The following is a 57,671-nucleotide window of genomic DNA, read 5'->3' as shown; positions in this document are numbered from 1 at the left end:
CGGTTTGCCGGTGGGGAAGCGGTGGTGGTCGTCCAGGTCGAAGGCGTGCGGGTGCTCGGCGACGGTGCCCCGGTAGACGGCGGCCTGGCCGTAGTCCTCGCAGCGGTCCTCCAGGGGGAGCTTGAAGGCGCGGACGGTGCGGGAGGTGAAGGTGGCGAAGCCGATCTTCCGCTCGATGTCCGGGTCGCTGATCGTCACCGGGGAGGTGGTCACGGTACGGGCGTCCGGGCAGCCGGCGCGGTCCAGGATGCGGCGGAAGTCCTCGGTGTACAGGGCCCCGGCGAGGCATTCGCCGACGAGGACGGGGTCGTCGAGGAGGGCGGCGGGCAGGCGGCGGTCGGTGAAGATGTCGGAGAAGTGCAGTTCGCCGCCGGGTTTGAGGACGCGGAAGATCTCGGACAGGACGCGTGGCTTGTCCGGGGAGAGGTTCACCACGCAGTTGGAGACCACGACGTCGACGGAGGCGTCCGGGATGCCGGCCGTGGTCAGGTCCTCGATGTAGCCGTGGCGGAAGTCGGTGTTGGCGTACCCGAACCGTTCGGCGTGCCAGTCCTGGTGGCGGCGGGCCACGGCGAGCTGTTCCTCGGTCATGTCGACGCCGATCACCCGGCCGGTGGGGCCGACCAGCTGGGACAGCACGTACACGTCCCGGCCGCTGCCGCAGCCCAGATCGAGTACGGTGGCGCCCTTGAGAGCGGGCGGGATCGGCGAACCGCAGCCGTAGAAACGCTCCATGACCTCGTCGTGGACCTCGGCGAGAGCCGCGGCGATGTGGGGCGCCGGCGCCACGTCCGTACAGCAGGCCGAGGTTTTCAGGTCCGCGGAGGAGGCGAGGATCTTCCCGTAGTAGTCCCGAACCGATTCCGCGATGGACGTGCCGGGCGTCTGCCGGTCCGTGGATACGTCGATCGTCGTCATGTCTCTCCCGATGAGTGAGTTCTCGCGCACCGGCCGGTGGGTCGCCGGGCCGCGACGGAAACCCGCTGTGCCATGGTCGTCATTCCCTGTTTGCCGGCACGTGATCCGGGTGGTCCCGGGGGCAGCGCGGACGGCCGCGGGCCAGTGTCCGAGGAGACATGCCAACGGACGTGCTCGGCGGGCGTGCGGGAGGAGAAGCCGCTGGGGCCACCGCCGGGTTGCGGCCGCCGTCCGTGGCGGGCCCGGCGGTCCGGACGGCAGCCGGCCCGCCGTGCAGGCCCGACACCGATGGGGTGGGCAGCTTGCGCCACGTCAGCGGCGCCCTTCTCGCCTCCCGGCCCTCTCGCCTCCCGGCCCTCTTGCCTCCCGGCCCTCTTGCCTCCCGGCCCTCTTGCCTCCCGGCCCTCTTGCCTCCCGGCCCTCTTGCCTCCCGGCCCTCTCGACGGTGGAGTCACCGCGGTCCCTGAGTCGTCTGCCGGCCGCCGGCGGCTGCGCCGTCCTGCGTGGGCCGCGAGCGGATCAACCGTGCCGCCCACCAGCCGCCCGCGCTCAGCACCAGCAGAGCGCCCAGCGCGATCCACAGCCCGGGTGAGCCGGGGTCGCCCAGGGAGCCGCCGAGCCCGGTGTAGACGACGGTGCCAGGAATGATGCCCAGGGCCGTGGCGGTCACGTAGGAGGAGAAGCGCACGCCGGCCACCCCGGCCCCGTAGTTGACGACCGAGAACGGGAACAGCGGCACCAGCCGCACCACCAGAACAGCCGTGAACCCCCGGCGTGTCAGGTAGGCGTCCAGCCCGGCCAGCCGCCCGGAGCCGGCGTAGCGGGCCACCACCGGGCGCCCCAGCCAGCGGGCGAGACCGAATGACAGGGCCGCGCCCGCAGTCGCTCCCATGAGCACCGCGCCCGTCCCCATCGGCACTCCGAACAGTGCCCCCGCGGACGCGGTCAGTACCGAGCCGGGCAGCAGGGCCGTCACGGCCAGGGCGTAGCAGACCGCGAAGATCACCGGCCCCCACAGGCCGAGCGAGTCGATCCACTGGCGCATCTCGTACAGCAGGTCGGCACCCCCCAGGGCCGCCCAGGAGCCGAGCGCCGCCAGCACGACCATGAGGACGGCCAGCCGTACCCATGCCGCCCGTGCCGACCGCGGCGGCGTCTCGCCCGTCTCGGTTCCCGGACCGGTGCCGGACGGGGGATGCTCGGTTGCGGGTGTCGTGGCGGCGGGGTTCATATCGGCTCCTGTGACGGTCGGTCGGTGGGAAGGTCGGCCACCACGCGGCGCAGCGGCAGCTCCAGGCGTCGTCCCGGCACCGCCCACCGGGTGAGGGAGCGCTTGGCGGCCTGGGCGCGGTGGGCGGTCAGGCCGGGCAGATACAGGGCGTCGGCCAGCAGCGCCGCCGCGTCGGCCGAGGCGATGGTGAGGGTGAAGACGCGTAGCTCGTCGGAGCGGACGCGGAACCCCGCGGTGCGCAGCAGGGCGGCCAGTTGGTCGCGGGCCCGCGGGTTGGGCCACGGCTGGCGTACGGCGCGCAGGGCGGCCATCACCCGGAGCCAGCCGAGGGTGCCGGACGGGGAGAGCCCGGACTGGGAGGGCACCAGCGCCGCGAGCGTCCCTCCGGGCCGCAGCACGCGCCGGACCTCTGCGAGCACCAGAGGCAGAGGGGTGACGACCGGCAGACACATGGCCGCGCAGACGGCCCCGAAGCTCGAGGAGCCGAACGGGAGCGCGTCCGCGCCTGCCCGTACCAGCGGCCCGCGGCCCCGGCGCGCCGCTTCGGCGAGTTCTGCCGCGGACAGGTCGATCCCGACCCAGTCGGCGTCCGCCAGCTCGTCACGGGTGGGTGCCGAACCACAGGCCAGGTCGAGGACCGCGCCGCGGGCGCCGCGCAGCGGATCGGCCAGCCAGGCGTACGGGGAGATGTCCGCCAGGGCGAAGAACCGTTCGGTGACACCGGGATGCGCCTGGTGGTAGGCGGCGATGAAGCGCCGCCAGTCCGGTTCGTCCATCCAGCCCTCGTCTCTCTCGCACGCCACGGCCGCGCCCTGGCCCGTCACCGGGCGGATCGGGGAGCGGCACCGGAGGACGTGCCGTCGGCGGACCGCCCCGGGCGTCCGTCGTCGCCGGGAACCCTGCCGGGCAGGCCCCGCATTCCCTCTCCGCCACGCCGGATACGCGCAGATGACTCCGGACGGCCCTCCCGGCCGTAATCGTGTGATCGGAAAGGGGAAGGATCCGGCTGTGCCATCGGGTTCCCCGCATGTCCCACGACCGCCCACCGACCGGAGAGAGCCGCACCATGAGCAGGTACGACCTTGTGGTCATCGGCGGCGGAAGCGCCGGCCTCACCGCGGCCCGCACCGCCGGGCGGTTCGGCGCCCGCACGCTGCTCGTCGAGCGGGACCGGCTGGGCGGGGACTGCCTGTGGACGGGGTGCGTACCGAGCAAGGCACTGCTGCACGTGGCCGCCGACGTCCAGGCGGCCCGCCGCGCTGTCGGCTACGGGCTCCCGCCGGTGACCGGCCCGGCCGATCTGGCGGCGGCGATGGGGGAGGTGAAGCGGGCGATCGGCGCGATCGAGCCGCACGACTCCGCCGAGGCGCTCGCCCCGTACGGAGTCGACGTCACGTCCGGGGCGGCCTCCTTCACCGGCCCGCGAACCCTGACCGCGGGCGACCGGAAGATCTCCTTCCGGTACGCCGTCATCGCCACGGGGGCCTCTCCGGCCCTGGTGCCGATCCCCGGCCTGGCCGAAGCCGGGCCGCTGACCAGCGGCAGTGTCTGGGAGCTGTCCCAACTGCCGCGGCGCCTGGTGGTGCTGGGCGGCGGGCCCATCGGCTGCGAGCTGGGTCAGGCATTCGCCCGGCTCGGCTCGCAGGTCACGCTCATCGAGGCGATGGGCCGACTGGTGCCCCGTGAGGAACCCCGGGCGGCACAGGTGCTGCGGGAGAGGCTGGAGGCCGAGGGTGTGACCGTGCTGACCGGTTACCGCGCGGAGCGAGTCGCTGCCGGTGCCGTCCACGGGCCGGGCGGTCCTCTCCCGTACGACGCGCTGCTGGCGGTCACGGGCCGCCGCGCCAACACGTGCGGCCTCGGCCTGGAGGCGGCCGGCGTCGACCTGACCGACACCGGCGATGTCCGCACCGACGGACGGCTGCGCACCACCAACCACCGGATCTACGCCGCCGGCGACGTCACCGGCCGTTCGGCCTTCACCCACCTGGGCGGCACCCAGGGCGGATCGGCCGCCACCGACGCCCTCCTCGGCGTGCGCCGCCCCATCGACTACCGCGCGGTGCCCTGGGTGACGTACACCGATCCGGAGATCGCCCGCGTCGGCCTCACCGCCGACGAGGCGCGCGAGACGTACGGCGATGCCGCGCGCGTGCACACGCTGGAGAACGACCGGGTCGACCGGGCGGTCGCCGACGGACGCAGCGAGGGCTTCACCACCCTGGTGCTGGGCCCGCACGGGAAGATCGTCGGCGCCACCGTGGTGTCACCGAGGGCCGGGGAGACCATCGCCCACCTGGCGGCGGCGGTGCGCCGGGGCTGGACGCCCTCCGACTACGCGCGCACCGTGCACCCCTACCCCACGTACGCCGACGGGCCCTGGCACACGGCGCTGGCCGACGTCTACACCCGTCTGGCCCGGGGCAGCGGCCCCATCGGCGCGCTGCTGAAACTCCGCAGAAGGGTGATCCGGTGATCCTCCGCATCGTCCTGGGCCTACTCCTCGCGGCGATGGCGCTGGGCCAGCTCGCCTCCTTCGACGCGATGCCCGCCATCCTGACCGCCTACGGTCTGACCTCCGGCGCGGCCTCGACCGCCCTGGCCGTGGCGTTGATCGGCGCCGAGGCCGTGACGGCCGCCTGGTTCCTCGCCCGGCCCCGCTCCCGCGCCACCACGCCCGTCTGGCTGTACACGGGTGTTGCGGCGGTGTGGACGGTGCCGGCCGCCCAGGCATTCGCCCGCGGACTCGCCCTCGACAACTGCGGCTGCTTCGGCGCTTACCTCGCCCAGCCGCTGCGCTGGTACGTCCTCGTCGAGGACGCCCTGATGCTGCTGTACGCCGGGCTGCTGTGGCGCGGAACGCGCCGGGCCGGGCCCGCCTCGCCCCACGCCGCAGCCGCCCCCGTGGCGGCCCGAACCCCGCGGGAGAACCACTGATGCGGCTCATCGCGGCACTGCGTGCCCTGGAACGAGCCACCCGACCCTACGACCCCGGGTTCGCCGCGGCCATGGAGCGCCGCTGGGCGGAACTCCCCGAAGCGGTCAGGACCCCTGGCCAGGTTCTCGGCCGGCACGGCGTCGGCTGCGAGGGCACCCACGGGGTCTTCCCCAAGTGCAACCTCAAGTGCACCCCCTGTTACCACTCCCGGGACGCCAACCAGGTACGCGTCGACGGCCCGCACACCCACGAACAGCTCACCGCCCAGATGGGGTTGCTGCGGGAGCTGCGCGGTCCGCGCGCCCACACCCAGCTCATCGGCGGCGAGGTCAGCCTGCTCACCCCGGACGACCACGCCACCGCGCTGGCGATCATGCGGGACCACGGCCGGGAGCCGATGAGCTTCACCCACGGCGACTTCGACTACCACTACCTCGCCCGGCTCGCGCTCGGCCCGGACGGCACACGGCGGTTCGGGCGGCTGTCCTTCGCCGCGCACTTCGACAAGTTCATGTACGGCCGGCGCGGCATCGAGCGCCCCCCGAGTGAGAGGTCGTTGAACCCGTACCGCGCCCGATTCGCCGCCATGTTCCGCCGTCTGCGGCGCGAGCACGGGGTGCGGTTCTTCCTCGCCCACAACATGACCGTCACGCCGGGCAACCTCGACGAGGTCGCGGGCGTGATCCGCGACTGCCACGCCATGGGCTACGGCATGTTCTCCTTCCAGCCCGCCGCCTTCCTCGGCGACGAGCGCCGCTGGAAGGAGAGGTACCGCGAGGCGACCCCGGACGCGGTGTGGGCGGAGATCGAACGCGGAACCGGAACCCGGCTGGACTACCACGTCTTCGAGAACGGCGACGTGCGCTGCAACCGCACCGCCTACGGCTTCTACGTCGGCCGCCGCTGGTATCCGTTCCTCGACGGCGACGACCCGCGCGACCTCGCCGTACGCGACGCGTTCTTCCGCTGGTTCGGGAAGGTGACCTTCACCGGCACCCCACCCGCCCTCCTCGCGGCCAGGGTGCTTCGGGTGGTGGCCCGCCACCCGTCCACCGCCGTGACGGCGCTGCGCTGGCTGGCCCGCACCGCCCGCCGCGTCGGTTGGATGAGGCTGGCCCGCCACCGGATGCGGGTGCGCCCGGTCTCGTTCGTCATGCACCAGTTCATGGACGCCGATGTCGTCGCCCCGGCCTGGGAGTTGATGCAGCGGGGCGAGCAGGCCACGGAGCCCCGGCTGCGCGAGACGCAGGAGCGGCTGGCCGCCTGCCATTACGCCATGGCCCACCCGGAGGACGGCACCGTCGTTCCCGCCTGCGTGCAGCACGCCGTCCTCGACCCGGCGGAGAACGCGCAACTGCGCACCCTGCTGCCCATCGTCGAGGTCCGCACCACAGCCGACCGCTCGTCCGCAACGCCACCGAAGGAGAAGTAGTCCATGCGCATAGGTGTGATCACCGGCTCCGGCAGCTACGACTGGCCGCACCTGGAGGGGGCGGTCGGGCGGACCGTCACGACGGACCACGGCGTGGTCACCGTCACCGAGGGACGCCTCGGTGACGCGGAGATCGTGCACCTGTCCCGGCACGGCTCCGGGCACCACCGGCTGTCCAGCCAGGTCGACCACAAGGCGAACCTCGCCGCCCTGCTGGCGAGCAAGGCGGAGGCCGTGGTGTCCTTCACCGTCTGCGGCTCCCTCGACCCGAACCTGCGGCCGGGCTCCCTGGTGGTCTTCGACGACCTGTACTTCCCCGGCAACCGGCTGCCCGACGGCACCGCGTGCACCTGGTACGACACCCCCGGCGAGGCAGGGCGCGGCCACTGGATCTTCGACCGGCCCTTCAGCGAGCCGCTGCGCCAGGCGCTGATCACCGCCGCCGAGCAGACCGGTGTGCCCGTCGCCACGCGGGGCGTGTACGGGCACGTCGACGGCCCCCGGTTCAACTCACGCCCCGAGGTGGCCGCCCTGGCCGCTGCCGGGGTCAGTGCTGTCAGCCAGACCGCCGGCCCGGAGGCCGTCCTGGCCGGGGAGGCCGAACTGCCCATGGCGCTGGTCGGTTTCGTCACCGACTACGCCAACGGCGTCGCCGCCGAACCGGAACCGGTGCAGGCGCTGCTGGACCGGATGGCGGCGAGCAAGGAGGTCTTCGCGTCGCTGGCCGGGCACGCGCTGCCCGCTCTGGACAGCCTGAGCGGGGCCGGTTTCGTCTACCGGTTCGACGCGTGAAGACCCCCGCCCCCACGGGAGCCCCCGCGATCCTGGTCATGGCCAAGGCTCCCCGGCCGGGCACGGTCAAGACCCGGCTGCATCCGCTGCTGGGCCCGCGGCGCTGCGGGCAACTCCAGGCCGAACTCATCCGCCACACCCTGGAACCGGCCGCCGCCCGCACCCCGCGCACCTACCTCGCCTACGCCCCGGCCGACGGCGAGGACGGCATCAGCACGGCCGTGCCCACCGGCGTCCGGGTGCTCCGCCGGCGCGGGGCGGACCTCGGACAGCGCCTGGCCGCCGCCGTCACCGACGCCTTCACCGACGGCGCGGGCCCACTGCTGGTCATCGGCACCGACGCGCCGACCCTCACCGGCGACCACCTGACCACCGCGTTCACCGCCCTGAAAAGCCACGACGTGGCACTGGGCCCCGCGCTCGACGGCGGCTACCACCTGATCGGCCTGCGCGCGCCCCACACCTCGCTCTTCGCCCTCGATTCCGACGCCTGGAGCACGGACCGGGTCCTGGTGGCGACCCGCGCCCTCGCCCGGCGCGAAGAACTCAGCGTCGGACTGCTGCCCGCGCTGCGGGACCTGGACACCCCCGAGGACGCCGCCGCGCTCCTGCCGGATCCCGCGCTGCCCGCCCCCGTCGCCGCCCTGTTCCAGCCCGGGGAGGCGCCATGACACAGGTGTCGATCATCGTCCCGGTGCTCAACGAAGAGGCCACGATCCGCAGCGCGTTGAGCCGCCTGTGCCGGGACTTCCCCGACTGCGAGCTGATCGTCGTCGACGGCGGCTCCACCGACGCCACCGCCGAACTCGCCGCATCCCACGCCACCGTGATCACCGGTGAGCGCGGCCGGGCCAAGCAGATGAACGAGGGCGCCCGGCACGCGTCCGGCGACATCCTGTGGTTCGTCCACGCCGACACCGCCATCGACCCCGACGCCCTGCGCCAGATCCGGGCCGCGCTCGCCGACCCGGTCGTCGTCGGAGGCGGCCTCACCCTCCGCTTCGACCGCCGCGCACCCGGCCTGAACTACCTCGCGTGGACGTCCAACGCCCGCGCCCGCCGCCTGCACCACATCTTCGGCGACCAGGCCATGTTCATCCGCCGCACCGTCTTCGACGCCCTCGGCGGCTTCCCCGACCTGGCCATCATGGAGGACCTGGAGATGTCGCGGCGCCTGCACCGCCGCGGCCGACTGTGCCTGCTGCCCGCGACGTCGACGGCCTCCTCACGCCGCCTGGTCGCCCACGGCACCTGGCGCATGATCGCCTTCATGCAGTACCTGAAGCTGCTGTACTTCGCCGGCGTCAGCCCGGAAGCCATCCGCGCCCGCTACACGGCAGGCCCCCGCCTCCTGCCGTCCCGACGCCCGAGAGCGGCACGGACCGGCCGCACCTGAACGCCCCTCTCCCCGTCCCTTCGACACCTAGGAGACCGACCCCATGCGCATCGCCGTCTGCGGAGGGCCCTACGGGAACCCCTACGCCCTCCAGGCCTTCGTCGACGACGCCCGCGCCCGGGGCGCCGAGCGGTTGTTCTGCCTGGGCGACCTCGGCGGATTCGGCGCAGACGTCGACGCCCTGTGGCCGATCCTCACCGACAACGGCATCGAGTGCGTCGCCGGGAACTACGACGTGGCCATCGCACGCGGCGACACCGACTGCGGCTGCGGCTACCGCGACCCGAAGGACAACGAGTACGCCCAGCTGATCTACGACCACACACTCGCCACCACCGGCCGCGACTTCGCCGCCTGGATGGGCACCCTGGCCACCGAACACCGGGAGAGTGTCGACGGCGTGGACGTCCACATGGTCCACGGCTCGACCCTGGCGCTGAACGACTTCTGGTGGGAGTCCCTCCCCGAGGAACAGCACCGCCTGCGAGCCGAGGCGTCCGGGGCCGACGTCGTCCTGTGCACCCACAGCGGCCTGCCCTGGCAGCGGCGCATCGGCGACACCCTCGCCGTCAACGTCGGCGTGCTCGGCAAACCGGCCAACGACGGCCGCCGCGAGGTCTGGTACGCCCTCCTCGACCTCTCCGACGGGCACGCCACCGCCGAGCTGATCCCACTCTCGTACGACTGGCAGGCGCAGGCCCGCTCCATGCGCGCCGCGGGGCTCCCCGAGATCTTCGCCGAGACCATCGAGACCGGCTGGTGGACCACCTGCCTGGAGATCCTGCCGCCGCGCGAGCGCTCCCGCGGCCGCTACCACCTCTACCGCTCCACCCTGCCCTCCGGCTTCCGGCCGGCGGACGACGGCTGGGGCGAGACCACGCCCCAGGCCCTGCAGGGCGACCGGCCGGTGGTCCCGCTGTTCGGCACCCCCTACTTCCCGTCCCGGCTGTGGATCTACACCAACTTCCACTGCAACCTGGCCTGCGACTACTGCGCCGTCGCCTCCTCCCCGAAGGCCGCCGCCCGCACCCTGCCCGACCACACCTTCCGTGCTCTCGTCGACGAGGCCGTACAGGCCGGTTTCACCGAGCTGTACCTCACCGGCGGCGAACCCTTCCTGCACCCGGACATCGTCAACCTCCTCGACCACGCCTCCGCCCGGCTGCCCACCGTCGTGATGACCAACGCGATGCTCTTGCGAGGCCGCCGCGCCGCCGGCCTCGCCGACCTGGCCGGCCGCAAACTCACCGTCCAGACCTCCCTGGACGGCGCCACCGCCCGCACCCACGACCTGCACCGCGGGGCGGGGTCCTGGCTGCGCACCATGGACGGCATCCGCCACCTGATCGACCTGGGACTGCCCCCACGTGTCGCCCTCACCGAAACCGAGGACAACACCCACGAGATCCCCGCGGCCGCCGAGCTGCTGGCCGGACTCGGCCTGCCCGCCGATCACTTCGCCGTACGTCCGCTGCTGCGCCGCGGCTTCTCGGAGACCGGAGTGGAGATCGGCGAGAATTCCAGCATCCCCGAACTGACCGTCACCGCCGACGGCTTGCACTGGCACCCCGCGGGAGCCGACCTCGCCACCAGCCCCGACCTGCACCTCGCGCCCGCCGGAACGTCGCTCGCCCTGGGCAAGCAGCTGGTCACCGAGCGATTCTTCGCCGCCCGCCTCACCGACGGCACGCTTCCCCGCCCTGTCCACTGCGCCATCTGAGCCGCACCGAAAGGGAGTTGACCATGCAGCGACACGTCGCGATCCTCGGGGCCGGACCCGTCGGGCTCGATGCCGCCCTCGCCTGCGCCAACGCGGGATGGCCGTTCACCGTCTACGAGGCCGCGGACCTCGTCGCCGCCCACGTACGGGCCTGGGGCCATGCCCGCCTCTTCACCCCGTGGGACCTCAACGTCTCCCACCGGATGCGGACCCACCTGCCGGACGCCCCGACCGGCGACTACTGCCCCACCGGGGCCGAACTGGCGACCCGACTCCTCGACCCGGTCGCCGTACTGCCCGCCCTTGAAGGCCGCATCCGGTACCGCACCCGCGTCGTCGCCATCGCCCGCACCGGCCTGCTCAAGCACGAGCAGATCGGCACCGACACTCGCGCCGCCGCCCCCTTCACCCTCCTCCTGGACACCCCCGACGGCGAGGACACCACCGAGGCCGACCTCGTCCTGGACTGCACCGGCACCTACTCCCACCCCAACACCCTCGGTCCCGGCGGCATCCCCGCCCCCGGCGAACGCGCCCTCGCCGAGCGCATCACCCGCACCCTCCCGGACACCGGCGACCCCGCCCGCTGGGCAGGAACCGTCCTGCTCGTCGGCGCCGGAAAATCCGCCCAGACAGCCGCCCGCGACCTCGCCGCCCTGCCCAGCACCCGCGTCGAGTGGGCGGTCCGCAGCCCGGCCCCCGACTGGGGCGCCGTACCCGACGACACCCTGCCCGGCCGCCAACACCTCGTGGACACGTCCCAGGCCCTCGCCGACGGCACCCACGACCGCGTCACCGTCCACACCGGCGCCCACGTGGCGGCCCTGCGACGCGCCGGCGACCGGGTGGGCGTCACCCTCACCACCGCGAGCGGCCCACGCGAGATCGTCTGCGACCACATCGTGGCGCTGACCGGGTACACGGGCGACGCCTCCCTCTACCGGCAGTTGCAGGTCCACGAGTGCTACGCCACCGGCGCCCCCATGAACCTCTCCGCCGCCCTCCTCGGCTCCGCGGGCGGCGACTGCCTCGCCCAGCCTTCCCTCGGCATCGACGCCCTGCGCAACCCCGAACGGCACTTCTTCATCCTGGGCGCCAAGTCCTACGGACGCCTCAACACCTTCCTGCTGCGCACCGGTTACGAGCAGATCGACCAGCTCACCGCCGCCTACGCCGAAGAACCGGAGCTTCTGCCTGCCGGTACGTGATCACCGGTCACACACCTTCCCGATGCGCCGGTTCCAGCGTCGGCCAGGAAGGGGGACACGCGCAGGCCGAGAGGTCGTACACCATGGCAACCACCGTCCCAGGCATCCCCGAGAACCGCCGTCATCCCGCTGCACGCCACCTGGGCCCCGGGACCGGTGCCGGGGGAGGCATCGGCCCGGGCATCTGGACTGGAAGAAGCCCGGCTTCTGCGGCGAGTACGACACCAGGAGGTTCTTCGTCTGCTGGTGGTACGGCGCTTGCGAGCCCCTGAACCGCAGTGATGGTGCAAGAAGCGGCCTTTGCGGCTCGGTTGGCGGCGCCGTCACGGGCGCCACGGGGCCGTCATCCGATCGGAGTGCCGCGCCCCGGTGAGCGCTCCGCGGCCGGTGAGCGTGCTCCGGCGAATCGGGTGATGACGGGGCCGGTCACGGCGAGAAGGAGGACATAGGCGGCCACTAGGGCGCCGAGCCGGTCATGACGCGTGCCCATCAGCCCGATGATGACGATGGAGAACTCGCCCCGGGCGATGAGCGCGGTTCCCGCCCGCAGCCGTCCCCGGCGTCCCGCGCCCTCGCGGCGTGCCGCGTACCAGCCGGACGTCAGTTTCGTCACGGCGGTGACCGCGGCCAAAAGCAGGGCGGCGGGAAATACCGGAAGCAGAGCGTCCGGGCGGATGGACAGGCCGATGGCCAGAAAGAAGACCGCGGCGAACAGGTCCCGCAGCGGGCTCAGCACCTTTCGCGCCCGGTCCGCGGCCTCACCCGTGAGCGACAGCCCGATCAGAAAGGCGCCGACTGCCGCCGAGATGTGGACTGCCTCGGCCAGAGCGGCCACGACCAGCGTCGCGCCGAGGACCCGCAGCAGCAACTGCTCGGCGTCCGGGTGCGACAGCAGCCGTCCCAAGTGATGTCCCCACCGGTAGGACAGACTGAGGGCGGCCACCACGGCACCGAGGGCCAGCAGTACTCCCAGCAGGGCCTGCTGCCAGGTTCCGCCGGCGGCGACGACGGCGAGCAGCGGGAGGTACGCGGCCATCGCGAAGTCCTCCAGCACCAGCACGGACAGCACCGCCGGGGTCTCCCGGTTGCTCATCCTGCGCAGGTCGCCCAGGAGCCGGGCGATGATGCCGGAGGACGAGATGTAGGTCACGCCGGCGAGCGCCAGGATCCCTGCGGCGTCCAGCCCGAACAGCCATCCCGCCACCGCCCCGGGAACCGCGTTCAGTACGAGGTCGACCACCGCCGAAGGAAGGTGGCGGTTCAGGCTGACCACGAACTCCGGCACCGTGAACTCAAGACCCAGCACCAGCAGCAGGAGGACCACCCCGATACCCGCGCCGGTCTCCACGAACTCCCCGGCCGCCGGCACCGGGGCGACGCCTCCCTCGCCCAGGGCCAGCCCCGCCAGGAGATACAACGGCACCGGGGACAGCGCGAAACGTCGCGCCAGCGCTCCGAGCAGGCTCAGGGCGGCGAGGATGATGCCCAGCTCCAGTAGCAGGGCGACTGAGATCCGCATCCCGTCAGCCCCGGACGAGTCGTTCCACCGCGGTGATCCCCTCGCGGGTCCCGATCACCACCAGGACGTCGCCGGACTGCAACACGGTCTCCGGACCCGGGGAGGGGATGACGTCCTCACCACGGACGATCGCCACGACCGACGCACCCGTCCGTGTGCGAGCCCTGGACTCCCCGAGCGGACGGCCGGCGAACGGAGTGTCCGCGAGCACCTCGACCTGTCCGGCGCTGAGACCGGGAACCTCTCTGGTCAGATCCGCGAACCGTTCGGCGATGCGTGGAGCGCCCAGGATCTCGGCGAGGACGTCGGCCTCCTCGCCGGTGAGCCGGAAGACCGCCTTCGCCTGGTCCGGATCCACGCCTCCGTAGACCGCCAGTTCGAAGTCGCCCGATCGCCGTGCCACCACGCCGATCCTGTCGCCGTCCTGATTGACGAACTCGTAACGCAGCCCCACCCCGGGGAGCAGCACCTCGTTGACGTCCACCCGTACCCTTCCCGTCCGTCTTGAAGTCGTTGTCGCGCGTCGGTTGCTCGGCCGCCACGCAATCGGTATTCGGCATACGCGGGCGCCGGCTCAAGCACCGGACCCGCATACGCGAGCGCGCCGGTCACTCTTCCTGCCATCGGGCACGTCGGTACAGGGCCGCTCGGCCCTGTACCGACGGCGGGACGGCCTCCGGGCGCGGACTGCGGGGTCACTCCGGGGCGGCGTGCCGACGCATATGCGTGGCGCTCCCTGCCGCCGTTCAGGAGAGAGCGACCTCGAGGCGGTGGGTCGCCTCCCAGGCGACCGGCTTCATTGACCAGGGTCGACTGGCCCGACGGACACCGATCACCTCTCTTGGTCCGTGCGGTCAGGGGGCGGATCTGGTGTGCCTTTCGTGCTTGGGCAGAGCAAACCCCGAGGGACAGCGCTCGTCCGGCTCCTGGACGGGCCGGGTCGGCCTGACGGATGCCGACGGGCGTAGTGGCACCGCAGCGAGGGCCGCTCTCAGGCACAGGTGGGACTGATGGCCTCTGACCTCCTCCGCCGGTGCCACGGACGATGGAGTGCCAGCGTTGCACTGCGTGAGGGACGGACTGGCTATGTATCCCGACGATGGTTTCCGCGAACTCGGTCGGCAGGAGTGTCTGGGTCTGCCGGCGAAGGTGTCGGTCGGCCGCATCGTGTACACACGGCAGGCCCTGCCCGCGGTCCTGCCGGTCAACTTCTGTCTGGACGACGACGGTGCGGTGCTGCTGCGCACCTCCGCGGCTTCCGAACTGGTCCGTGCCGTTGATGGCGCGGTGGTCGCCTTCGAGGCGGACGAGGTCGACGCGGTCGCCCGGGCCGGCTGGAGTGTCGTCGTGACCGGGCGGGCGGCAGTGGTGCGCGATCCGGCCGAGCGCGAGCACCTGAACAGGGTTGTTCCCTGCTCCTGGGTCCCTTCGCCCGTGGAGGTCTTGGTGCGTGTCGAGCCCGAGCTGGTGACCGGACGAGAGCTGATCGGCGGACGCACGCTGTACGGGGTGCAGCTCTCCGCCTGACCGGCACCCTGCCCAGAGGGCCGAAGGGCCCCATGGCAAAGGGGCCGGACGGTCGCGGTGACGGGTTCCTGGCGGCCCTGCCCCGGACCACGGTGGGCGACGAGCATCGTCGGTGGAGCCGAACCCGGAGATCCCGTGGACGGTGTCGTGAACGCATGTGGAGGCAGTGATGACGGTGGCACCCCACGCAGAAGTGGCCCAGACCGGCGTAGACGCACCCGCAGAAGCGTGGCGCCGGTTCGCCGGGGCGCGGTGGCGCGAGCAGGTCGACGTGCGGGACTTCATCCAGGCCAACTACACGCCGTACGAGGGCGGCTCGGAGTTTTTGGCCGGTCCGACCGGGCGCACGCTCGCGGTCTGGGACAAGGTCAGCGCCCTGTTCCCCGAGGAGCGGGAGAGGGGCATCCTCGACGTCGACACGACCACCCCGTCCACGATCACCTCGCACGCGCCCGGTTACATCGACCCCGACCGTGAGCTGGTCGTGGGCCTGCAGACCGACGCCCCGCTCAAGCGGGCGATCATGCCGAACGGCGGTCTGAGGATGGTCGAGAACGGGCTGGCGGCGTACGGCTACGAGGTCGATCCGTTCGTGACGGAGGTCTTCGGTACCTACCGCAAGACCCACAACGACGGCGTGTTCGACGCTTACACCCCCGAGATGCGCGCCGCCCGCAAGGCGGGGATCATCACGGGGCTGCCGGACGCCTATGGCCGTGGCCGGATCATCGGCGACTACCGGCGTGTCGCGCTGTACGGCACAGCCCGGCTGATCGAGGCCAAGCGGGCCGAGCGCGCGCTGCTGGACGCGCAACCCTCCAGCCAGGACGTCATCCGGGACCGTGAGGAGCTGGCCGAGCAGATCCGCGCACTGGGGGAGCTGGCCGAGATGGCCGCCTCGTACGGCTGCCATGTCACCCGCCCCGCCGCCACCGCGCACGAGGCCGTCCAGTGGCTCTACCTGGGCTTCCTGGCCGCGGTGAAGGAGCAGAACGGTGCGGCGATGTCGCTGGGGCGGACCTCCACCTTCCTAGACGTGTACCTGCAGCGGGACTTGGACGAGGGCCGTATTGACGAGACGCGTGCTCAGGAGCTGATCGACGACTTCGTGATTAAGCTGCGGATCGTGCGGTTCCTGCGCACCCCGGAGTACGACGCGTTGTTCTCCGGCGACCCGACCTGGGTGACGGAGTCCATCGGCGGGATCGGCGCCGACGGACGTCCGCTGGTCACCCGTACGTCCTTCCGCTTCCTGCAGACCCTCTACAACCTGGGTCCGGCCCCTGAGCCCAACCTCACCGTCCTGTGGTCACCCCGTCTCCCCGAGGGTTTCAAGAAGTTCTGCGCCCAGGTCTCGATCGACACCAGCTCCATCCAGTACGAGTCCGACGAGCTGATGCGGCCGCGTACCGGCGACGACACGGCGATCGCCTGCTGTGTGTCCGCGATGGCGGTGGGCAAGCAGATGCAGTTCTTCGGGGCCCGGGTCAACCTGGCCAAGGCGCTGCTGTACGCGGTCAACGGCGGCCGGGACGAGATGACCGGCGAGCAGATCGCGCCGGAGACGCCCCCACTGACGGGCGAGTGCCTGGAGTATGACGAGCTGTCGGCGGCGTACGACCGGGTGCTGGACTGGCTGGCGCAGACGTACGTCGACGCGCTCAACGTCATCCACTACATGCATGACAAGTACGCCTACGAGCGCATCGAGATGGCGCTGCACGACTATCCGGTGCACCGGTTCATGGCGTGCGGCATCGCGGGCCTGTCGGTCGCCGTGGACAGCCTGTCCGCCGTCAAGCACGCGCGCGTGAAGGTCTTCAGGGACGCCACGGGCCTCGCCGTCGACTTCCGGACCGAGGGGGAGTTCCCCGCGTACGGCAACAACGACGACCGCGCCGACGGCATCGCCGTCGATCTGGTGGAGTCGTTCATGGCCAAGGTGCGCAAGCACCCCACCTACCGGGACGCCGAGCACACCCAGTCGGTGCTGACCATCACCTCCAACGTGGTGTACGGCAAGCACACCGGCAACACCCCCGACGGCCGGCGCGCGGGTGCCCCGTTTGCGCCCGGTGCGAACCCGATGAACGGCCGCGACCGGCACGGCATGGTCGCCTCCGCGCTGTCGGTGGCGAAGCTCCCGTACGAGGGCGCCCGCGACGGCATTTCCCTCACCTCGACCGTCACGCCCGAGGGCCTCGGCCACGACCCGGCCGAGCGTGCCACGAACCTGGCAGGCATCCTCGACGCCTACATGGCCTCCGGCGGCTTCCACATGAACGTCAACGTGCTGAACCGGGCGACGCTCGAGGACGCCATGGAACACCCGGAGAGGTACCCGGAGTTGACGATCCGGGTCTCCGGATACGCCGTCAACTTCGTCCGCCTGACCCGCGAGCAGCAGCTCGACGTGATCAGCCGCACCTTCCACGGAGCACTGTGAACACCGTGACGCAGCTCGCCGCCGGACAGGTCTCGGGCCGGATCCACTCCTGGGACCTGTCCACCGGCGTGGACGGCCCAGGCACGCGGTTCGTGCTGTTCACCAGCGGCTGCCCTCTGCGCTGCCTGTACTGCGCCAATCCCGACACCTGGCACATGCGCGACGGGCGGGAAGCCACCGTCGACGAGGTGATGGCCGAGATCGGCAAGTACCGACCCTTCATCACCACGGCAGGCGGGGGAGCGACGCTCACGGGAGGTGAGCCGCTGCTCCAGCCGGCATTCACAGGCGCGGTGCTGCGCCGCTGCAAGGAGGCCGGCCTGCACACCGCCCTGGACACCTCCGGCTTCCTGGGCGCTCGTGCGACCGACGAACTGCTCGCCGACACCGACCTGATCCTGCTCGACATCAAGTCCTTCGACGTTGCGACCTACCGGAAGCTCACCGGCGGCTCGCTCGCCCCCACCCTGAGCTTCGCCACGCGGCTGGACCGGCTGGGCGTCCCGGTGCACCTTCGCTACGTTCTGGTCCCCGGCTGGACAGACGACCCGGAAGCCATCGACGGCCTGGGCGCGTTCCTGGCCGGGCTGGGCAACGTCGACCGGGTCGACGTCCTGCCGTTCCACAAGCTCGGAGCCCACAAGTACGACGCCCTCGGGCTGCCCTTCCCTCTGCGCGACACCGCCACGCCCGCCCCGGAGCTGACCGAGCGCGTGCGTGAGCAGTTCAGGGAGCACGGGCTCCGGGCCCTGTGACCCTGGCGTGGTGCGGCCCCAGGATCGGTCAGCTCCTGATCCGCCGCATCGTCTGCGCGACGAACGCGATCGAGTCGGTCAACGCCCGTATCCGCCGGGCGGTCAAGGCCCGCGGGCACTTCCCGAACGAGCAGGCCGCGTTGAAGTGCGTCTGCATGGCGATCATGTCGCTCGACCCCACGGGCAAGGGCCAGGCCCGCTGGGCCATGCGCTGGAAGACCGCGCTGAACGCCTTCGACATCACCTTCGACGGCCGCCGCTCCGCAGCCCGTCAGTAACCATCAACCCCGGTTACACCGCTCGTTCGACAGACCCTGCAATCGCTCTACATATCCACCCGGGATCGGTTGCCGGAATCGCAAGAGAAGTGAGGAGCCTCCTTCCCATCCGGTGGCGAGCTCGGCAGGAGTCCGCGGAGCCCTGCCGCGGTTCGCTGATCCGTCGGGGTCAGGCGCTGACGGGCTCGTCGGCGGCGGTGAGCCGTATTCCCGTGACCAGGTCGGGGTGGATGCGGACCGCGTAGTCCATGACGTGTTTCACCCAGGGGTGGAGCAGCCTCTGGTAGCGGGCCAGTTCGTGGGGGTCGGTGATCAGGCGGGCGTAGCCGGTGACGACCACGCTCCAGCCGAGGTGGGTGTCCGGGTCGATGGTGTCGGCCTCGTAGGCGACGACGACGCCTGAGCCGTTCGCATGGCGGGTGTGCGAGGTGATCGCCGAGCCTTCGTGGGTGCGGATGATGATGTCGCCGTCGTCGAGGATGTGGTTGACCGGCCTGATGGTGGGGAGCGCGTGCTGGGTGAAGACGATCCTGCCCAGAGAGACGCTGCCCAGGAGTCGCAGGGCTTCGGCGCTGTCGAGTTCCACGCCGTGCCGTGGTCCGGTGGTGGAGGGCGGGGCGTTGTCGGTGGTCATGGCGGGTTCCGTAGGGGTTCGTCGCTCACTGCGTGGGTGCTTCGGTAGCAATGCCGTTGCCGTGACGGCGCTGGTCGCCGCGGTGTTGTCGGCCACGGGACCGGCACCGCATCCGGGTGTCCCTTCGACGATCGGTGAGCTGGAGCCCGCCGCGGTCTCGGGGCCGAGTCCGGTGGTGGCGGTCACCGGCAGGGGCGGATCAGACCATTTGAATGCGGGCGGTGAGGGGCGCGGTAGGGCCGAACGGCCCTACCGCGCCCCGGTCGGCCTATGCCCGGGGAACATCCTTCTGGCCGTAGTAGGCCGTGCGCATGAGTTCCTGCATGTCGTCGAGCATCGGCATCCGTGGATTCGCGGGCGCGCACTGGTCCTCGTAGGCGTTCAGGGCCTGCTGGGGCAGGGCGTCGAGGAACGCGCGCTCGTCGACGGCGAGGGTGCGGAACGACGGCTCGATGCCTACGGCGTCGCGCAGGCGTTCCACGGCCGAGGCGAGCGACTCCACGCCCTCCTCCGGGTCGGCGGCGGGCAGCCCGAGGGTGCGGGCGATGTCCTGGAAGCGTTCGGGGACGCGGTAGTGCTCGTACTTGGGCCAGCCCGTGAGCTTCGTGGGGACGGTGCCGTTGTAGCGGATGACGTGCGGGAGCAGGACCGCGTTGGTGCGGCCGTGCGCGATGTGGAAGGTGGCCCCGAGGGTGTGGGACATGGCGTGGACGATGCCGAGGAAGGCGTTGCCGAAGGCCATGCCCGCGATGGTGCCGGCGTTGTGCATCTTTTCCCGCGCCTGAGGACTTCCCTCGCCGTCGTTCACGGAGGCCGCGATGTTGTCGAAGATGAGGCGGATCGCGTGGAGTGCCAGGCCGTCGGTGAAGTCGTTGGCGTAGACGGACACGTACGCCTCGATGGCGTGGGTGAGGGCGTCGAAGCCGCTGTCGGCGGCGAGCGCCGGGGGCAGTTCGGTGGTGAGCAGCGGGTCGATGATGGCCACGCTGGGGGTGAGCGCGTAGTCGGCGAGCGGGTACTTCTTGCCCGTCGCCGGGTCGGAGATGACGGCGAAGGGGGTGACCTCGGCGCCGGTGCCGGACGTGGTGGGCACGCACACCAGGCGGGCGAACTTGCCCAGGACGGGGAAGCGGAAGGCGCGCTTGCGGATGTCGGAGAACTTGTGCCGCATATCGGCGAAGTCGACGTCCTTGCCGACGGCCTGCTGCTCGTACAGCAGCCACATCACCTTGGCCGCGTCCATGGGCGAACCGCCGCCCAGCGCGATGATCGTGTCGGGGCGGAAGTCGCCCATGAGGTGGGCGCCGCGACGGACGGAGTCGATGCTCGGCTCGGGTTCGACGTTGTCGATGATCTGCACGGTGACCGGGTCGCGGCGGCGCTGCAGGATGTGGGTGACGCGGTCGACGAAACCGAGGCGGGTCATGGTGGCGTCGGTGACGATCGTGACGCGGTGGATGTCCGGCATGGACTGCAGGTAGCGCAGGGCCTGCGGCTCGAAATAGATCTTCGGCGGGACCTTGAACCACTGGAGGTTGTTGCGGCGGGTGGAGACCCGCTTGATGTTGAGCAGCTGGGCCACGGAGACGTTGTTGGACACCGAGGTGCTGCCCCAGGAGCCGCAGCCCAGGGTCAGCGACGGCAGCAGGCTGTTGTAGATGCCGCCGATGGCGCCCTGCGAGGATGGCGAGTTGACGATGACCCGCACCGTCTTGATACGGCGGCCGTACGCCTCGGCGAGGTCACGGTCCTCTGTGTGGATGACCGCGCTGTGGCCCTGGCCGTGGAAGGCGACCATGTCGGCGGCGAGGTCGAAGCCCTGCTGTTCGGAGCCGGCGCGCAGCACGGCGAGTACCGGGCAGAGCTTCTCGCGGGTCAGCGGTTCGTCCGGGCCGACCCGCCCGGCCTCGACCAGGATGAGCGAGGTGTCGCCGGGCACGGTGAACCCGGCCTGTTCGGCAATCCACGCCGGACTCCGCCCGACGGCCGCGGAGTTGACCTTCGGCTCACAGCCGCCGCCGGCTGCCTTGCCGGTGGGGAAGAGAAAGGCCTCCAGCTTCGCCTTCTCCTCGGCGGTCGCCAGGTGGGCGTGCAGGGTACGGAACTCGGCCAGGGCCGCGTCGTAGATCTCGGCGTCGAGGATGACGGCCTGTTCGGAGGCGCAGATCATGCCGTTGTCGAAGGACTTCGACAGCACGAGGTCGTTGACGGCCCGGCGCAGCTTTGCGCTCGTGTGCACGTAGGCGGGGACGTTGCCGGCGCCGACGCCGAGGGCGGGTTTGCCCGCCGAGTAGGCGGCCTTGACCATGGCGTTGCCGCCGGTGGCGAGGATGAGGGAGATGCCTGGGTGGTGCATCAGGGTGCGCGTGGCCTCGATGGACGGGGTCTCGATCCACTGGACGCAGTGCTCGGGCGCACCGGCGGCGACGGCGGCGTCGCGCACGACACGGGCCGCTTCGGCGCTGCACCGCTGGGCGGAGGGGTGGAAGGCGAAGACGACCGGGTTGCGGGTCTTCAGCGCCATCAGCGCCTTGAAGATCGTGGTGGAGGTCGGGTTGGTGACGGGGGTGACCGCGGCGATCACGCCGACCGGCTCGGCGATCTCCACCAGGTCCTCCACGTCGTCGCGGGCGATCACGCCGACGGTCTTCATGTGGCCCATGCCGTGCGTGACGTGCTCGCACGCGAACATGTTCTTGGCCGCCTTGTCCTCGAACAGGCCGCGGCCGGTCTCCTCCACCGCGAGGCGGGCGAGAGCGGTGTGCTGGTCCAGCGCGGCGACCGAGGCCTTCTTGACGATGTGGTCGACCTGCTCCTGGTCGAGTTCCTCGTAGTCGGCGAGCGCCTTCAACCCGGCCGTCACCAGCCGGTCCACCGCGATGGCGGTGTCGGACGGAGCCTCGGTGAGAGGAGTGGTGGTCGTGGTCCCGGCTTCCTGTCGGGTCATGGCAGTGCGCCTCCGGTACGTCGGTGCCGCCGGAGGTGACCCGGCGGAGCGGTACGGGCGCGGCACCGAGAGGGATGTCAGTGCCGCTCCGGATTCCACTCTCGTCCGCGGTGCGGCCCGGTCGCAGACGCCGTTGGTCCCCTCCTCTACCCGTCCGGCCCCGTCGGGGAGGGCCGGACGGCCCCTTCGGGACTGGGACCTCACACGGGCGGCCCTTGAGCGGGTTCGCCGGTGGGGCGCCGCTCGCCCGCCGGCAGGCAGTCGTCGACGCGGTAGGTGAGACCGTTGACCACTCCGACGGCCCCTTCCACTCGCCAGGCCGACCGGATCGCCAGGGGAATGTCGCTCCGGCGCTCCAGGCGCCCCTTCAGCGTGACCACGCCGTCCCGGACGAACACGGTGACCGCGTCGGAGGGCAGGCCGAGAGCGCCGACCAGGACCTCGTCGATCACCTGCCGACGGATGTCCTCGTCCGTACGCAGGAAGACCCGCAGCAGGTCGCGGCGGGTGGCGATACCGATGAGGCGGTCCTCCTCGTCCACCACGGGCAGCCGCTCGATGCGATGACGCTCCATCACCCGGGCCGCCTCCGGGACCAGTTGCTCCGGATGCGCCGTGACCGCGGGCGACGACATCAGCTCTGCCGCGACGAGCCCCGGTGCCCCGGTCACCGGGACACGCACGGGGCGGCGCAGGCCCGGCAGCCGGACCCGCCGGTCGGCGCGGTCCGCCTGCCCGCGGACGAGGTCGGTCGCCGAGACAACCCCGATGACCTTGTCGTCCGCGTCGACGACGGGCAGTCCGCCGATCCGGTGCCGGTTCAGCAGGCGTACGAGGTCCTTGAACGTCGTCTGCCGGTGGGCCTGGACGACCTCACGGGTCATCACTTCTCCGATGGTGTGGGTCTTCACGCCGCCCTCCTTCTCTCTCGGGCCGCTGGACGGGACGGGTGCGAAGAGGGCAGGCCCCTCCCGCGCCCGGCTCCAGGTCCCTACTCCGGTCGTCCGTCCGCCGGGCCGCCGCGCCACGGCGGTGGCGTGGCAGACTTGCGGGCCGCGTCCCCGCGGTGCACGACCCGCTCCACCTGGCCGCGCAGCCGGTCCTGCAGCCGGTCCGCGAGCTCGTGGGCGGTGGCCTCCTCGGCGTGGACGACCACGAGGTCGCGGCCCACCCGGATCTCGGCCCCTGCCGTCCACGGGTGCCCGGCGTGGTGCGCCGCGGCCTTCTCGATCCGCACCTCGCCGCTGACGGGCGGCAGACCCGACCGGCCGAGGACCGCGTCGACCTTGGTACGGACGTATGCGAGTGCCTGCTCGTCCACGGCGCCCGTGCCTCGGACCCGCACGGTGGTGGGGGTCTGCTGGATGCCGGTGTCCCTGACGGTCATCTGTTCCACTCCTTGTGATCGTTCCGCGGCTCCAGCCTGCTGCGAGCACCCGTCCCGCCCCAGGGCCGCACGGCCCCGGAACCGGGACCGTGCGGCCCCCGACACCCACTGCCGGCTGACGCGCCTGTTCCTGGACGGCGTCGACCGGCGGCTGCGTGAACCCGGGAAACAAGGGCCGATCGGCCCTGGGCATTCGGCCCCGAACCGGCAAGGATCTCCCATGAGACGGCCCATCGTGTCCACGCGGACACCGGCGTGGAACGCGGCATACGCGGAACAGGAGCATTCGATGGCGGATGGCGAGCAGCCCGGACCCGACAACCCGATCCGGGTCTTCCTGCTGGACGACCACGAGGTGGTACGGCGGGGGGTGCACGACCTGCTGAACGACGAACCGGACATCACGGTGATCGGCGAGGCCGCCACGGCGGAGCAGGCCCTTGTCCGCGTCCCCGCTCTGCGCCCGCAGGTCGCGGTCCTCGACGTGCGCCTGCCAGACGGTGACGGCGTGACCGTGTGCCGCGAGCTCCGCTCGAGCATGCCCGACCTGGCCTGCCTGATGCTGACCTCCTTCGACGACGAGGAGGCGTTGCTGGACTCGATCATGGCGGGTGCGTCCGGCTACGTACTGAAGCAGATCCAAGGCTCCGACCTGGTGGCGGCCGTACGCACGGTTGCCCGGGGCCAGTCCCTGCTGGACCCGAGCGCCACCACCAAGCTGATGGCCCGGCTGCGCGGCGACCAGCAGAAGGAGGAGGAGCCGGACGCGCTGCCGGGTCTGACCGACCGGGAGCGGGAGATCCTGGCCCTGATCGGCGAAGGGCTGACCAATCGCCAGATCGGTCAGCGCCTGTACCTGGCCGAGAAGACGGTGAAGAACCACATTTCCCGTCTGCTCGCCAAGCTGGGCGTGGAGCGGCGGATCCAGGCTGCCGTGATCGCCGCCGAGGCCCGGGACCGGCTGCGGCAGGAAGGCCGCTGACGCGACGCGCGACGCGGCAGTCGGCGCCGGACAACGGTGGAGCCCTCTCGGGGCCGAAGGTCCCTCAGCCCGCCCCCGTCCGGCCCATGCCCCTCCCGATGGTTCGCGCGCAGGCTGGGAACCCACCCCGGCACACCGCCGGACACCGATCGGGAGGACGACGGACATGAGCGTGCGCGTCGGCATCAACGGCTTCGGCCGCATCGGCCGCAACTACCTGCGCGGCGTGCTGGAACGCGCGGCACGCGGCACCGGCACACCGGTCGAGGTCGTGGCGATCAACGACATCACCTCACCGGCCACGCTGGCGCACCTGCTGGCGTACGACTCGACGTACGGCCGCCTGAACCGCACCGTCGACCACGACGACGACTCACTGACCCTCGACGGACACCGCATCGCCGTCACCGCCGAACGCGACCCGGCCGCCCTGACCTGGGGAAGCCTCGGCGTCGACGTCGTCATCGAGTCCACCGGCCGCTTCCGCACCCGCGAGCAAGCCGGCCTGCACCTGAAGGCCGGCGCGCGGAAGGTGCTGCTGTCCGTGCCGGGCAAGGGCGTCGACGCCACCGTCGTCATGGGCGTCAACGAGGGCACGTACGACCCGGAGCGGCACCACGTGGTCTCCAATGCCTCGTGCACCACGAACTGCGTGGCGCCGATGGTGAAGGTCCTCGACGAGTCCTTCGGTATCGACAAGGGCCTGATGACCACCATTCACGGCTACACCAACGACCAGGTCGTTCTCGACGGCCCGCACAAGGACCTGCGGCGCGGCCGCAGCGCCGCCGTGAACATCATCCCCACCAGCACCGGGGCAGCGCGTGCCGTGGGCCTCGTCCTGCCGGAACTGTCCGGCACCCTGGACGGCATCGCCGTACGGGTCCCCGTGGAGGACGGTTCGTTGACCGACCTGAGCGTGGTCCTCGACCGGGCCGTCACCGCGGAGGAGGTCAACGCCGCGTTCCGGGAGGCCGCCGACGGGCCGCTGAAGGGCGTTTTGCGGGTGTCCGACGCCCTGATCGTCTCCCGGGACGTCGTGGGTGACCCCGCCTCTTGCGTCTTCGACGCCCCGCTGACCCAGGCGCACGGTGAGCTGGTGAAGGTGTTCGGCTGGTACGACAACGAGTGGGGCTACACCAACCGCCTCCTCGACCTGACCGAGTATGTCGCCGCTCGCCTCCCGCTGGGCTGACTGCGCCATCGGCGCGGGCCGTGGGCTCGACACGAACCCACGGCCCCCAGGGTCGGTGACGATCGACTTCCCCCTCGGGAGGAGCCCACATGGAGATCGTCGCGTACGGCGTCCTCGCCGACGAGGAGGCTCTGCTGCGGCAAGCGTTCGACCGAGTCTTCGCGGGCCGTCATGAGCTGCGCTGTCTAGGGATGTTCCTGGACCGGGACACCGCCCCGACCGCGGCGGGCCACGAGGTCGTACTCAGCAGCGTCAACGACACCCTCGACGCGCACGTCCTGCGAGCGGTGGCGGACGGCGGGACCCGGATGATCGCCCAGCGGTCCACCGGCTACAACAACATCGACCTCTCCGCCGCCGAGAAGCTCGGGCTGACGGTGGCCCGGGTGTCGTACTATTCCCCCTACTCGGTCGCCGAGTTCGCCTGGGCGCTGGCGCTCGCGGTCAACCGCAGGATCGTACGGGCCGCGCACCGCACCCGCGAGTTCGACTTCCGCCTCGACGGTCTGATGGGCCGCGACTTCCGCGGCCGTACGGCCGGGGTGGTCGGCACGGGAAAGATCGGCGCCGCGTTCGCCCGCATCGCCCATGGCTTCGGGATGCGGCTGCTCGGCTGGGACATCACCGAGAACCCCGACTGCCTGGAACTCGGCATGGAGTACGTCCCGCGGGAGCAGCTGTTCGCCGATTCCGACCTGGTCAGCCTGCATGTGCCGCTCCTGCCCGACACCCATCACCTGGTGGACGCCGAGGCACTGGCACTGATGAAGGACGACGCGATCCTGGTCAACTCCAGCCGTGGCGGCCTCGTCGACACCGACGCCTTGCTGGCCACGCTGCGCGCGGGGCGGCTCAGCGGTGTCGGACTGGACGTGTACGAGGAGGAGGCCGGGGTGTTCTTCCTCGACAAGTCCCTGGAGGTGATGACCGATGAACGCCTCGCCCGGCTGATGACGTTCAGCAACGTGCTGGTCACCTCGCACCAGGCGTATTTCACCCGTGACGCGGTCGGTCAGATCGCCGAGACGACCGTGGGCAACGTCGAGGACTACCTCGTCGGCCGCACTGGTGACAACGCCCTCGTCCGTCCGCCCGGGGCCTGAGCGGGTGTACGCCGGCGAGGCGGGGCCAGGCCCTTCGTTGGAACACTGGAAGCAGCCGACCCGATGCAGGCACTCGTCAGGTGAGGAGGTCGCACGGCCATGCCACAGCTGGACGCGAAAACGGTGACCACTCTGGTCGCTGAAGCCACGGCCGCCCCTTCCATGCACAACGCGCAGCCGTGGAGCTTCCGCTTCGTCACCGACGAGGGCGTGCTGCTCCTGCGCGCCGATCTCGAGCGGGCGATGCACCGCACCGACCCCGGCCACCGGGCCCTGCATACCGGGTGCGGGGCGGCACTGCTCAATCTGCGCGTCGCCGCCGCCCACGCCAAAATCGGTGCGGAGGTACGGCTGCTCCCCGAGCCCGCGGATCCGCTGCTGCTGGCGGCCGTGCTCCTGGGCGTCTCCGCGGCGCCGGAGCCGGACGGGGACGACCTCGCGCGGTTGCATCCTGCGATCGGACAGCGCCACACCAGTCGCTATCCCTTTGAGGAGAAGGACCTCCCGGAGGACGTACGGGCCGCACTGCAGGCAGCGGCGGCTCGGGAGGGCGCCGAGCTGCTCTTCCCGGGGGCCTGGCACATCGAGTCCCTGCTCGGACTGGTGCGCGACGCGGAGAGCCGCGACGCTCTGGATCCCAGCGGGATGGCGGACCTGCGCCGCTGGACCCGGCTCGGACCGGAGGCGGACGTCGCCACCGACGGCGTCCCCGAGTACGCCTTCGGGCCGCGTCGGCGGGACGGCAAGGCGCCCCTCCGCGACTTCGCCGGGCGGCGGCCGGTCGCCGACCGCGGCACCACCGCGTTCGAGCAGCACCCGAACCTCGCACTGCTCAGCACACGCGGCGACGGGCTCGCCGACTGGCTGGCCGCGGGACAGGCGCTGGAACGCGTCCTGCTCGAAGCCACCCTCGCCGGCCTCGCCACCTCCCTGACGTCCCACCCGCTGCAGACACCCGATCTGCGCCTGCTGGCCCGCGATCCGGTGTCGGGCAGGGGTCACGTCCAGATGGTGCTGCGCGTCGGATACGGACCTCAGGGTCCCGCCACGCCCCGCCGCCCCGTCCGGGAAGTCCTCGACATCGCATAGAGCCCCTGGCGGCCCGGCCGGCTATGCGCAGGAAGGTGGTTGCCGTCCGCCGCGCCGGGGACCCGTGCACGACCAGGGCTCGCAATCGGAATGGTCGGGCAGGCCGGTAGGGCCGTCCGGCCCCGGTTCGCTCCGCATCGCCGGGCCCAAGGGCCTGACCTGCACAGCCATTCGGCCTCGATCGATCCCAGAGGGCCGACAACGCGGTCGACCGGCGGGTTAATGGATTGCAGTCGTGATGTGTGAGCCGAGTGCCCGCGCACGTCTGCACTTCAGTCCGCGCTTCTGAGGAGACCCATGCTTTCGCCCGAGTCCGCCGCTGTCGTCCGTGCCACCCTGCCCGCCGTCGGCGGTGCCCTGGACGAGATCACGACGCGCTTCTACCAGACCATGTTCAGCGAGCACCCCGAGCTCCTGGACGGCATGTTCAACCGCGGCAACCAGGCCAGCGGCCAGCAGCGCAGGGCACTGGCCGGGTCCATCGCCGCCTTCGCCCAGGCGCTGCTCGCCGACCCCGACGCCCGCCCGGACGCCCTGCTGGCCCGGATCGCCCACAAGCACGCCGCGCTCGGTGTCACCGAGGACCAGTACACGGTCGTCCACAAGTACCTGTTCCGCGCCATCGGCGACGTCCTCGGCGACGCGGTCACCCCCGAGGTCGCCGCCGCATGGGACGAGGTCTACTGGCTGATGGCCGGCGCCCTCATCGCCCTGGAGGCCCGCCTCTACCTGGAGGCCCAGGTCGACCCGCGGCACCCTTGGCGGCAGTGGACCGTGGTGGAGCGGCGCGAGGAGACTCCCGACGTCGTCTCCTTCGTGCTGCGGCCGGCCGACGACGGTCCCGTGCCGTCCGCTCGTGCCGGACAGTACGTCAGCGTCCGGGTGCCGATGCCCGATGGCGTCCACCAGATACGCCAGTACAGCCTGTCGAACGCGCCCGGTGACAAGCTGCGGCGCATCACCGTCAAACGGGTCGCCAGTGTGGCCGAGGCCCCGGAGGGCGAGGTGTCCAACCAGTTGCACCGCACCGTCCGTACCGGGGACGAACTGACCCTGTCCGCCCCGTTCGGTGACGTGGTTCTCGACGACGCCGACACCCCGCTGCTGCTGGTCTCGGCGGGCATCGGCTGCACGCCGATGGTCGGCATGCTGGAGCACCTCTCGGCTACCGGCAGCACCCGCCCGGTCCAGGTGCTGCACGCCGACCGCTCTCCGGCCGACCACGCCCTGCGCGCGGACACGCACCGGCTGCTCGGTGAACTGCCGGAGGCCCGCGCCCGGTTCTGGTACGAGCAGGACGCCGCCGACGAACCCGGCGCCCGCACCGGCCTGATGGACCTCGACGGCCTGGACCTCCCGGAGCACGCGGACGTCTACCTGTGCGGCTCGGTGCCCTTCATGCGCGCCGTGCGCTCGCAGGTGCTGCGTGCCGGTGTTCCGGCCCGGCACATCCGGTACGAGGTCTTCGGCCCCGACCTGTGGCTGGCCCACGCGGAGGGCTGAGAACGGACCACCGGCCCCCGCGACCGCCGAAGACATCGGCGGTCGCGGGAGCTGACGCCATGTCAGGCCGCCGCGGCGGAGGCTTCCGGCGCGGCGAGCAGCCTGGATGCTCGTCACCGGCTGTCGCTGCCCTGGGTCCCCGGCAACGCGGCCCGTCCGGCCTCCAGGCGGGCGACCGGGACGCGGAACGGGGAGCAGGAGACGTAGTCCAGTCCGGCGCCGTGGAAGAAGTGCACCGAGTCGGGGTCGCCGCCGTGTTCGCCGCAGACGCCGATCTTCAGGTCCGGCCGCGTCGCGCGGCCCTCGGCGACGGCCATCTGGACCAGGCGGCCCACGCCTTCCCGGTCGAGGGTCTCGAACGGTGAGATGGCGAAGATGCCCTTGTCGAGGTAGGCGGAGAAGAACTCGGCCTCGACGTCGTCGCGGGAGAATCCCCAGGTGGTCTGGGTGAGGTCGTTGGTGCCGAACGAGAAGAACTCCGCCTGCTCGGCGATCCGGGCCGCCGTGAGCGCGGCGCGGGGCAGCTCGATCATGGTGCCGACCGGGCACGTCACGGGAACACCGGTCTCAGCGGAGACCGCGGCCAGCACCCGTTCCACCTCGTCGCGCTCGATCCGCAGCTCCTCCACGGCGCCGACGAGCGGCACCATGATCTCGGCGTTGGGGGAGCCTCCGGCCCGTGTACGCTCCACGACCGCCTCGGCGATGGCACGCACCTGCATGGCGACCAGACCCGGCACCACCAGGCCAAGGCGCACGCCGCGCAGGCCGAGCATCGGGTTCTCCTCGTGCATGCGGCTCACCGCGTCGAGCAGCTCGGTGTCGTGCGGGGCCGGCAGATCGCCGCGGGCCTCGGCGGTGGCGATCCGCACGGCGAGTTCGGTGCGGTCGGGCAGGAACTCGTGCAGGGGCGGGTCGAGGAGGCGGATGGTGACGGGCAGGCCGTCCATCGCCTCCAGGAGGCCGGTGAAGTCCTGCCGTTGCAGGGGGAGCAGGGCGGCGAGCGCACGCTCGCGGGTGATGTCGTCGCGGGCGAGGATCATCTCCTCGACCAGCTTGCGGCGTTCGCCGAGGAACATGTGCTCGGTGCGGCACAGACCGATGCCCTGCGCGCCGAACCGGCGGGCGCGCGCGGCGTCCTCGGGGGTGTCCGCGTTGGCCCGCACCTCCAACCGCCGTGCGCCGTCGGCCTGTTCCAGGGCGCGGGCGACCGCGGTCACCACGCCCTCCGACCGCTCACCGGTCTCCAGGTACCGCATGACCTCGGAGTCCACCAGCGGGGCCGCATCCGGGTACACCGCCCCGGCGGAACCGTCCACCGAGATGACCGTGCCCTCCGCGACGACGGTGCCGTCACGGGTGGTGAACCGCCGCCGCTCGGTGTCGACGGTGAGTTCCTCGGCGCCGCACACGCAGACCTTGCCCATGCCGCGGGCGACCACGGCCGCGTGGCTGGTCTTGCCGCCGCGGCTGGTGAGCACGGCCTGGGCGGCGACCATGCCCGGCAGGTCGTCGGGGGTCGTCTCCTGGCGTACGAGGATCACCTTCTCGCCGGCTGCGGCGCGCCGTACCGCCTCGGCGGAGTCGAAGACCGCCGCGCCGACCGCGGCACCGGGGGATGCGGGCAGGCCGTGGGCGAGCGGATCACCAGTCGAGGCGGCGTCGAAGCGCGGGAACATCAGCCGGGCCAGCCCCTCCCCGCTCACCCGGGCCAGACCCTCGTGCGGGGTGATGCGCTCCTCGTCGACCAGCGCGGCCGCGATGGCGAACGCGGCCTCGGCGGTGCGCTTGCCCACCCGGGTCTGCAGCATCCACAGCGTGCCGCGCTCGATGGTGAACTCGATGTCGCACAGGTCCCGGTAGTGGTTCTCCAGGGTGGTCATGTGGTTGCGCAGTTGCCGGTACGACCGTGTGTCGAGGCGTTCCAGCTCGGCCAGGGGCACGGTGTTGCGGATGCCGGCGACCACGTCCTCGCCCTGTGCGTTGGACAGGTAGTCGCCGTACAGGCCCGGGCGGCCGGTGGCCGGGTCGCGGGTGAAGGCGACGCCGCTGCCGGAGTCGGGGCCGAGGTTGCCGTAGACCATGCGCTGGACGGTGACGGCGGTGCCGAGATCGTCGGGGATGTGCTCGCGCCTGCGGTACAGGCGGGCGCGGTCACCGTTCCAGGACTGGAAGACCGCGAGGATGGCCCGGCGCAGCTGCTCGGCGGGGGACTGCGGGAAGTCCTCGCCGGCGTGGTCGTGGATCAGGTTCTTGTACGTCTCCACCAGCTCGGCGAGGTCGCCGGCGTCCAGGTGCACGTCGTCCGGGACGCCCCGGAAGTCCTTCAGCAGCGTGATGGCCTCCTCGAAGAGCGCGGAGTCGACCCCCATGACCGTACTGCCGAACATCTGGACCAGGCGGCGGTAGGAGTCCCAGGCGAACCGCTCGTTCCCGGACACCTTGGCCAGCCCCAGCACGGAGTCGTCGTTCAGGCCGATGTCCAGGACCGTCTCCATCATGCCCGGCATGGAGAACCGTCCCCCGGAGCGCACGGACAGCAGCAGCGGATCGTCGGGCTGCCCCACGCGGCGCCCGGCGGACTCCTCCAGCGCTGCCAGGTGGCGGGAGACCTCCCGGAACAGCCCCGCGGGCTCGGCACCCGTGGCCAGGAAGGCCCGGCAGGCCTCGGTGGTGATGATGAAACCGGGCGGCACCGGCAGGCCGAGCCGGGTCATCTCTGCCAGGTTCGCTCCCTTGCCGCCGAGCAGGTCGGCCATGTCACGGCCGCCCTCGTGGAAGTCGTACACGTAACGGACCATGGTGTCGCGCTCCTCAGCCTCATAGGGCGGTTCTGTGGCCGTTCCAGCGTCGAACGGGTACCCGCCGGGAGGGAGGTGCCGGATGTCCCGTCCGGTGGGCCGGTCGGCCCTCACCCGTCCCGAATCCGCTTCCGCAGAGCCCGGCAACGGGGAATCGGGACTGCCCGGCCCTGGCCGTTACGCTCTGAAGCGGGAAGGATCCCCGAACTGGGAGCCGAGCGCCCGCGGCGGGCGGACATCGGCGCACGAGGATGATCACCACGTATGACGAGGAGCAGTCGATGGCGGACAGCGAGCAGCCCGGCGCCCAGAGCCCGATCCGGGTCTTTCTGCTGGACGACCACGAAGTGGTACGGCGCGGGGTTCGCGACCTGCTGAACGACGAGCCGGACATCACCGTGATCGGCGAGGCGGCCACCGTCGAGCAGGCCCTGGTGCGGGTTCCCGCCCTGCGTCCCCAGGTGGCGGTGCTCGATGTCCGACTGCCCGACGGGGACGGTGTCACCGTGTGCCGGGAGCTGCGCTCGCACATGCCGGAGCTGGCCTGTCTGATGCTGACCTCGTTCGACGACGAGGAGGCTCTGCTGGACTCGATCATGGCCGGGGCGTCCGGTTACGTCCTGAAGCAGATCCAGGGATCGGACCTGGTGTCGGCGGTCCGTACGGTGGCCGCGGGCCAGTCCCTGCTCGACGCCAGCGCCACCACCAAGCTGATGGCCCGGCTGCGCGGCGAGCAGACCAAGGAACCGGAACAGGAGGCTCTGCCGGACCTGACCGAGCGGGAGCGGGAGATCCTGGCACTGATCGGTGAGGGGCTGACCAACCGGCAGATCGGTCAGCGGCTCTATCTCGCGGAGAAGACGGTGAAGAACCACATCTCCCGTCTGCTGGCCAAACTCGGCGTGGAACGGCGCGTCCAGGCCGCCGTCATCGCCTCGCAGGTCCGGGACCGGACCAAGCAGGCCGGGCACTGACACCTGCGCCGGAGCGTGCTAGTGCTGCGGCACTAGCGAGCGCCCTGGACGTGGAAGTCGAAGTCGGTGTGGCCGAGGGCGCTGTAGAGGCGCAGCCAGATCGGCAGCAGCATCTCCGCGCCCCGGGCGGTCTCGATGCCGCCGAGGTCGATGACACTGCTCTCGGGCCAGCCGAAGGAGACCAGTATCTCGGTGACCTGCTTCTTGGCACCGGTGTCCGAGCCGGACACGAAGACGTTGTGAGGTCCGGATACACGGCCGGGCTCGACCATGATGCGGCAGTTCATGGTGTTGAGGGTCTTCACGACGCGGGCGTCGGGGAAGACACGCTGGATCTGTTCGCCGAGGCTGTCGGTGTTGACCGGATTCAGCGGGGGCGGCATCCCTCGGGAGGAGTCGAGCGGGTTGGCGATGTCGATGAGGACCTTCCCCTCCAGGTTCGCGCTGCCCGCGGCGTTCAGGGCGTCGAGCGTGACAGTGCCCGCCGTGGCGTTGACGACCCTCTCGCCGAGGGCGGCGGCTTCGGCGAAAAACCGCAGCTCCACCGTGGGTGGGCCGCGTGCCAGGTGGCGAAGGACGGGGTGCCCATGGCGCCCGCCTCGGTACGGGTGAGGGTCGCCGAGGGGCCGCGGGTGCCGATGACGACCTCGTGGCCCAGGAAGGCGAGCTTGGCGGCGATGGTCCGGCCGACAATGCCGATGTCGGGCAGATCCCGCAGTTTCACGGAGGCGGAATTCCCTCTAAGCCTTCACCAAGGCTTTTCTTGGATGCCCGAAAACCGTAACGGCTGAGTCTCGCTGCTTCCGGTCACGCCTCATGCCATGTCTTTTCGGCATCTACCCCCCAACACACTGGAAGCGCACGTAAGTGATGAGATCCCTTCAGCGTTTCGGCCCCCGGCTGGCCATCTCTGCCATGACGATCGTGCTGAGCACGCCCGGACTGGCCACCGCCGATGAGGCGACCGGCGACAAGGACACCACGTACTACATCTCGCTCGGCGACTCCCTGACCACCGGCTACCAGCCGGACGTCGACAAGGACACCGACGTCGCCTACACCGACCAGCTCTACGCGCAGCTCAAGCAGCGCACCCCCGGACTGAAGCACATACGCCTCGGCTGTACCGCTGAGACCACCGAGTCTCTGATCAGCGGCGGAAAGTGCGACTACCCGAACGCCGAGGCCCAACTGGACGCCGCTCTGAAGGCCATGGCCCAGCACCGGGGCAAGGTCGCCTACGTGACCCTCAGCGTGGGCGCGAACGACATCCTCCTCAACTGCGTCAGCCCGGCCGGCGCCCTCGACGGGACGTGCCTGAACAGCCGGAGCGGGACCATGGCGAAAAATCTCGCACAGATCGCGGGCGCACTCCGCAAGGCGGGCACGGAGAGCACCCAGTTCGTGGGCTCGACGTACCAGAACCCGTTCCTGGGAGCCTGGCTGCAGGGCGCCGCGGGGCAGCAGGCCGCCAAGGAGTCGGCACCCCTGCTCAAGGCCGCCAACACGGGGATCACCCAGGTGTACAAGTCCACCGGCTTCAAGGTGGCGGACGTGGCCGGGGTCTTCTCCTCGGACGACTTCACCACCCAGGTCAACGTGCCCGGCGCGGGCGAGGTGCCGGCGAACGTCGCCAAGATCTGTCGGCTGACCTGGGCGTGCACACAGAAGGACCCGCACCCCAACGCCGACGGCCACAAGGTGATCGCAGGCGCCTTCTCGGCGGTGCTCGTTGAGAACGACGCGCCCGGCGGGGGCGCTTCCCCGACCCCCAGCGAGCCGCCCACACCTGGTGCGAGCGAGTCCCCGACCCCGAGCGAGTCGGCCACGCCCGGTGCGGGCGAGTCCGCGACCCCGATTCGGTTACGGCAGCCGTTCGACGGACAACTCGCTTTGGCACCGCTCCGCCGAGCGACTGCGCGACCGCAGTCCGGGCCGTCCACAGCTGCCGGATGCCGGAAGGCAGCAGGCCGCATGGTGCGGCGTCGGCGAGGGGGGGAGGCGCTACTGGGCGAACGAGAAGTACAGGGTTCGGCCGTAGTCGCCCGTCGCCGTGGTGGGGCCGCCGCTGGGGCCGAGCGCGGCCGGCGGGTCGAACTTGGTGCCGATGGCCGGGATGGCGTCGAGGAACGACAGGTCTCCCTTCGGGAAGGGCGGCGCGGTATGGCGGGGGTCGGGGCCGAACCGGGGTGTGAAGAGGCGCAGGTGGAGGTTCTCGTCCTCGGAGACGACGGTGAGACGTCCGGCGGTGGTGTGCAGGGACGCCCAGCGGACGCCCGCGTGGTAGCCCTTGAACTCCGGGTACACCCAGCCGTCGGCACCGGTCGCGGTGTCGTTGTGCTGCTTCGTCCAGACGTCCGTCGCGACGCCGCGCAGCCGGTTCTTCCACACCCTGTGGGGTCCATGACCGAGCCATGTCACGCCGGTCACCTGCGATTCGGGATGGTCGAAGCCGACGCCGAAGAGGTCGTGTTCGCCGGTGAGGTGGTAGCGGTAGTCCAACTGCAGCCAGCCGCTGGGGTGCAGATTCCACCGGACGTGCCGCAGCACGCCGGAGTACTCGGCCTCCACCGTGTAGCCGTTGCCGTCGGGCCCCTGCGTCAGGCGGGTGAGGTCGGCCGTTCCGGTGGTGGGCAGAGGGCCGCGGGACAGCGCGAAGTCCCTCCCTCGGTGGGTGACGCCGGCCAGCATGCCCGTCGTGGCGTCGAGCGTGACCGTGGTGTGGCGGGATGCGAGGGTGAGCCTGTCGTCCGCGAGCCGGTCGCGTACGGCTGGTCCCGGGCCCGTCCGTATCAGCCGTCGGGCCTGGTCGGCGGCGGAGGCGATGGTCCATGTCCAGCGGCGGATCTCGTGGCCGTCGGCGTCGGCGTCGGTGACGGTGAGCGCCAGGGCGTCGGCGCGTCGCCAACTGGACGGCGGGGACGTGCGCGCAGTCGACGGGCCCGGGTCGGCGCACGGTCGTCAGAAGCGCTTGCGTCTGCCGCGGTGCGCGGGCGGGGAAGGAGGGCAGTAGCCCTCTCAGCCCTGGGCGAGGGTGTCAGCCGAGGCGCCACTGCTGGTTGCTGCCGCCGTTGCAGTCCCACAGTTGGACCAGTGCGCCGCCGGCGGTGGAGCCACCGGTCACGTCGAGGCACAGACCCGACCGGACGCCGGTGACGGTACCGTTGGAGTTCAGGTTCCATTGCTGGTGGGTGCCGCCGTTGCAGTCCCATATCGCGACCTTGGCGCCGGCCGTGGCGCCGGTCGCGTCGAGGCACTTCGCGCCGCCGTAGACGGTGAGCTGCTTGGTCGACGTGCTGGTCCAGGTCTGGTTGGTGCCGCCGTGGCAATCCCAGATGTGCGTCTGGGTGCCGTTGGTCTGCGAAGAGCCGGGCACGTCCAGGCACTTGCCGGAACCGGTGGCGCGGATCGGACCTGTGGTGGTCCCGCCGGAGCCGTCGAGTCCGAAGAAGGTGATGGCCCGGGCCGCCATGCCGCTTTCGGGCAGGGAGTGCCCGACACCCTGGATGCTGTTCGCCTCGACCGGTGCCTGCGCGCCGGTGGAGCCGTAGCGGGTGCGGGTCCAGTTGGACTGCGGGGAGTCGGTGAAGACCGGGGTCTGGCTCACCCCGAGCACATTGGTCCACTGCTTGATCTCTTCACCGAAGTTCGCGTAGTACAGCGCTTCGTCCTCGGTACCGTGCCACAGCTGCATCCGCGGCCGGGGGCCGGTGTACCCGGGGTAGGCGTTGCGGACGAGGTCGCCCCACTCCTGGGGGGTCTTGCTGATCTTGCCGGTGGCGCAGTCGGTGTTCCAGCTGCCGTTGGTGGTGGCGAAGCAGCCGAACGGCACACCCATGAACGCCGCGCCGGCCTTGAACAGGTCGGGGTACGCGCCGAGCATGACATTGGTCGTCATCGCCCCGGACGAGGCGCCGGTGACGTAGATCCGGCCGGGATCGGCGTTCATGTTCTGCAGGGTGTACCGGACCATCTGGGCGATGCTCGTGGGGTCACTGCCCCCGTCATGCTTGAGCGCCTGGGGTGAGGAGACATCGAAGCACTGCCCGCTGACGTTCGCGTCCGGGTAGACGACGACGAACCCGTGCTGGTCGGCCAGGCGGGCGAACTCCGTGTTGGCGTAGAACGTGGGCCCAGTGCCGGTGCAGTAGTGCACCGCCACCACCACCGCCGGGCGTGCCGGAGCGGTGTCGGGCCTGTAGACGTACATCCGCAGGTTTCCGGGGTTGCTGCCGAAGTTGGTCACCTCGGTCAGTGACGCGGCCGACGCGGTGGTGGCCGAGGCGCCGGTCAGTACGAGCGCCGCGATCAGCGGCGAGATCGCCATCAGCAGGGCTACCAGTGCATCTGTGACGCTTCTCTTTTTGGACTTCCGGGACATGAAGGTGTCCTCTCTGGAATCCGGCGCGACCGGGACCTGGCCGGGTGGTGAAGCGCTTCGACGCTTCCATTGTCCTGGGCGTGGTGTCAATGCCTGGTGGTAAGCAAGGTCGCGTCGCCTGCATTCCTCTGTTTCAGCAGAGAATTCTCATTTACTCGAGATGTCCGGTGAAGCGCTTCAACACGGCCCCGCTGGGTCACGCCGAGCAATGAGGCCCCGTCAGCGGCACCGGCGTGCCGTCTCGATGGGGCTCTCGTGCCGGCCTCGGCCGTCCAGCCCCGCCGGGGCAGCCGCACGTACGTCGCGCGGGCTCGCGCCGAGTTCACGGCGGCAGGCCTTGTTGAAGGCCTGGAGGTCGGCGATGCCCACAGCCGCGGCGACGGCGGTGATGGACAGGGTGGAGGACAGCAGAAGGTGACGGGCACGCTGAAGGCGTCGGTGCCGGATGTACGACACGACCGTCAGGCCGGTTTCCGCACGGAACACGCGTGTCAGGTGTGTGTGGGAGACTCCGACGGCGCGAGCGACGTCCGGTACGGACAGCGGGCCTGCCAGGTGTTCCTCGACGTAGGCCTGGGCTGCGGCCACGAAGGGGTGGCGGCGCCCGGCTCCCTCGCCCCTCGGCAGCTCGGCGATGCGCCACAGAGCGGTCCAGACCTCGGCCGTGGCTCGTGGGGGAAAGGTCGGCATGGCCGCCACGGCGTGTCGGAGCAGGTCGGCCAGGCGGGTGCTCTCGGCCGCGGCGTCCTGCATCACCGGCACGACCCGCGCGGTTCCGCCGTCGTGCAGCCGCAGGTGGACGTAGAAGTGTTCCGACCTGCCCCGGTAGTGAAAGTGCACCTCCGTGTTCGGCGGCACGAGGCTGACGTGGCCGGGACGTATGAGGTGGACCGACTGCCCGAGGGACAGAGCACCCTCGTAGTGGTAGAGATGCAGCTGCCACAGATCAGGCAGCCGGAACACATCGTGGGCGGTGGAGACGCCGTGTACCCCGATGCCGGCATCAACCACGGTGGGCGCCTCGTCGAGCCGCAGCGTTACGTGTTTCACGAGGACGGAAAATTACCAGCACTGGACGATTTCAGCCCACGATCGAGCCGGACTGGGCACGTACGTTCGTCGCATGTCAACCAGCAAGCAACTCCTGACATCGGTTCAGGTGGCGCGCTTCGTCGCGCAGGGATTCCTGCGCCTGGACGGGGTGGTGCCGCAGGAGATCAATGAACGCGCCATCGCGGCCTTGGCCGAGGGCCTGCCGGCAGTGTCCTACGGCACTCCGCTGGGCGGGGCGTTCGCGCAGGACACCTTCGTCCACGAGCTGCTCGCCCTGCCGGACGTCGCGGGCGCTGTCGAGAGCCTGGTCGGCCCCGAACCGACCGTCGACCACCATGCGGTTCATGTGCGCGAGCCGCACGAGGGACAGGCGCAGCCGCTCCACGGGGACGCGATCATCGACGTGCGGCCGGACGCGTTCGACATCCAGCTCATGTACTACCCGCACGAGGTGACCGCCGAGATGGGCGGCACCCTCAGCGTGCCCGGAAGCCATCTGCGCAGGATCAACGAGACGGACGTCGGCCGCGTCCAGAACCTCCGGGGACAGACCCGTCTGACCTGCCCGGCGGGCACGGTCGTTCTCGTGCATCACGGCATTTGGCACAGTGGCCGCCGCAACGACACCGCGGGCCGGCGCTACATGTACAAACTCCGCCTCAACCCGACCGTGCCGCAGGTGCGTCTGTGGGACGTCTCCGACCTGCACGACCCCGCGGTGACCGCAGAACTCGACACGTACTTCCCCTGGTACGAGTGGGCCACGGGCCGACTGGAGATCTACAACCGGGTCCTGCTGTGGCGGGCCCTGACCGGAGACGACTCGTTCGACGTCGACTACTGGGTCACGCGCGTCAGCAACCGGCCGGCCTCGAGGAGTCAAGCATGAGGCAGCAGGTTCTGGTCCTCTATCTCGCGACGTCGGCGCTGGACTCCCCCGTTGTGGGCTGGTCCCGCTACGACGGGACGGGCCGGACCCGTCCGACGACCGGTGACAGCGACGAGCCGCCCTATTCCACCGGGCTTGGCGCGTTGCAGGACGGGTGGCGCCTGTTCCAGGCCTCCCAACTGCTGCCCCCACAGCCCGGTCACGAGTACGACGTCTCCTTCCTGAAGCACGAGTTCTTCTTCGAGAAGGTGGAGGACGGCCTTCGCCTTTGACGCAGGCCAAACGTTTCGACAGACTCCCTGCGTTTATCTGTCTCACCCTGTGCTGGTCAACCGGGGCAGCGGCAAGGCGCTCGACGTGTGCGGCGCGAGCACCGCCGACGGGGCGGCCGTCCATCAGTGGGCCCGCCGCGACGGGGCCAACTGCGGTTCCGGTTTGTGGACTCGGGCGGCTACCACCGGCTGAAGGCGCAGCACTCGGGCAAGGTGCTGGACGTCTCGAACCACTCCACGGCGGACCACGCGGACGTCGTGCAGTGGAGCGACGCCAACAGTGTCAACCAGCAGTTCCGGCCGGCCGGTTCGTCGGACGGCTACGTCCGTCTGATCAACCGCAACAGCGGCAAGGCGGTGGAGGTGCAGAACGCCTCCACCGCGGACGGCGCCAAGGTCGTGCAGTACACCGACGGGGACGGGGCCAACCAGCGGTGGCAACTGGTCCGGGTCGGCTCGACGGGAGTGCCGGCGCAGGTGCCACACCGCGGGACGGGTCAAGGACTCCGGGAACACGGTGCAGTACAGCTGGCCAGGCGTGTACTTCGAGGGCCGCGTCACGGCACCGGCGTGGGCATCGTGCCCCGGCTGCCGACTGCGAACCCGGGGAGCACGGGGTTGGTGGCGCGGGCGGGCTGGTTCCGGGCGGGCACCCTGGTCGTCCTTTCGTCGGGTGGGCGGCAGGGACGGCGCTCAGGGAGCGTCCGGCTCCGTGCGGGTGATGCGCAGCAGCGCCGCGGAGGGCGCGGTGGGCAGGGTCACGGTGAGGTCGGCGGTGTCCGGGTTCCAGACCGCAACGGCCTGACCTGCGGCGGGGTACAGCACCTCGGCACGAGCCGCGCCGCCCGCCCGTTCGGGCAGCCGGAAAGTGGTGGTGGCCGGGCCCCCCGGTCGGCGCCAGACAGTGAGGTAAACGGCGGCGGGGGTGTGCAGGGCCAGGGCGATCCAGGGGTCGTCCCAGCCGGGAAGGCCGAGCGGCCAGGACGGCACGGCCCCCGGCAGGTCGGCGCGGACGGCTTTGTACACGGCGACCGCCTCGTGGACCAGGGCGCGGGCCTCGGGCCCCAGTTCCGGCAGGTGGCCGGAGAGGTGGATGCGGCCGAGGAGGGCGCTCGCCATGGTGAAGGCGACCTCGTCGAGGGAGTCCTCCGGCTGCGGATAGGCCCACACGGCGCCCTGCTCGGGGGTGACGGCGGTGGGTGCGGAGGCCGCGATGGGCGCGTAGAGGAGCAGGTTCTGCTGGTCGCTGGTGGACTGCAGTTGCAGCCGCGACAGCAGGGCGTGGTCCCATCGCATGCCGCCCGAGGCGCAGTTCTCCACCACCAGGTGCGGATGGCGGTCCAGGATGCCGTCGAGCCAGTCGAGGTGCGCCCGGTTGTGGCCGAGCAGGCCGGCGCCCGGGGTCTCGCCGGGGTGGGTGCTGGTGCCGGAGCCGGGGTCGATGTTGTGGTCGAGCTTGAGATAGCCGACGTCCCATTCGCCGACCAGGCGGTCCACGACCTGGTCCAGGTGGGCGCGGGCGGCCGGGTGGCGAAGGTCCAGGTGGTGCCGGCCGGTCTCGGTGAGGCGGACACCGTCGCGGCGGAAGAACGCCTCGCCGGGCAGGGACTTGGCCATGGGGCTGTCGACGCCGATGACTTCCGGCTCCAGCCACAGGCCGGGGACCATGCCGCGCTCCCGGATGCGGTCCAGCACCTCGTGGATCCCCTTCTCGCCGGGGAAGCGGGAGGCGGCCGGTTCCCAGGCGCCGACGGTGGTCCACCAGCCGCCGTCGCCGCCGTCGTACCAGCCCGCGTCGATGACGAAGTACTCGGCGCCGGCCTCGGCCGCCGCGTCGATCAGCGGCAGCAGTTTGTCGGTGGTGGGGTCTCCCATCAGGCAGTTCATGTAGTCGTTGAAGACGACGGGCAGACGCCGGTGGTCGGCGTGCGGGCGGCGGTGGGCGCGGCGGTAGCGGGTCAGCGCGGCGAACGCGGCGTCGGGGCCGCCGTCGGCGCTGAAGGACAGGGCGGCGGGTACGGTGCGGAAAGCGGTGCCGGGTTCCAGGGGGTGGCGCCAGCCGTGGTGGGCGTCGGTGGGCCCGAACAGTGCCGCGTAGGCCGCCCGGTCGTGCTCTTGGCACTCCCAGCGCCAGCCCCCTCCGTTGTGCTCGATCTGCCACACCCAGGTGCGGCCGGTCCGCCGGTCCGTCAGTCCGCCCATGGGCAGGTGTCCGCAACTGGACCAGGCGCCCTGGCCGTTCAGGGCGAAGCCGGCCTTGCCGTGCCCGTACGTCACGCGTCCGCTGACACCGGGTGTGGTCCGGCGCATCGGCTGCCGCTGCCAGCGGCACTCGGCGAGCCAGTCGTTGTCCGCCCACAGCAGGTCGGCGGCGTCGACGGCCGCCGGGTCCTGCGGGGTGAGGCAGCCCACCGTGAGCGAGCTGACCGACTCCAGGTGCAGTGTGGTCCGCCCTTCGTTGCGCAGGATCACTTCGCTGCGGAGCACGGGGATGCCGTCCGGCGACCGGTAGGTCACCTCCGCGGCCAACCCGGTTTCCGGGTCGTGGAGATGGACGGTCAGCGTGTGCCAGTCGCCGTCGCGGGCCGCGTGGTGGGCCCGGTGGCGCAGCCGCCCGCCGAGGGCGGTCCCGATCAGACGGCTGCCCGACCAGTCACGGCCGTGACCCGCGGCCGTCACCTCAACCAGCGGCAGGGACGCGCCGGTGTCGCTGCCCGCTTCGCCGGGCAGTCCGAGACGCGTCAGGCGGGCGCCGCCGTCGTCGCCGAGGACGAACTCCAGATCCAGGGCGTCATGACCCCAGCGGAGACTCCGCTGTCCGTTCTCCATGGTGTCCTTTCCAGATCAGTGGCCGCGCGGGCCCGCGCATCCGCCGGGCGGCAGTTCGTGGGCTGTGGGCCGGTGTCTCGGTACAGGCCGTGCTCGCCGTCGAACTCGACGGCGAGCGCGGTGGTGTGCGGCGCGGTGACGCCCAAGGGCAGTGAGGCGTCATGAGCCCACGGCGCCCCAGGAGTGAGCCGTGTACTCGCCCGGCCCGAATTCCCGGTCGGCCATGACGCTGTTGAGGTAGTGGTCGTTGGTGTAGAGGCCCCTGTTCAGGCCGTAGTGAAGGACGGGGTGAGGCTGCCGGACCACCAGCCGGACTTGCTCCTGTCCAGGAAGCTGAGGGTGTGGCCGCCATTGCTCCAGGTGTACTCGTGGATGTTCCAGGTGCGGCCGCCCAGGCTGACGTCGGTCGCGGCCGGGATCGCGTTACCGTTCGCGTCATGGGCGTCGGCCGGCGGCGTGGTGTTGTACCCGTTGAGCCAGACCATCAGCTCGGTCTTGGAGTCGCGGTCGGTCGGCGCGGGGGGCGGGCCGTGGCCGTGAAGCTTTTGCCGCCATCCGTGCTGAGGTAGAAGACGCCGGAGCCGTAGGCGTAGAACTTCGCCGGGTTCACCCGGTCCGAGCGCACCGAAACCCCGGTCGGCAGCCCCTTCGAAGCCGTCCAGGTCGCTCCGTGGTCGTCGGACCAACTGACTGGCGCACCGGCCGGTGACCAGACGATCCGCTTTCCGTCGGCGCTGATGGCGACGGCCTGGTCCTCGACTCCGGGCCCGGTGACGCCGGCCGGTTCGCTGCCGGACGGCTTCCAGGTGTCGCCTCCGTCGGTGGAGACGGCGAAGTGCTGGGTCCAGCCGCTGGTGGGGTGGCCGACCCGGACGATGGTGTGGGGCGCCAGCTCCGCGTAGTCCAGGGCCGGGGTGTTGTCGAAGGTCGGGTCGTCGTACATCTTCGGCGCCTTGCGGAAATCCGTGTGCCGGAAGCCGCCGACATCACCCACGCCGGAGAAGAGGTGCGCGCGACCGGCGGGCGGGCTGATCAGGCACAGGACCGCGGTCTCCTCCAGGCCCTGGGCCCGCACGGACATGTGTACCGTGCCGCCGCTGTCCCAGTCGGTCAGGTTGTCCGCGCCGTAGATCGTCGCGCCGGTTCCGTACATGAAGTGGTCGGAGTCGAAGGGGTCGATCTGAACGGACTCCATCATCCAGCCCAGCTTGGGGGCCATCTCGGGCAGCGACGGCGAGGCGTTCCAGGTCAGCCAGGGGGCGGCGGAGATGTCGATGTCGTAGCGCAGGGTGCGCTCGGCATTCGGGCCCAGGTCCCAGGCGCGGGTCCAGCTCGCGCCGCCGTCGGTGGAGCGGAAGAGGATGCAGTCGGGCCACCAGTTGATCTGGGTGGACACCATCAGGGTGTCCGGGTTCTGCCGGTCGATGGTCAGGCCGCTGTAACCCCACTTGTTGTCGTCGCTGGTGGCCGGGACCGGGCTGATGCGGGTCCAGGTGTCGGTGGCGGTGTCCAGCTTCCACACGTCGCCATTGGAGCCGTCGTACGGGCCGGCGGTGTCGCTGGTCGCCAGGTACAGGTAGCCGCCTACGTGGTCGAAGACCGCGTGGTGCGGGATGAAGCCGGTGGGCTGCCCGGGTACGCGTTCCCAGGTCGCTCCCGCGTCGGTCGACCGGTACAGGATGTTGTCCTTGTCGGCGACGGTGACGTAGAGGGTCCGGGTGGCCTTGCCCGCTCTGCCCGTGCGCTTGTCGAAGACGACCTGCAGCACGCCCAGGTTGTCGCCGTTGTAGCCGTCGGGGTCGGTGGGGTCGGGCACGAAGTTGCCGACGTTGGGGAAGTCGGCCACCTTCGCGAAGGTCTTGCCGTGGTCGGTGCTGCGCCACAGTCCGTGGCCCCCGCGCACTCCCAGGTAGAGGATCCTGTTGCGGTTGGGGTCGATCACCAGCCGCTCGCCGATACCCCGACCGGGCATGTTGCCGCCCAGCCGGAACGGCAGGGGAGTGGTCTTCCAGGTGCGGCCGCGATCGGTCGAGCGCAAAATCGCCGCCATGCTCGGGTCCCAGTCGGGGAGGGTGTAGGTGCCCGCCGCCAGGTAGACGCGGTCGGGGTCGACCTCGTCGGTGGCGATGCTGATGATGCCGGTGTGGCCGTACTCGTCCCAGCCGATCCAGTCGGTGAGGGGGATCCACCGCCGGGACGCCGTGTCGAGGCGGTAGGCGCCGCCGATGTCGGTGCGCGCGTACACCAGTCCGGGCTCGTTCTGGTTGAAGATGATGCCAGTGACGAAGCCGCCGCCGACTATCTCCGCGTTGCGGAAGGTGTAGGGCCTGTGTCGGACCTTCCCGGCCACGCGGGCGGATGTGGCGGATGTGACCGGTGCGGCGGAGGCACCGGAGGGGGCGAGCAGGGGGAGTGCGGCCGTGGCCGCGCCTGCGGCCAGCAGGCCTCGGCGGGAGAGATGCGGGGCATGGGTCATGACGGGTCCTTGCCTTTCGGGTGCGGGTCCGTACGGGGCCTGCGCACAAGCCGCGGTCCGGCCGGCCGGCTCCAGAAGGCGATTCCGCAGGCCTCGTCCGGCGCGACGAGGGTGCCGCACCGGTGGGGCGGCCGGAGTCGGGGACCGCCGAGGCGCTCGGTGACGGATTTTCCGTCGCTGAGGCCGGAGTCGGTGTCCACGCCGGCGGCTGTTCGCAGGACGACTCGGCGGTTCGTCTCAGTGCTCATGTCGTTGCGGCCCTTCGTTTGCGTCGATCCGACCGGCGGATGGGCAGACGCTGCGTCGTCCGGTGGTCTCATGTCCGGAGGGCGGGAGCGAACCGAGTCGACGCGCTTCGACGTTTCGGTGAGAGTAAGGCCGTGTTTCCGGGGGTGACAATGGGCCGCCAAAGTCACTTTTCGATAACAGGCACGGTCGGGGGTGAGGGAGCGCATCGCCGTCCATGCGTCTTTGCCCCAGGTGAGCTGGTCTTCTAGGGGAACTCTCAAAGAGGAACGCCGACGCCGGAAGAACGGCTCGCGACGGCTGGGCGACCTGTGATTGACACACGACTCAGCGTCATGTCAACGTCGAAGCGCTTCGACTCCGCGGGCAGTGCGATCGGCAAGGCCGTACGCCGCCCGGCTCCGCGGTCGCCCACGCTTCCCACGCCTTCTCCGTCGACCTCCTGCAAGGGACTTCTCAGGTGAGTACCGCAGCCACATCCCCCGAGCCGCCCACCACCGACCTGCCGTTCCGTGACCCCGCGCTACCCCTCGCCCGGCGAGTCGACGACCTGATCTCCCGGCTGACGCTCGACGAGCGCATCGAGCTGCTCTACCAGTACTCACCAGGAGTCCCGCGCCTCGGACTGGCCCCCTTCAAGACCGGTACCGAAGGGCTGCACGGCGTGTCCTGGCTGGGGCCGGCCACCGTGTTCCCGCAGGCGGTAGGCCTGGGAGCCACCTGGGACGAGGAGTTGCTGCACGAGGTCGCCACGGCCGTCGGCACCGAAACCCGCGCCTTCCACCAGCGCCCCGCCGCCGACGGCCACCGGCACAGCCTCCAGGTCTGGGCCCCCGTGGTGAACCTGCTGCGCGACCCCCGCTGGGGCCGCAACGAGGAGGGGTACGCGGAGGATCCGCTGCTCACCGGCCGGCTCTCCGTCGGCTTCTGCCGCGGGCTGGCCGGGGACCACCCGGTCTATCTGCGCACGGCACCGCTCCTGAAGCACTTCCTCGCCTACAACAACGAGGACGAGCGCGACATCACCTCCTCCGTGGTACCGCCCAGGGTGCTGCACGAATACGACCTCGCCGCCTTCCGCCCGGCGATCGCGTCCGGCGCCGCCACCGGCGTCATGCCGGCCTACAACCTCATCAACGGCCGCCCCTGCCATGTCAGTCCACTGCTCGAGACCGAGGTACGGCGCTGGGCCGAGCCCACCGGCCACGAGCTGTTCGTCTGCAGCGACGCCGGAGCGGTGACCAACCTCGCCGAATCGGAGCACTACTTCGACGACCACCCCACCTCCCACGCGGCGGCGGTACGCGCCGGCGTCGACAGCATCACCGAACTGGGCGAGGACGGCAGCATCACCCTCGACCGGCTCCGCACGGCGGTCGACCGCGGGCTGCTCACCGAGGACGACATCGACCGCGCCGCGCGACGCCACCTGTCGATACGCTTCCGCCTCGGCGAGTTCGATCCGGACCTCGACCCCTACGCCGGCATCCGCGACGACGTCGTGGACAGCCCCGCCCACCGGGCGCTCGCCTTGCGCGCCGCCACGGAGTCGGTGGTGCTGCTGAAGAACGACGGCGCACTGCCGCTGTCACCGGCCCCCGGCGGGCGCGTCGCGCTCGTCGGTCCGTTGGCGGACACCCTCTTCGAGGACTGGTACAGCGGCACCATGCCGTACCGGATCACCATGGCCGCCGGCCTGGAGGCGGCCCTCGAGGAGCGCGGCGCCGAAGCGGTCCGCGCGGAGGGAGTCGACCGGATCACGCTGCGCGCCGCCTCCACCGGAGGCCTCCTGCGCGTGCCGGCGCTCGACCCCGGCGGGCCCATGGTGGCCGGTGCTCACTCGGACGAGCAGGAAGCGGGCGACAGCGCCTGCCACGACCTGTTCGACTGGGGTGAAGGTGTACTGACCCTCCGCAACGCCTGCACGGAACGCTACGTCACCCTCAAGGACGGCGACCTCACCCTCGCCGCCGACCAGACGCAGCCCAACGGCTGGTTCGTCCACGAGACCTTCCGGCTGGAACCCCAGCCGGACGGCACGGAACTGCTGCGCAACATCAGCAACGGCCGCTACGCCGCCGTGGACCCCGCCACGGGCCGCGTCACCCTCTCTGCCCAAGCCCCCGAGCAGGCGGAACGCTGGACCCGAACGGTCGTCAGGGACGGAATCGCCGAAGCCGTCGCGGCCGCCGCCTCGGCGGACGTCGCCGTGGTCGTCCTCGGAAACGACCCGCACATCAACGGCCGCGAGACCGAGGACCGTGCGGGCATCTCACTGCCGCCCGCGCAGGAGGCCCTGCTGCGCGCCGTCGCCACCGAGCGTCCCGAGTCGGTACTGGTCGTGATGAGCAGCTACCCCTACGCCGTCGACTGGGCGGACGAGCACCTGCCCGCCGTGGTGTGGACCTCCCACGGCGGGCAGGAGACGGGCCGGGCACTCGCCGCGATCCTGCTCGGCGAGGCCGAACCCTCCGGACGGCTCCCGCAGACCTGGTACCGCGGCGACGACCCGCTGCCCGGCCGCCTCGCCTACGACATCATCAGCGCCGGCTGGACGTACCAGTACCACGACGCCGCACCGCTGTACCCCTTCGGGCACGGCCTGTCCTACACCGGCTTCGCCTACTCCGGCCTGCGGCTGTCCGCCCGGGAAGCGGCGCAGGACGACACCCTGGCCGTGAGCGTCGAACTCACCAACACCGGGTCGCGCACGGGCACCGAGACCGTGCAGCTCTACACCCGCGCGCTCGCCGCCCGCCACCGCGCGCCCAGGCGCAGACTGACGGACTTCCGCAAGGTCTCCCTCGTCCCCGGTGAACGGCGGCGGCTGGAGTTCGACCTGCCCGTCGCGGCCCTGGCCCACTGGTCCGTCTCGGCCGGCGCCCTCGCCGTGGACCCGGGGCCGTACGAGATCCTGATCGGGCACTCGGCCGAAGCCATCGCCCTGACAGCGCCCCTCACCGTGACGGGGCCGGCGCTCCCTGCCCGCACTCTCCTCGGCGGACGGCTGGTGGCCGTCGACTTCGACGAGTGCGAGGGCGGCACGCTCGTCGACGCCACCCGGGAGAACGGGGTGGCGGTCACCCCGGCGACCGGTGACATCCACTGCGCACTGCGCTACGGCTCAGTCGACCTGGGCAGCCCGGCAGACGGGCCGCGGGTCATCACGGCCGAGGTGTCGTGCGCGACGGAGGAGGACGCGACCGTCGAGATCTACGCCGACGGCGCTCCCGGTGCAGGAACCCTGCTCGCCGCCCTCCGTGTCACCACCGGCAGCGACGGCCGGTACGACTGGCGCAGGGTCAGCGCGCGGATACCGGAGGAGGTGACCGGGGTGCACGATCTGCATCTCGTTCTGCGGGGCGGTGTCCACCTGGCTGCGATCGCCGGTGGGACGCGGTAAGGAGTGGAGGAACGCGATATGGAGCGGTGGGACGCGGCAAGAAGACAGTCCGCCGCCGCGTTCCACACTCTCCGACCATTGACGCACGCGGCCCGCGCGGATCTATCCTCTGCCTGAACAGGGGGGCGCCCGGGCTCCGGCCGCGGCGTCGTACCGCCGGACGGTGTGGCGGATCGGGGTCCGTACCGGAGGAGGGCCGGGGCGGGTATGCGACAGACCGCACGCCATGACGTCGTCTTCGTCGCCGGCACCGCCGGAGAGCATGAACTGGCCTGGTCGCAGAAGGCCCATGAACGCGAAGGATGCCACCCCCATCTCCACGGACCCCGCAACAGGAACGTACGGATGGGGCGGGCACTGGACGGCCGGCCCGCCATGTCCGCGGTGCTGCGTGCCTTCGCCGCGGTCATGGCCCACTTCGAGGCACTGCGCACGCTCTATCCACGTGACGCGGACGGGCACCCGCGCGCGGCCGTCGTGGCTTCCGGCGTGCTCCGGATCGACGAGTACGCCTCCGATGCCCCGCCGACCGACGACGAGCTGAGCGCCTTCACGCTCCGACTGGCCGAGCCCGGATTCGCCCCGGACGACCTGCCGTTGCGGGCCGCCGTCATCACCGTGGACGGCAGACCCATCCACATCGCGCTGTCCTTGCACCACTTCTCGGCGGACACGACGAGCGCCCGGATCGCGGCCGAACGCATAGCCCGACTGGCCGCCGATCCGGGCGCCGGCCTCGGCTCGGGGTGGCAGCCGCGGCAGATCGCGAGCTTCGAAGCCAGTCCCTCGGGGCGGCGGCACGCCCATCGTGTCGACACCCATGACCGGGCCATGCTCCGTCGGTCCGCCATGCCCGAACTCCAGGCGCCCCCGGGCCACAGCGCCGCCGTCTACAACTTCGTATGCCTCGACTCCGCGGCGGTCGCCCTCGCGGCAGCCGCTCTGGCGAAGCAGTACCGGACATCCGCGGCCGCCGTCCTGCACGCCGCATACGCGCGCACGCTCGCCGAGCACCTCGGCATCGGCACCTGCGTGTTCAACACCGTGATGCCCAACCGGCAGACCGTCTTCGCCCGCGAGGCGGTGGCCCATATCGCCGGCAGGGCCCTCGTCCCGGTCGACACGTCCCTGGGCGGCGACCGGTTCCCGGCGCTGTGCCGAGCCGTCGACGCGGCACTCGTCAGATCCTCCTCCGTCAGCCTGCGAGAGCCCGACCGCTACGCCAGATCCCTGGACGAGGTCTCGGCGGAACTGGGCCGCTCCGCACACAACCCGTACGTGGTCAACATCCGCCCCATAGCGCCCCGCACGCTGATCCGGGCTCACGCGGACAGGACACCGCAGGACCTCGACCGAACCATGGCATCCAGCCGTTACCGACGATTCCCCAAACCCGTCGACGCGTACTCCGGAAACCTCTCCTTCGATGTGTGGGGCATGTCCGGGACGGCCGGAATCAGTCTCGGGACGGACGCGACGTCGTTCGACGCGACGGATCTCGAACAGATACTCCGGTCCTTCGAGAGCCGGCTGGTCGGAGCCGCGATCGGCGGTCACGCCGCAAGGAGCGGCTCCTTCGCCGGCGCATAGAGCGCGGCGGAGCGCGGATGGTCGGCGTCGAGATCACTCACGACGCCGGGTGTGCTGCCTGATGCGAGCGGCCTGCCTCTCCGACTGAGCATGTGGTGCGGTTTAGCAACGGCGCCGCCGTCGGTGCAACGCGTCCCACTCTCGGATGGCCGGAGTCCGGCCTGTCGGCATGCACGGGGTCGTTCTGCCCGTCGACGGCGGATGGCTCGGCCGATGACCGGCATCGACCTGGCTGGATGGCCACCGCCGCCCACCTGGAGCGGGGTGATTCGCGCGACGAGTACGTCATCTCCTCCAAGGTGGGCAGGCTGCTCGTGCCCGACGAGGAGCCGCGCGGCGTCGACACCGAGGGCTTCGTCGTCCGGGACGACCTGCGTCGGCAGTGGGACTTCAGCCGGGACGGCGTGCTCCGCTCCCTAGAGGACACGCTGGAGCGCACCGGCCTGGACCCCCTCGACATCGTCTACCTGCAGATCCGGACGACCACTGGCGGCAGGTCGCCGAGGAGGCCATGCCCACCCTCGCCGAGCTGCGCGACCAGGGTGTGATCGGCGCGATCGGAGCCCGCATGAACCAGTCGGCGATGCTCGCCCGCTTCCTGCGCGAGACGGCCGCCGATGTGGTGTTGCCGCCCGGGCGCTACACACTCCTGGACCAGTCGGCGCTGGACGACGTCCTGCCCGCCGCACGAGAACTGGGCAAGAGCGTGGTGGCGTGGGGCTCTTCAGCTCGGGACTGCTCTCCCGGGACCGGCCCGCCGAGGGCATGAAGTACGACTACCGCGACGCACCGCCGGCCCTGGTCGACCGCGCTCGGGCGATCACCGAGGTCTGCGAGGGGCACGGGACCACCCTGCCCGCGCCGCGATCGCCTTCCCGTACACGCATCCCCGTATCATCAAGGTCACCCTCGGCATGCGGACTGCGGAACAGGTCGGACGAAATGTGGAACTCCATGGTCAACACGTCCCCGACGGCCTCTGCGACGATCTTCGCACTCAGGGGTTGATCCGGTCGGACGTGCTGGCGGGGCACGGTGGGGGAGGGATGCGCGGTGTCTCTGACGGACAAGGCCATCGAACAGATCCGTGAGCTGATCCGGACCGGTGTGCTGCCGCCGGGCTCGAAGCTTCCACCGGAGCCGGACCTGGCCGTCCAGCTGGGGCTGTCCCGCAATCTCGCGCGCGAAGCGGTCAAGGCGCTGGCCGTCGCCCGCGTCCTGGAGGTACGGCGGGGCGACGGCACGTACGTGACCAGCCTCCAGCCGAGCCTGCTCCTGGAGGGTCTCGGCGGCGCGGTGGAGCTGCTGCAGGGCGACTCGATCGCCCTGCGGGACCTCATGGAGGTACGGCGGCTCCTCGAACCGATGGCCACGGCCCTCGCCGCCCCCCGGATCTCCGATGCCCAACTGGCCGAAGTGAAGCGGCACCTGGACGCCATGCGCGAGGCCCGCGACGACGTCGAACAGCTCAACGCCCACGACGCCGCCTTCCACCGCGCCGTCGTCTCGGCCACGGGCAACGAGACCCTCCTCACCCTCCTGGAAGGGATCTCCGGCCGCACCCTGCGCGCCCGCATCTGGCGCGGCCTGGTCGACGACAAGGCCGCGGGCCGCACCCTCGCCGAGCACGAGGCGATCTTCACCGCGCTGTCCACCCGTGACGCCGCCCTCAGCCAGGCCGCCGCACTGCTGCACGTGAGCAACACCGAGCAGTGGCTGAGGGAACACCTGCGCTCGGCCGAGCCCTTCCCCGTCCGGACGACAGAGCGGAAGTGACGGGCGGGCGGCGTCGGCTCACTGGGTGTAGAAGGTGGCGTCCGCCCGGTCGGTCGTCGTACTGAGGGCCTGGACGTACAGCAGGTAGTCGTAGTGGCGGATGTAGCGGCCCGGCAAGTTGTACGACTCGTACGAGACCCCGGCGGAGTCGGAGAGGCCGGCCCGGGCCGTGAAGGAGGCGTCAGCGGCGAACAGCGCCGTTCCGTCGTTCTTCTCCACCCACACCTCGTTGTTCTTGTGGCGCAGGTAGTAGCCGGGGAAGTTCGCCGACTCCAGGGAGACGGTGCCGCTGCCGGTGAGTCCGGTGACGACGCGGAACTGCGAGTCGGCGAGCGGGGAAACGTTCGGCTCGATCTTGGCGCGGTACTCCCAGTGCCGGATGAACCGGTCGGGGAAGTTGTACGAGGAGAGCCGGATCGGCGTGAGGCCGTCGGCGACCGGGATGCCGAAGTCGGGTGTGCCGTCGGCCTTCCAGTAGATCTTCTGCACGCGGGTGCGGCGGTTGGGGTCGTTGAGCGGGGAACCGCTGATGTCCTTGTAGCTGCGGTCGTGATAGACGAGGATGTCCGACTTGCCGTCCTCGGAGATCGTGAACTGGTTGTGCCCGGGCCCGTACTGGCTGGTGGCGGCGTTGCTGGCGAAGACCGGGCCTGTGCTCTTGGCCCACGACGAGGCGCTCAGCAGGTCGGCCGAGGCGGACGCGGTCAGCAGGCCCATGCAGTAGTTGGCGTCGGTGGCACTGGCCGAGAAGGTCATGAAGACCTTGCCGCCCCGCTGGATCACGGCCGGGCCCTCGTTGACCGTCTCGCCTCCGGCGGTCTCCCACGAGGCGGTCGGCCGGCTGATCATGACCGGTGCGCCGGTGATGGTCCACGGGTTGGACATCCGCGCTATGTAGATGTTGGTGCCGCGGCCGACGGCAGGGTCGTTCTGCGCCCAGGCCAGGTAGCGGGTGCCGTTGACGACGAAGGTCGTCGCGTCCAGGGAGAAGGTGTCCAGCGGCAGGGCGATACGGCCCTTCTCCGTCCAGGTGCCCGTGATCGGGTTCGCGGCCGTGCACTCCAGGACGTAGGGCCGGATCCTCCAGATGTCGTTGGCGGCGCCCGCGGCGAAGTGGATGTACCACTTGCCGTCGATGAAGTGGATCTCCGGTGCCCAGATGTGGGCTCCCATCTCACCGGTGGAGTGCTTCGTCCAGATGGTCGTCTCGGCGGCCGACGTGAGCCCCTGGATCGTGGTGGCCCGGCGCAGCACGATCCGGTCGTACGCCGGGACCGTGGCGGTGAAGTAGTAGAAACCGTCCGTGTGCTTGAAGATGTGCGGGTCGGCCCGCTGTTCGGCGATGGTGTTCGTGTACGTCACACCGGGGGAGGCGGGCACGGCGGCGTGGGCGGTACCGGCCGAGACGCCGGTGACGGTGGCGGCGGCCGAGCCGGCGATCATGCCGAGGACCGTTCGACGGGTGAGCGCAGGTCTCACGGAGTACTCCCTCTGGTGCTGGTGGTGCGGCGGACGCTTCTCCACAACGGGTCGATATATCGAACACCGTTCGTAAGCTCGGCCAGAAGATAAGTTCTGCACCTCTCTCCGTCAACGCTTGTCACACAAGCATCCGGAGCGTCTTCCCGCCGTCGAGAAGTGAGGCTCGCGCTGCTCCGTGTCGGATGTAGCGACGCACCCTGTTTGCGAACTGTTCGATATCACGTACGGGACCGCCTTTCGCCCGACAGTGGCATCTGCAGACCGACAGGAGATCCACATGTCTCCTGCCGGTCTGCCAGGGCCACCGAAAGGCGCGAGAGGGGCCGGCTGATTCCGGGTGACGCATGTCCCCCCCGTGTGCGGTGTGCTTCGTCGTGGTGACGGCACGCCTGTCACCCGAGTGGGGGAGGCGGACCGCTCTCGCACCGCGATGACCGATATTCCGAACGTAGCTCGAATGCCGGACGGGGTCGGCGCCGAACGTAAAGGGTGTCCCGTACGGAGTCAACGTGTGTGACAGAGCGGTTTCTTCGATATCCGGGCGGTGTGAAATGCACCGAACGGTACTCGTCGGAAACATTGACGGAGCCACGACCCAAACCTATCGTCTGCTCGAAGTTCCGCACACTGGTCGTTATTTCGAACAATCGCATCCCTTGTCACGGCGATCGGCCCAGCGGACTGGCCGGGCCCGGAGGAAGAGTTGAACAGAACCGTAAGAAAGCTGCTCGCCCTGCTGGGCCCGCTGCTGCTGGTCCTGCTGGGCGGCGCCGTCTTTGAGGGCACCGCCTCCGCCGCCGCCCCGCCGGCCGGGCAGGCCACGCGGTACACGATGACCGCGTTCACCAACAGCAGTGAGTCGAACCTGTATGTGTACGACTCGCCGGACGCCACCGGATTCACCCTGCAGAAAGGCCCCGCCTACACCCCGCCGTCCGGCCTGATCCGGGACCCCAGCATCTTCAAGCACACCGACGGCTACTACTACCTCACTTACACCACGAACTGGACGGGGAACACGATCGGTTTCGCCCGGAGCACCGACCGGGTGAACTGGACGTTCCTGTACAACCACACGATCCCGATCAGCGGGCTGACCCGCACCTGGGCACCTGAGTGGTTCATCGACACCGACGGCAGCGTCAACGTCATCGTGTCCCTGACGGCGGCGAGCACCGCCACCCACTTCACCGCCTACAAGATCACGGCGACCAACGCAGCACTGACCACCTGGTCCGCGCCCACCCAGCTGTCCGGTATCGGCCCGAACTACATCGACACCTTCATCGTCAAGGTCGGCTCCACCTACCACGCGTTCACCAAGAACGAGACGACGAAGTACATCGAGTACGCCACCGCCTCCAGCCTCACCGGCCCCTACACCCTGCGTAAGACGGGCGACTGGGCCGGCTTCGGCGACTGGGTCGAGGGTCCGGCCCTGGTCCAGCTCGACAACGGCGGCTGGCGCATCTACTACGACGGCTACCGCGCCGGGAAGTACTGGTACAGCGACAGCTACGACAACTTCGCCACCTGGTCCGCGCCCACCGAGGTGCCCGGGCTGTCCGGCTTCATCCGCCACGCCACCGTGCTGAAGGAGACAGTCCCCGGCGGTGTCACCCTGCCCACCAACGCCACCAGGTCGCTGCGGTCGGTCAACTACCCCGACCGGTACGCCGTGGTACGCCCTGACAGCCTCGGCTACATCGACCCGGTGAACACGTCCAGCAGCACCGCCGTCAAGCAGAGCGCCACCTTCACCGTCGTACCCGGCCTCGCCGACGCCAACTGCTACTCCTTCCGCGACTCCTCCGGCCGCTATCTCCGCCATTGGGACTTCCGGGTCCGCTTCGACAGCAGCAATGGCACCGACACCTTCAAGAAGGACGCCACCTACTGCGCCCGCCCGGGCAGCGCCTCCGGCTCCGTCCGCCTGGAGTCGTACAACTACCCCGGCCGCTACATCCGCCACTACAACTACGCCCTGCGCGTGGACCCCTACCAGAACACCGACACGTTCCGCGCCGACAGCTCCTTCACGGTGGTCAGCCCCTGGGCCTGACCTGCCCGCGATGTTCACCCGGGATCTGAGCCTGTCAGGCCAGATCCCGGGAGCCGGTGTCATCCGGTGGTCAGAGTGGTCCACTTCTGGTTGGAGCCGCCGTTGCAGTCCCACAGCACGAGTTGGGTGCCGTTGGCAGTGGAGGAGCCGGGAACATCGAGGCAGCGGCCGGAGGCGGGGTTGCGGTAACCGCCGTTGTAGGGCTGCCAGACCTGGTTGGCACCGCCGTGGCAGGCCCAGAGCTGCACCTTGGTGCCGTTGGCTGTGGCCCCGCCGGCGGCGTCGAGGCACTTGCCCAGGGAGCGCAGGGTCCTGTCGGTGTAGGCGGACCAGTACTGGTTGGCACCGTCGCCGCAGCTCCACGTCTGGACGGCGGTCCCGTCGGCGGTGCCGGTACCGTTGACGTCCATGCACTTGCCGGCGATGCCGGACTGCACGCGGGCGGGCGCGGGGGCGGGGTTCTTCAGCCACCCGGCGCTGTCCGCGGACTGGACACCACGGTGGAAGGCGTCGGCCATCTTCTGGTAGCCCGAGTCGTTGGGATGCAAGGGGTCGGCCAGGTCGGCCGTGGTCAGACTGCTCATGTCGACGAACGCGACGCGTTTGCCCACGGCCTGCGCGTCGCTGACGATCTGCCGGGTGGCCTGGTTGTACGTGCCCCGCCACCGCTCCTCCGAGCTGCTGGTGGACACGACCAGGGAGGCGACGAGGACGGTGGCGTCGGGGACGTCGGCGGTGATCTGGTTGACCAGCGACCTCAGCCGGGCGATGGCGCTGTCGACCTCGGAGGCTCCTTGGAGGTCGTTGGTGCCGATGTGCAGCGTCACCACGTTGGGCCGGTAGCGGGTCAGCGAGGCGTCGGCGAGCGCGGCGATCTGGTCGATGCGGTACCCGGAGTGGCCTTCGTTGTCCGGATCGGACATCGAACCGTTCCGCACCGTGCCCACGAAGTCCAGGGGATGGCCGTCCGCCACGAGCCTGTTCCACAACGGCCCCCGGTAGCCGTTGCCCGCACTGCTTCCCACGCCCCAGGTGATGGAGTCGCCCAACGGCATGACCCGCAAAGGCGTGTCGGAGGCGGCGGAGGCAGGAGTCACACCTGTCGCCGTCACTCCGAGCGCGACAGCGACAAGCGTGATCAGGGACTGAACCCAAGGCTTTCTCATGCAGCGTCCTCTTCTGCGAGTGAGTGCAAGCGGGGATGATCGCCGTTCGTGTCAGCAGCTCGGCCGCAACGCCTTCCCTTCGGCGTCGGCGGCCGCCTGACCTACTGGCAGAACGGTCGGGTGGGTGGGTAGGGGAGCGCATACCGAGTGGGTCGGCCCGAACCCGTCGCACAAGCGCACCCGTATAGATACCACGATCCGGGCTGGAACATCCCATCAATGCAGAGGAATTAGTGATCGGTGACACGAGGCGAGTACCAGGGGTTGGCCGCAAGAACCGCCCAGTCATGGCCTGTTCGCCTGCCACTCCCATGTCGGTGTCGATGCCAGACATCCCATGTATGGCTGCCGGTTGGAGTCCGTTGTTCGCACCCAGCCTGTGCCTCAACCTGCCTGTGACGGCTTGTGGTTGACGCCATAATCACCTCCGGCGATCAGCAGTGCGCCGGGCCGCGTTCGCGACGTCTTCCGGGCCCGCCACTCCTGATTCCGCGACCCTGACCGTGTCTTCGGATCTCCCCGTCGGGCGGCGCGCGGTTGCCCGCTGTGTCACCCGACCCTCACCCGCGGTCAGGCCCATCCCGGCGGCGTACGCCGTGAACAGGGTGATGCCTTCGAGGGTGGATCCGCTGCGGAAGGCGGAGACGACGATGGCGAGGAAGGGGGCGAGGGTGCAGCCGAAGGAGACGATGGCGTAGGCGGCGCCGAACAGGGCCATGGACGGCAGGGAGCGGGTGACGGTCGGGGCGCGGCGGAGTTTGGGGAGCAGGACGGGCAGGTCGCGGCCGGCCAGGAGCCAACCGCCGACGGCGGCGAGGAGGAGTCCGAAGCCGATGGTGAACCAGGGCAGGTGTTGTTGTTGTATCTGCCCGGCGACGGGGGTGATGGCGAGGCCGAAGACAGGAGGGCCTCGGGGACCGCCGCTGTTCCGGATCCGTCCTGGGCCGCCGTAGCCAAGCCGGGTGTTGAGGGACTGGCCATTGCTGCGGCGCCGCTGGAGGCGTGTTGTTGTCCTGGGTGCCGCAGCCTGCCAGGGTGAGCGCGGTGGCGGCCAGAAGGCGGCGAAGTCGTCGTACATGTGCAGCCCGAGCAGCACCATCTCGCCTGAGGGGTCCTTTTCACTATGCCCGTCCGGGTCGCGCGGCCTGGCACCGCACCTCGCCGCGTTGCCGAAATGCCCCAGTAGCTCCGCTACGAGGGCTTCCCGGCGCCTTGCGATGCACGGCACCAGACCACGTGCCCTGATCGGACGCTCATAGTGAAAGGACCCC

At 70.7% G+C, this 57,671-nt stretch carries 42 protein-coding genes and 5 pseudogenes (1 of these 47 running past the window's edge); 27 read left to right on the top strand and 20 right to left on the bottom strand.

From position 1 onward, the window contains the following. From ABTX62_RS02655 to ABTX62_RS02645, 3 genes are all read right to left on the bottom strand, one after another. On the bottom strand, positions 1-918 hold the 5' portion of the coding sequence (locus tag ABTX62_RS02655) for a methyltransferase domain-containing protein (protein WP_352114464.1). The gene continues 162 nt to the left of window position 1, outside the view; 918 of the gene's 1,080 nt are visible here — the first part of the coding sequence; it begins with the start codon at positions 916-918; its stop codon lies beyond the left edge, outside the window. 451 nt (positions 919-1,369) lie between these two features. Further along, a complete protein-coding gene (locus tag ABTX62_RS02650) occupies positions 1,370-2,149 on the bottom strand; it encodes a TVP38/TMEM64 family protein (RefSeq protein ID WP_352114463.1) in 780 nt (259 codons plus the stop codon). Further along, the gene (locus ABTX62_RS02645; protein ID WP_352114462.1) at positions 2,146-2,952 is read right to left on the bottom strand and encodes a class I SAM-dependent methyltransferase; all 807 of its coding nucleotides are present in this window, start codon (positions 2,950-2,952) and stop codon (positions 2,146-2,148) included. Before ABTX62_RS02645 ends, ABTX62_RS02650 begins: the two co-directional genes overlap by 4 nt. Positions 2,953-3,215: 263 nt before the next feature. Here ABTX62_RS02645 and ABTX62_RS02640 point away from each other — a divergent pair, with 263 nt between their 5' ends. The 8 genes from ABTX62_RS02640 to ABTX62_RS02605 are packed head-to-tail and all read left to right on the top strand — an operon-like array spanning position 3,216 to position 11,635. After that, a complete protein-coding gene (locus ABTX62_RS02640; protein WP_352114461.1) occupies positions 3,216-4,625 on the top strand; it encodes a dihydrolipoyl dehydrogenase family protein in 1,410 nt (469 codons plus the stop codon). Beyond that, positions 4,622-5,086 carry a MauE/DoxX family redox-associated membrane protein gene (locus ABTX62_RS02635; protein WP_352114460.1) on the top strand — a complete coding sequence of 155 codons (465 nt, stop codon included), beginning with the start codon at positions 4,622-4,624 and terminating at the stop codon, positions 5,084-5,086. The genes ABTX62_RS02640 and ABTX62_RS02635 overlap by 4 nt, the downstream gene beginning before the upstream one ends. Continuing rightward, entirely contained in the window at positions 5,086-6,519 is a 1,434-nt protein-coding gene (locus ABTX62_RS02630) for a radical SAM domain-containing protein (RefSeq protein ID WP_352114459.1), read from the top strand. The genes ABTX62_RS02635 and ABTX62_RS02630 overlap by 1 nt, the downstream gene beginning before the upstream one ends. A 3-nt stretch (positions 6,520-6,522) precedes the next feature. After that, positions 6,523-7,311: an MTAP family purine nucleoside phosphorylase gene (locus ABTX62_RS02625; protein ID WP_352114458.1), complete on the top strand. Its 789-nt coding sequence runs from the start codon at positions 6,523-6,525 to the stop codon at positions 7,309-7,311. After that, on the top strand, positions 7,308-7,982 hold the full coding sequence (locus ABTX62_RS02620; RefSeq protein ID WP_352114457.1) for a TIGR04282 family arsenosugar biosynthesis glycosyltransferase: 675 nt from the start codon (positions 7,308-7,310) through the stop codon (positions 7,980-7,982). Before ABTX62_RS02625 ends, ABTX62_RS02620 begins: the two co-directional genes overlap by 4 nt. Beyond that, on the top strand, positions 7,979-8,707 hold the full coding sequence (locus tag ABTX62_RS02615) for a TIGR04283 family arsenosugar biosynthesis glycosyltransferase (RefSeq protein WP_352114456.1): 729 nt from the start codon (positions 7,979-7,981) through the stop codon (positions 8,705-8,707). The genes ABTX62_RS02620 and ABTX62_RS02615 overlap by 4 nt, the downstream gene beginning before the upstream one ends. Before the next feature lie 43 nt (positions 8,708-8,750). After that, the gene (locus ABTX62_RS02610) at positions 8,751-10,427 is read left to right on the top strand and encodes a radical SAM protein (protein WP_352114455.1); all 1,677 of its coding nucleotides are present in this window, start codon (positions 8,751-8,753) and stop codon (positions 10,425-10,427) included. 23 nt (positions 10,428-10,450) lie between these two features. Beyond that, positions 10,451-11,635 carry an NAD(P)-binding domain-containing protein gene (locus tag ABTX62_RS02605; protein ID WP_352114454.1) on the top strand — a complete coding sequence of 395 codons (1,185 nt, stop codon included), beginning with the start codon at positions 10,451-10,453 and terminating at the stop codon, positions 11,633-11,635. Positions 11,636-11,978: 343 nt separating this feature from the next. Here ABTX62_RS02605 and ABTX62_RS02600 read toward each other — a convergent pair whose 3' ends face one another. Both ABTX62_RS02600 and ABTX62_RS02595 read right to left on the bottom strand, forming a co-directional pair. Continuing rightward, entirely contained in the window at positions 11,979-13,154 is a 1,176-nt protein-coding gene (locus ABTX62_RS02600; RefSeq protein WP_352114453.1) for a cation:proton antiporter, read from the bottom strand. 4 nt (positions 13,155-13,158) lie between these two features. Next, complete coding sequence (locus ABTX62_RS02595) at positions 13,159-13,638, bottom strand: cation:proton antiporter regulatory subunit (protein WP_352114452.1); 480 nt, start codon at positions 13,636-13,638, stop codon at positions 13,159-13,161. Between the two features lie 602 nt (positions 13,639-14,240). Here ABTX62_RS02595 and ABTX62_RS02590 point away from each other — a divergent pair. The 4 genes and pseudogenes from ABTX62_RS02590 to ABTX62_RS02575 form a co-directional block, all read left to right on the top strand. Beyond that, positions 14,241-14,681: a pyridoxamine 5'-phosphate oxidase family protein gene (locus tag ABTX62_RS02590; protein WP_352114451.1), complete on the top strand. Its 441-nt coding sequence runs from the start codon at positions 14,241-14,243 to the stop codon at positions 14,679-14,681. 169 nt (positions 14,682-14,850) lie between these two features. Then, positions 14,851-17,127 carry a formate C-acetyltransferase gene (gene pflB / locus ABTX62_RS02585; protein ID WP_352114450.1) on the top strand — a complete coding sequence of 759 codons (2,277 nt, stop codon included), beginning with the start codon at positions 14,851-14,853 and terminating at the stop codon, positions 17,125-17,127. After that, positions 17,124-17,882 (top strand): pyruvate formate-lyase-activating protein, encoded by a 759-nt coding sequence (pflA, locus tag ABTX62_RS02580; protein ID WP_502997894.1) that lies wholly within the window; start codon positions 17,124-17,126, stop codon positions 17,880-17,882. The genes pflB and pflA overlap by 4 nt, the downstream gene beginning before the upstream one ends. Positions 17,883-17,920: 38 nt before the next feature. Further along, positions 17,921-18,160 (top strand): annotated as a pseudogene (locus ABTX62_RS02575) (transposase); the annotation flags it as partial. 169 nt (positions 18,161-18,329) lie between these two features. Here ABTX62_RS02575 and ABTX62_RS02570 read toward each other — a convergent pair. From ABTX62_RS02570 to ABTX62_RS02555, 4 genes are all read right to left on the bottom strand, one after another. Further along, a complete protein-coding gene (locus ABTX62_RS02570) occupies positions 18,330-18,794 on the bottom strand; it encodes a pyridoxamine 5'-phosphate oxidase family protein (protein WP_352114448.1) in 465 nt (154 codons plus the stop codon). 268 nt (positions 18,795-19,062) lie between these two features. Beyond that, on the bottom strand, positions 19,063-21,741 hold the full coding sequence (gene adhE / locus ABTX62_RS02565) for a bifunctional acetaldehyde-CoA/alcohol dehydrogenase (protein ID WP_352114447.1): 2,679 nt from the start codon (positions 21,739-21,741) through the stop codon (positions 19,063-19,065). 200 nt (positions 21,742-21,941) lie between these two features. Beyond that, positions 21,942-22,652: a CBS domain-containing protein gene (locus ABTX62_RS02560; protein ID WP_352114446.1), complete on the bottom strand. Its 711-nt coding sequence runs from the start codon at positions 22,650-22,652 to the stop codon at positions 21,942-21,944. 80 nt (positions 22,653-22,732) lie between these two features. Continuing rightward, entirely contained in the window at positions 22,733-23,128 is a 396-nt protein-coding gene (locus ABTX62_RS02555; RefSeq protein ID WP_352114445.1) for a hypothetical protein, read from the bottom strand. 289 nt (positions 23,129-23,417) lie between these two features. Between ABTX62_RS02555 and ABTX62_RS02550 the strand changes: the two genes are divergently transcribed. The 5 genes from ABTX62_RS02550 (at position 23,418) to ABTX62_RS02530 (ending at position 29,000) form a co-directional block, all read left to right on the top strand. After that, positions 23,418-24,110 (top strand): response regulator, encoded by a 693-nt coding sequence (locus ABTX62_RS02550; protein ID WP_352114658.1) that lies wholly within the window; start codon positions 23,418-23,420, stop codon positions 24,108-24,110. 166 nt (positions 24,111-24,276) lie between these two features. Further along, complete coding sequence (gene gap / locus ABTX62_RS02545; RefSeq protein WP_352114444.1) at positions 24,277-25,305, top strand: type I glyceraldehyde-3-phosphate dehydrogenase; 1,029 nt, start codon at positions 24,277-24,279, stop codon at positions 25,303-25,305. Positions 25,306-25,394: 89 nt separating this feature from the next. Beyond that, positions 25,395-26,408, top strand: a complete 1,014-nt coding sequence (locus ABTX62_RS02540) for a 2-hydroxyacid dehydrogenase (protein ID WP_352114443.1) — start codon at positions 25,395-25,397, stop codon at positions 26,406-26,408. 99 nt (positions 26,409-26,507) lie between these two features. After that, the gene (locus tag ABTX62_RS02535) at positions 26,508-27,497 is read left to right on the top strand and encodes an Acg family FMN-binding oxidoreductase (RefSeq protein ID WP_352114442.1); all 990 of its coding nucleotides are present in this window, start codon (positions 26,508-26,510) and stop codon (positions 27,495-27,497) included. 297 nt (positions 27,498-27,794) lie between these two features. After that, entirely contained in the window at positions 27,795-29,000 is a 1,206-nt protein-coding gene (locus ABTX62_RS02530) for a globin domain-containing protein (protein WP_352114441.1), read from the top strand. 113 nt (positions 29,001-29,113) lie between these two features. Here ABTX62_RS02530 and ppdK read toward each other — a convergent pair whose 3' ends face one another. Continuing rightward, entirely contained in the window at positions 29,114-31,801 is a 2,688-nt protein-coding gene (gene ppdK, locus ABTX62_RS02525; RefSeq protein WP_352114440.1) for a pyruvate, phosphate dikinase, read from the bottom strand. 281 nt (positions 31,802-32,082) lie between these two features. Here ppdK and ABTX62_RS02520 point away from each other — a divergent pair, with 281 nt between their 5' ends. Further along, positions 32,083-32,775 (top strand): response regulator, encoded by a 693-nt coding sequence (locus ABTX62_RS02520; protein WP_352114657.1) that lies wholly within the window; start codon positions 32,083-32,085, stop codon positions 32,773-32,775. 32 nt (positions 32,776-32,807) lie between these two features. On the opposite strand, the pseudogene ABTX62_RS02515 reads toward ABTX62_RS02520, so the two are convergent. Then, positions 32,808-33,493, bottom strand: a pseudogene (locus ABTX62_RS02515) (NADPH-dependent F420 reductase). 152 nt (positions 33,494-33,645) lie between these two features. Between ABTX62_RS02515 and ABTX62_RS02510 the strand changes: the two are divergent. Beyond that, positions 33,646-34,425: pseudogene (locus ABTX62_RS02510) on the top strand (SGNH/GDSL hydrolase family protein); the annotation flags it as partial. Between the two features lie 354 nt (positions 34,426-34,779). Here ABTX62_RS02510 and ABTX62_RS02505 read toward each other — a convergent pair. The 3 genes from ABTX62_RS02505 to ABTX62_RS02495 form a co-directional block, all read right to left on the bottom strand. Next, positions 34,780-35,466 carry a beta-galactosidase small subunit-related protein gene (locus ABTX62_RS02505; protein ID WP_352114438.1) on the bottom strand — a complete coding sequence of 229 codons (687 nt, stop codon included), beginning with the start codon at positions 35,464-35,466 and terminating at the stop codon, positions 34,780-34,782. Between the two features lie 346 nt (positions 35,467-35,812). Beyond that, positions 35,813-37,156, bottom strand: coding sequence for an extracellular catalytic domain type 1 short-chain-length polyhydroxyalkanoate depolymerase (locus ABTX62_RS02500; RefSeq protein ID WP_352114437.1), 1,344 nt, complete (start codon positions 37,154-37,156; stop codon positions 35,813-35,815). A gap of 219 nt (positions 37,157-37,375) precedes the next feature. After that, the gene (locus ABTX62_RS02495) at positions 37,376-38,206 is read right to left on the bottom strand and encodes an AraC family transcriptional regulator (RefSeq protein ID WP_352114436.1); all 831 of its coding nucleotides are present in this window, start codon (positions 38,204-38,206) and stop codon (positions 37,376-37,378) included. A gap of 73 nt (positions 38,207-38,279) precedes the next feature. Here ABTX62_RS02495 and ABTX62_RS02490 point away from each other — a divergent pair, with 73 nt between their 5' ends. The 3 genes and pseudogenes from ABTX62_RS02490 to ABTX62_RS02480 all read left to right on the top strand — a co-directional run. Continuing rightward, complete coding sequence (locus tag ABTX62_RS02490) at positions 38,280-39,098, top strand: phytanoyl-CoA dioxygenase family protein (RefSeq protein WP_352114435.1); 819 nt, start codon at positions 38,280-38,282, stop codon at positions 39,096-39,098. Further along, the gene (locus tag ABTX62_RS02485; RefSeq protein ID WP_097222335.1) at positions 39,095-39,370 is read left to right on the top strand and encodes a hypothetical protein; all 276 of its coding nucleotides are present in this window, start codon (positions 39,095-39,097) and stop codon (positions 39,368-39,370) included. Before ABTX62_RS02490 ends, ABTX62_RS02485 begins: the two co-directional genes overlap by 4 nt. A gap of 49 nt (positions 39,371-39,419) precedes the next feature. Further along, positions 39,420-39,835: pseudogene (locus ABTX62_RS02480) on the top strand (RICIN domain-containing protein); the annotation flags it as partial. Between the two features lie 228 nt (positions 39,836-40,063). On the opposite strand, the gene ABTX62_RS02475 reads toward ABTX62_RS02480, so the two are convergent. The 3 genes from ABTX62_RS02475 to ABTX62_RS02465 form a co-directional block, all read right to left on the bottom strand. Then, positions 40,064-42,199, bottom strand: a complete 2,136-nt coding sequence (locus ABTX62_RS02475; RefSeq protein WP_352114434.1) for an alpha-galactosidase — start codon at positions 42,197-42,199, stop codon at positions 40,064-40,066. Positions 42,200-42,465: 266 nt separating this feature from the next. Beyond that, complete coding sequence (locus ABTX62_RS02470; protein ID WP_352114433.1) at positions 42,466-42,684, bottom strand: hypothetical protein; 219 nt, start codon at positions 42,682-42,684, stop codon at positions 42,466-42,468. Then, positions 42,684-44,675 (bottom strand): xyloglucanase, encoded by a 1,992-nt coding sequence (locus tag ABTX62_RS02465; RefSeq protein ID WP_352114432.1) that lies wholly within the window; start codon positions 44,673-44,675, stop codon positions 42,684-42,686. Before ABTX62_RS02465 ends, ABTX62_RS02470 begins: the two co-directional genes overlap by 1 nt. Before the next feature lie 706 nt (positions 44,676-45,381). On the opposite strand from ABTX62_RS02465, the gene ABTX62_RS02460 reads away from it, so the two are divergent. The 4 genes and pseudogenes from ABTX62_RS02460 (at position 45,382) to ABTX62_RS02445 (ending at position 51,690) form a co-directional block, all read left to right on the top strand. Further along, positions 45,382-48,324: a glycoside hydrolase family 3 C-terminal domain-containing protein gene (locus tag ABTX62_RS02460; RefSeq protein ID WP_352114431.1), complete on the top strand. Its 2,943-nt coding sequence runs from the start codon at positions 45,382-45,384 to the stop codon at positions 48,322-48,324. Positions 48,325-48,531: 207 nt separating this feature from the next. Then, the gene (locus ABTX62_RS02455) at positions 48,532-49,914 is read left to right on the top strand and encodes a condensation domain-containing protein (protein WP_352114430.1); all 1,383 of its coding nucleotides are present in this window, start codon (positions 48,532-48,534) and stop codon (positions 49,912-49,914) included. Positions 49,915-50,186: 272 nt separating this feature from the next. Continuing rightward, a pseudogene (locus ABTX62_RS02450) lies at positions 50,187-51,005 on the top strand (aldo/keto reductase); the annotation flags it as partial. Continuing rightward, positions 50,968-51,690, top strand: a complete 723-nt coding sequence (locus ABTX62_RS02445; protein ID WP_352114429.1) for a FadR/GntR family transcriptional regulator — start codon at positions 50,968-50,970, stop codon at positions 51,688-51,690. The pseudogene ABTX62_RS02450 and the gene ABTX62_RS02445, both read left to right, overlap by 38 nt. Positions 51,691-51,708: 18 nt before the next feature. On the opposite strand, the gene ABTX62_RS02440 is transcribed toward ABTX62_RS02445, so the two are convergent. Further along, entirely contained in the window at positions 51,709-53,133 is a 1,425-nt protein-coding gene (locus tag ABTX62_RS02440; protein WP_352114656.1) for a family 43 glycosylhydrolase, read from the bottom strand. 742 nt (positions 53,134-53,875) lie between these two features. Between ABTX62_RS02440 and ABTX62_RS02435 the strand changes: the two genes are divergently transcribed. Further along, complete coding sequence (locus tag ABTX62_RS02435; protein WP_502997893.1) at positions 53,876-55,234, top strand: glycoside hydrolase family 43 protein; 1,359 nt, start codon at positions 53,876-53,878, stop codon at positions 55,232-55,234. A 59-nt stretch (positions 55,235-55,293) separates the two neighbouring features. Here ABTX62_RS02435 and ABTX62_RS02430 read toward each other — a convergent pair whose 3' ends face one another. Then, positions 55,294-56,400 (bottom strand): ricin-type beta-trefoil lectin domain protein, encoded by a 1,107-nt coding sequence (locus tag ABTX62_RS02430; protein ID WP_352114428.1) that lies wholly within the window; start codon positions 56,398-56,400, stop codon positions 55,294-55,296. A gap of 421 nt (positions 56,401-56,821) precedes the next feature. Further along, positions 56,822-57,499 (bottom strand): cytochrome c biogenesis CcdA family protein, encoded by a 678-nt coding sequence (locus ABTX62_RS02425; protein WP_352114427.1) that lies wholly within the window; start codon positions 57,497-57,499, stop codon positions 56,822-56,824. Positions 57,500-57,671 lie beyond the last annotated feature (172 nt).

Source organism: Streptomyces sp. NPDC096046, assembly GCF_040303285.1.
In the GTDB taxonomy this organism is placed as follows: domain Bacteria; phylum Actinomycetota; class Actinomycetes; order Streptomycetales; family Streptomycetaceae; genus Streptomyces.
Note: the sequence above shows the minus strand (reverse complement) of the source record. Positions and strands in the feature narration are given on the sequence as shown.

Coding starts and splice junctions, on each gene's coding strand:
- ABTX62_RS02650 (WP_352114463.1), bottom strand. CDS start 2,149: ATGAACCCCGCCGCCACGACACCCGCAACCGAGCATCCCCCGTCCGGC.
- ABTX62_RS02640 (WP_352114461.1), top strand. CDS start 3,216: ATGAGCAGGTACGACCTTGTGGTCATCGGCGGCGGAAGCGCCGGCCTC.
- ABTX62_RS02630 (WP_352114459.1), top strand. CDS start 5,086: ATGCGGCTCATCGCGGCACTGCGTGCCCTGGAACGAGCCACCCGACCC.
- ABTX62_RS02625 (WP_352114458.1), top strand. CDS start 6,523: ATGCGCATAGGTGTGATCACCGGCTCCGGCAGCTACGACTGGCCGCAC.
- ABTX62_RS02615 (WP_352114456.1), top strand. CDS start 7,979: ATGACACAGGTGTCGATCATCGTCCCGGTGCTCAACGAAGAGGCCACG.
- ABTX62_RS02610 (WP_352114455.1), top strand. CDS start 8,751: ATGCGCATCGCCGTCTGCGGAGGGCCCTACGGGAACCCCTACGCCCTC.
- ABTX62_RS02605 (WP_352114454.1), top strand. CDS start 10,451: ATGCAGCGACACGTCGCGATCCTCGGGGCCGGACCCGTCGGGCTCGAT.
- ABTX62_RS02600 (WP_352114453.1), bottom strand. CDS start 13,154: ATGCGGATCTCAGTCGCCCTGCTACTGGAGCTGGGCATCATCCTCGCC.
- ABTX62_RS02590 (WP_352114451.1), top strand. CDS start 14,241: ATGTATCCCGACGATGGTTTCCGCGAACTCGGTCGGCAGGAGTGTCTG.
- pflB (WP_352114450.1), top strand. CDS start 14,851: ATGACGGTGGCACCCCACGCAGAAGTGGCCCAGACCGGCGTAGACGCA.
- ABTX62_RS02570 (WP_352114448.1), bottom strand. CDS start 18,794: ATGACCACCGACAACGCCCCGCCCTCCACCACCGGACCACGGCACGGC.
- adhE (WP_352114447.1), bottom strand. CDS start 21,741: ATGACCCGACAGGAAGCCGGGACCACGACCACCACTCCTCTCACCGAG.
- ABTX62_RS02555 (WP_352114445.1), bottom strand. CDS start 23,128: ATGACCGTCAGGGACACCGGCATCCAGCAGACCCCCACCACCGTGCGG.
- ABTX62_RS02550 (WP_352114658.1), top strand. CDS start 23,418: ATGGCGGATGGCGAGCAGCCCGGACCCGACAACCCGATCCGGGTCTTC.
- gap (WP_352114444.1), top strand. CDS start 24,277: ATGAGCGTGCGCGTCGGCATCAACGGCTTCGGCCGCATCGGCCGCAAC.
- ABTX62_RS02540 (WP_352114443.1), top strand. CDS start 25,395: ATGGAGATCGTCGCGTACGGCGTCCTCGCCGACGAGGAGGCTCTGCTG.
- ABTX62_RS02535 (WP_352114442.1), top strand. CDS start 26,508: ATGCCACAGCTGGACGCGAAAACGGTGACCACTCTGGTCGCTGAAGCC.
- ABTX62_RS02530 (WP_352114441.1), top strand. CDS start 27,795: ATGCTTTCGCCCGAGTCCGCCGCTGTCGTCCGTGCCACCCTGCCCGCC.
- ppdK (WP_352114440.1), bottom strand. CDS start 31,801: ATGGTCCGTTACGTGTACGACTTCCACGAGGGCGGCCGTGACATGGCC.
- ABTX62_RS02520 (WP_352114657.1), top strand. CDS start 32,083: ATGGCGGACAGCGAGCAGCCCGGCGCCCAGAGCCCGATCCGGGTCTTT.
- ABTX62_RS02505 (WP_352114438.1), bottom strand. CDS start 35,466: ATGCTGGCCGGCGTCACCCACCGAGGGAGGGACTTCGCGCTGTCCCGC.
- ABTX62_RS02500 (WP_352114437.1), bottom strand. CDS start 37,156: ATGTCCCGGAAGTCCAAAAAGAGAAGCGTCACAGATGCACTGGTAGCC.
- ABTX62_RS02490 (WP_352114435.1), top strand. CDS start 38,280: ATGTCAACCAGCAAGCAACTCCTGACATCGGTTCAGGTGGCGCGCTTC.
- ABTX62_RS02485 (WP_097222335.1), top strand. CDS start 39,095: ATGAGGCAGCAGGTTCTGGTCCTCTATCTCGCGACGTCGGCGCTGGAC.
- ABTX62_RS02475 (WP_352114434.1), bottom strand. CDS start 42,199: ATGGAGAACGGACAGCGGAGTCTCCGCTGGGGTCATGACGCCCTGGAT.
- ABTX62_RS02470 (WP_352114433.1), bottom strand. CDS start 42,684: ATGGTCTGGCTCAACGGGTACAACACCACGCCGCCGGCCGACGCCCAT.
- ABTX62_RS02465 (WP_352114432.1), bottom strand. CDS start 44,675: ATGACCCATGCCCCGCATCTCTCCCGCCGAGGCCTGCTGGCCGCAGGC.
- ABTX62_RS02455 (WP_352114430.1), top strand. CDS start 48,532: ATGCGACAGACCGCACGCCATGACGTCGTCTTCGTCGCCGGCACCGCC.
- ABTX62_RS02440 (WP_352114656.1), bottom strand. CDS start 53,133: ATGATCGCCGGCTCGGCCGCCGCCACCGTCACCGGCGTCTCGGCCGGT.
- ABTX62_RS02430 (WP_352114428.1), bottom strand. CDS start 56,400: ATGAGAAAGCCTTGGGTTCAGTCCCTGATCACGCTTGTCGCTGTCGCG.
- ABTX62_RS02425 (WP_352114427.1), bottom strand. CDS start 57,499: ATGGTGCTGCTCGGGCTGCACATGTACGACGACTTCGCCGCCTTCTGG.